The sequence below is a fragment of the Streptomyces rubiginosohelvolus genome (genome assembly GCF_014649875.1).
Classification (GTDB): domain Bacteria; phylum Actinomycetota; class Actinomycetes; order Streptomycetales; family Streptomycetaceae; genus Streptomyces; species Streptomyces rubiginosohelvolus.
The window spans coordinates 114,335-170,581 of sequence record NZ_BMTW01000016.1 but is presented as its reverse complement, the minus strand read 5'-3'; the positions used below and the strand labels follow the sequence as shown (position 1 = coordinate 170,581).

At 71.3% G+C, this 56,247-nt stretch carries 57 protein-coding genes and 1 pseudogene (2 of these 58 only partly in view); 45 read left to right on the top strand and 13 right to left on the bottom strand.

Annotated features, from left to right (window positions below; translation table 11 throughout):
• Together IE134_RS28410 and IE134_RS28405 are read left to right on the top strand one after the other, a co-directional pair.
• Nucleotides 1-77: the final stretch of an NAD(P)H-dependent glycerol-3-phosphate dehydrogenase gene (locus tag IE134_RS28410; protein ID WP_030715540.1), read on the top strand. The gene continues 934 nt to the left of window position 1, outside the view; only the last 77 of its 1,011 coding nucleotides appear in the window; its start codon lies beyond the left edge, outside the window; it ends in the stop codon at nt 75-77.
• A gap of 34 nt (nt 78-111) precedes the next feature.
• Nucleotides 112-1,287 carry a D-alanine--D-alanine ligase family protein gene (locus tag IE134_RS28405; RefSeq protein ID WP_030715543.1) on the top strand — a complete coding sequence of 392 codons (1,176 nt, stop codon included), beginning with the start codon at nt 112-114 and terminating at the stop codon, nt 1,285-1,287.
• 18 nt (nt 1,288-1,305) lie between these two features.
• Here the strand turns inward: IE134_RS28405 and IE134_RS28400 are convergent, their stop codons facing one another.
• Nucleotides 1,306-1,794, bottom strand: a complete 489-nt coding sequence (locus IE134_RS28400; protein ID WP_050513706.1) for a DUF3515 domain-containing protein — start codon at nt 1,792-1,794, stop codon at nt 1,306-1,308.
• Nucleotides 1,795-1,814: 20 nt separating this feature from the next.
• A complete protein-coding gene (locus IE134_RS28395; protein WP_006127869.1) occupies nt 1,815-2,048 on the bottom strand; it encodes an Lrp/AsnC family transcriptional regulator in 234 nt (77 codons plus the stop codon).
• A gap of 219 nt (nt 2,049-2,267) precedes the next feature.
• On the opposite strand from IE134_RS28395, the gene IE134_RS28390 reads away from it, so the two are divergent.
• Nucleotides 2,268-3,248: a thiamine-phosphate kinase gene (locus IE134_RS28390; RefSeq protein ID WP_030715548.1), complete on the top strand. Its 981-nt coding sequence runs from the start codon at nt 2,268-2,270 to the stop codon at nt 3,246-3,248.
• A gap of 17 nt (nt 3,249-3,265) precedes the next feature.
• Complete coding sequence (thiD, locus tag IE134_RS28385; protein ID WP_126930686.1) at nt 3,266-4,090, top strand: bifunctional hydroxymethylpyrimidine kinase/phosphomethylpyrimidine kinase; 825 nt, start codon at nt 3,266-3,268, stop codon at nt 4,088-4,090.
• Between the two features lie 74 nt (nt 4,091-4,164).
• Here thiD and rpmB read toward each other — a convergent pair whose 3' ends face one another.
• On the bottom strand, nt 4,165-4,350 hold the full coding sequence (gene rpmB / locus IE134_RS28380; RefSeq protein ID WP_006127872.1) for a 50S ribosomal protein L28: 186 nt from the start codon (nt 4,348-4,350) through the stop codon (nt 4,165-4,167).
• Nucleotides 4,351-4,606: 256 nt separating this feature from the next.
• Between rpmB and fakA the strand changes: the two genes are divergently transcribed.
• From fakA to mutM, 9 genes are all read left to right on the top strand, one after another.
• Nucleotides 4,607-6,337 (top strand): DAK2 domain-containing protein, encoded by a 1,731-nt coding sequence (fakA, locus tag IE134_RS28375; protein WP_098895756.1) that lies wholly within the window; start codon nt 4,607-4,609, stop codon nt 6,335-6,337.
• Nucleotides 6,338-6,386: 49 nt separating this feature from the next.
• Nucleotides 6,387-8,594 (top strand): ATP-dependent DNA helicase RecG, encoded by a 2,208-nt coding sequence (gene recG, locus IE134_RS28370; RefSeq protein WP_030715554.1) that lies wholly within the window; start codon nt 6,387-6,389, stop codon nt 8,592-8,594.
• Between the two features lie 120 nt (nt 8,595-8,714).
• Nucleotides 8,715-9,299: a 16S rRNA (guanine(966)-N(2))-methyltransferase RsmD gene (gene rsmD / locus IE134_RS28365; protein ID WP_089117973.1), complete on the top strand. Its 585-nt coding sequence runs from the start codon at nt 8,715-8,717 to the stop codon at nt 9,297-9,299.
• Nucleotides 9,300-9,325: 26 nt separating this feature from the next.
• Entirely contained in the window at nt 9,326-9,805 is a 480-nt protein-coding gene (coaD, locus tag IE134_RS28360) for a pantetheine-phosphate adenylyltransferase (RefSeq protein WP_007448181.1), read from the top strand.
• 116 nt (nt 9,806-9,921) lie between these two features.
• Nucleotides 9,922-11,031: a F0F1 ATP synthase subunit B gene (locus IE134_RS28355; RefSeq protein ID WP_030715563.1), complete on the top strand. Its 1,110-nt coding sequence runs from the start codon at nt 9,922-9,924 to the stop codon at nt 11,029-11,031.
• 219 nt (nt 11,032-11,250) lie between these two features.
• Nucleotides 11,251-11,865: a YceD family protein gene (locus IE134_RS28350; protein WP_023609047.1), complete on the top strand. Its 615-nt coding sequence runs from the start codon at nt 11,251-11,253 to the stop codon at nt 11,863-11,865.
• Between the two features lie 2 nt (nt 11,866-11,867).
• Nucleotides 11,868-12,041, top strand: coding sequence for a 50S ribosomal protein L32 (gene rpmF, locus IE134_RS28345; RefSeq protein WP_003965982.1), 174 nt, complete (start codon nt 11,868-11,870; stop codon nt 12,039-12,041).
• A 19-nt stretch (nt 12,042-12,060) separates the two neighbouring features.
• On the top strand, nt 12,061-12,879 hold the full coding sequence (gene rnc / locus IE134_RS28340) for a ribonuclease III (RefSeq protein WP_189432112.1): 819 nt from the start codon (nt 12,061-12,063) through the stop codon (nt 12,877-12,879).
• 157 nt (nt 12,880-13,036) lie between these two features.
• The gene (mutM, locus tag IE134_RS28335; RefSeq protein ID WP_030715565.1) at nt 13,037-13,897 is read left to right on the top strand and encodes a bifunctional DNA-formamidopyrimidine glycosylase/DNA-(apurinic or apyrimidinic site) lyase; all 861 of its coding nucleotides are present in this window, start codon (nt 13,037-13,039) and stop codon (nt 13,895-13,897) included.
• On the opposite strand, the gene IE134_RS28330 is transcribed toward mutM, so the two are convergent.
• Complete coding sequence (locus tag IE134_RS28330; protein WP_030715570.1) at nt 13,870-14,286, bottom strand: winged helix-turn-helix transcriptional regulator; 417 nt, start codon at nt 14,284-14,286, stop codon at nt 13,870-13,872. The genes mutM and IE134_RS28330 overlap by 28 nt on opposite strands.
• Nucleotides 14,287-14,360: 74 nt before the next feature.
• Nucleotides 14,361-15,311 (bottom strand): CAP domain-containing protein, encoded by a 951-nt coding sequence (locus IE134_RS28325; RefSeq protein WP_030715574.1) that lies wholly within the window; start codon nt 15,309-15,311, stop codon nt 14,361-14,363.
• 237 nt (nt 15,312-15,548) lie between these two features.
• Between IE134_RS28325 and IE134_RS28320 the strand changes: the two genes are divergently transcribed.
• Nucleotides 15,549-15,830, top strand: coding sequence for an acylphosphatase (locus tag IE134_RS28320; protein ID WP_189432111.1), 282 nt, complete (start codon nt 15,549-15,551; stop codon nt 15,828-15,830).
• A 439-nt stretch (nt 15,831-16,269) separates the two neighbouring features.
• A complete protein-coding gene (locus tag IE134_RS28315) occupies nt 16,270-16,482 on the top strand; it encodes a hypothetical protein (RefSeq protein WP_006127885.1) in 213 nt (70 codons plus the stop codon).
• 73 nt (nt 16,483-16,555) lie between these two features.
• On the opposite strand, the gene IE134_RS34475 is transcribed toward IE134_RS28315, so the two are convergent.
• Complete coding sequence (locus tag IE134_RS34475) at nt 16,556-16,687, bottom strand: hypothetical protein (RefSeq protein WP_257136667.1); 132 nt, start codon at nt 16,685-16,687, stop codon at nt 16,556-16,558.
• A 136-nt stretch (nt 16,688-16,823) separates the two neighbouring features.
• Here IE134_RS34475 and IE134_RS28310 point away from each other — a divergent pair, with 136 nt between their 5' ends.
• Together IE134_RS28310 and IE134_RS28305 are read left to right on the top strand one after the other, a co-directional pair.
• Nucleotides 16,824-20,708 carry an AAA family ATPase gene (locus IE134_RS28310; RefSeq protein ID WP_189432109.1) on the top strand — a complete coding sequence of 1,295 codons (3,885 nt, stop codon included), beginning with the start codon at nt 16,824-16,826 and terminating at the stop codon, nt 20,706-20,708.
• Nucleotides 20,709-20,913: 205 nt separating this feature from the next.
• Nucleotides 20,914-22,335: a sugar porter family MFS transporter gene (locus IE134_RS28305; protein WP_030715585.1), complete on the top strand. Its 1,422-nt coding sequence runs from the start codon at nt 20,914-20,916 to the stop codon at nt 22,333-22,335.
• A gap of 65 nt (nt 22,336-22,400) precedes the next feature.
• Here IE134_RS28305 and IE134_RS28300 read toward each other — a convergent pair whose 3' ends face one another.
• Complete coding sequence (locus IE134_RS28300) at nt 22,401-23,387, bottom strand: LLM class flavin-dependent oxidoreductase (RefSeq protein ID WP_030715588.1); 987 nt, start codon at nt 23,385-23,387, stop codon at nt 22,401-22,403.
• A 200-nt stretch (nt 23,388-23,587) separates the two neighbouring features.
• Between IE134_RS28300 and ftsY the strand changes: the two genes are divergently transcribed.
• The gene (gene ftsY / locus IE134_RS28295; protein ID WP_030715598.1) at nt 23,588-24,793 is read left to right on the top strand and encodes a signal recognition particle-docking protein FtsY; all 1,206 of its coding nucleotides are present in this window, start codon (nt 23,588-23,590) and stop codon (nt 24,791-24,793) included.
• A 79-nt stretch (nt 24,794-24,872) separates the two neighbouring features.
• On the opposite strand, the gene IE134_RS28290 is transcribed toward ftsY, so the two are convergent.
• Nucleotides 24,873-25,520 carry a bifunctional DNA primase/polymerase gene (locus IE134_RS28290; protein ID WP_030715601.1) on the bottom strand — a complete coding sequence of 216 codons (648 nt, stop codon included), beginning with the start codon at nt 25,518-25,520 and terminating at the stop codon, nt 24,873-24,875.
• 428 nt (nt 25,521-25,948) lie between these two features.
• Between IE134_RS28290 and nsdA the strand changes: the two genes are divergently transcribed.
• The 5 genes from nsdA (at nt 25,949) to ffh (ending at nt 33,654) form a co-directional block, all read left to right on the top strand.
• Nucleotides 25,949-27,424: a transcriptional repressor NsdA gene (nsdA, locus tag IE134_RS28285; RefSeq protein ID WP_030715605.1), complete on the top strand. Its 1,476-nt coding sequence runs from the start codon at nt 25,949-25,951 to the stop codon at nt 27,422-27,424.
• Between the two features lie 371 nt (nt 27,425-27,795).
• Nucleotides 27,796-29,148, top strand: coding sequence for an ammonium transporter (locus IE134_RS28280; protein WP_098017232.1), 1,353 nt, complete (start codon nt 27,796-27,798; stop codon nt 29,146-29,148).
• Complete coding sequence (locus tag IE134_RS28275; RefSeq protein ID WP_006127894.1) at nt 29,145-29,483, top strand: P-II family nitrogen regulator; 339 nt, start codon at nt 29,145-29,147, stop codon at nt 29,481-29,483. Before IE134_RS28280 ends, IE134_RS28275 begins: the two co-directional genes overlap by 4 nt.
• 29 nt (nt 29,484-29,512) lie before the next feature.
• Nucleotides 29,513-31,972, top strand: a complete 2,460-nt coding sequence (locus IE134_RS28270) for a [protein-PII] uridylyltransferase (RefSeq protein WP_030715611.1) — start codon at nt 29,513-29,515, stop codon at nt 31,970-31,972.
• 131 nt (nt 31,973-32,103) lie between these two features.
• Nucleotides 32,104-33,654: a signal recognition particle protein gene (ffh, locus tag IE134_RS28265; protein WP_030715613.1), complete on the top strand. Its 1,551-nt coding sequence runs from the start codon at nt 32,104-32,106 to the stop codon at nt 33,652-33,654.
• Nucleotides 33,655-33,714: 60 nt separating this feature from the next.
• Here ffh and IE134_RS28260 read toward each other — a convergent pair whose 3' ends face one another.
• A complete protein-coding gene (locus IE134_RS28260; protein WP_030715615.1) occupies nt 33,715-34,599 on the bottom strand; it encodes a methyltransferase domain-containing protein in 885 nt (294 codons plus the stop codon).
• A gap of 453 nt (nt 34,600-35,052) precedes the next feature.
• On the opposite strand from IE134_RS28260, the gene IE134_RS28255 reads away from it, so the two are divergent.
• The 17 genes from IE134_RS28255 to IE134_RS28175 all read left to right on the top strand — a co-directional run bounded on the left by IE134_RS28255 (nt 35,053) and on the right by IE134_RS28175 (nt 48,313).
• Complete coding sequence (locus IE134_RS28255) at nt 35,053-35,646, top strand: hypothetical protein (RefSeq protein WP_003965961.1); 594 nt, start codon at nt 35,053-35,055, stop codon at nt 35,644-35,646.
• A gap of 158 nt (nt 35,647-35,804) precedes the next feature.
• The gene (gene rpsP / locus IE134_RS28250) at nt 35,805-36,245 is read left to right on the top strand and encodes a 30S ribosomal protein S16 (RefSeq protein WP_006127898.1); all 441 of its coding nucleotides are present in this window, start codon (nt 35,805-35,807) and stop codon (nt 36,243-36,245) included.
• Nucleotides 36,246-36,247: 2 nt separating this feature from the next.
• Entirely contained in the window at nt 36,248-36,487 is a 240-nt protein-coding gene (locus IE134_RS28245) for an RNA-binding protein (RefSeq protein ID WP_003965959.1), read from the top strand.
• Nucleotides 36,488-36,605: 118 nt separating this feature from the next.
• Nucleotides 36,606-37,232, top strand: coding sequence for a ribosome maturation factor RimM (rimM, locus tag IE134_RS28240; protein WP_189432106.1), 627 nt, complete (start codon nt 36,606-36,608; stop codon nt 37,230-37,232).
• Nucleotides 37,232-38,053, top strand: coding sequence for a tRNA (guanosine(37)-N1)-methyltransferase TrmD (gene trmD / locus IE134_RS28235; protein ID WP_030715620.1), 822 nt, complete (start codon nt 37,232-37,234; stop codon nt 38,051-38,053). Before rimM ends, trmD begins: the two co-directional genes overlap by 1 nt.
• 131 nt (nt 38,054-38,184) lie before the next feature.
• Nucleotides 38,185-38,535 carry a 50S ribosomal protein L19 gene (gene rplS / locus IE134_RS28230; protein WP_010061961.1) on the top strand — a complete coding sequence of 117 codons (351 nt, stop codon included), beginning with the start codon at nt 38,185-38,187 and terminating at the stop codon, nt 38,533-38,535.
• 66 nt (nt 38,536-38,601) lie between these two features.
• Nucleotides 38,602-39,372: a signal peptidase I gene (gene lepB, locus IE134_RS28225; RefSeq protein ID WP_089116711.1), complete on the top strand. Its 771-nt coding sequence runs from the start codon at nt 38,602-38,604 to the stop codon at nt 39,370-39,372.
• Entirely contained in the window at nt 39,365-40,441 is a 1,077-nt protein-coding gene (lepB, locus tag IE134_RS28220; protein WP_089117975.1) for a signal peptidase I, read from the top strand. The genes lepB (IE134_RS28225) and lepB (IE134_RS28220) overlap by 8 nt, the downstream gene beginning before the upstream one ends.
• Complete coding sequence (gene lepB, locus IE134_RS28215) at nt 40,344-41,240, top strand: signal peptidase I (RefSeq protein ID WP_098017234.1); 897 nt, start codon at nt 40,344-40,346, stop codon at nt 41,238-41,240. The genes lepB (IE134_RS28220) and lepB (IE134_RS28215) overlap by 98 nt, the downstream gene beginning before the upstream one ends.
• Nucleotides 41,241-41,290: 50 nt before the next feature.
• Entirely contained in the window at nt 41,291-42,049 is a 759-nt protein-coding gene (lepB, locus tag IE134_RS28210) for a signal peptidase I (protein ID WP_030715635.1), read from the top strand.
• On the top strand, nt 42,046-42,534 hold the full coding sequence (locus IE134_RS28205) for an NUDIX hydrolase (RefSeq protein ID WP_030715638.1): 489 nt from the start codon (nt 42,046-42,048) through the stop codon (nt 42,532-42,534). The genes lepB (IE134_RS28210) and IE134_RS28205 overlap by 4 nt, the downstream gene beginning before the upstream one ends.
• A gap of 64 nt (nt 42,535-42,598) precedes the next feature.
• Entirely contained in the window at nt 42,599-42,907 is a 309-nt protein-coding gene (locus IE134_RS28200) for a DUF2469 domain-containing protein (RefSeq protein WP_003965949.1), read from the top strand.
• 170 nt (nt 42,908-43,077) lie between these two features.
• Nucleotides 43,078-43,437 carry a YraN family protein gene (locus IE134_RS28195; protein WP_032789180.1) on the top strand — a complete coding sequence of 120 codons (360 nt, stop codon included), beginning with the start codon at nt 43,078-43,080 and terminating at the stop codon, nt 43,435-43,437.
• Complete coding sequence (locus IE134_RS28190) at nt 43,437-45,059, top strand: YifB family Mg chelatase-like AAA ATPase (RefSeq protein WP_098017238.1); 1,623 nt, start codon at nt 43,437-43,439, stop codon at nt 45,057-45,059. The genes IE134_RS28195 and IE134_RS28190 overlap by 1 nt, the downstream gene beginning before the upstream one ends.
• A 353-nt stretch (nt 45,060-45,412) precedes the next feature.
• Nucleotides 45,413-46,525 (top strand): DNA-processing protein DprA, encoded by a 1,113-nt coding sequence (dprA, locus tag IE134_RS28185; protein WP_189432105.1) that lies wholly within the window; start codon nt 45,413-45,415, stop codon nt 46,523-46,525.
• A 254-nt stretch (nt 46,526-46,779) separates the two neighbouring features.
• Nucleotides 46,780-47,616, top strand: coding sequence for an RNA polymerase sigma factor WhiG (gene whiG, locus IE134_RS28180; protein ID WP_006127910.1), 837 nt, complete (start codon nt 46,780-46,782; stop codon nt 47,614-47,616).
• A gap of 139 nt (nt 47,617-47,755) precedes the next feature.
• Entirely contained in the window at nt 47,756-48,313 is a 558-nt protein-coding gene (locus tag IE134_RS28175; RefSeq protein ID WP_029182420.1) for a TetR/AcrR family transcriptional regulator, read from the top strand.
• 122 nt (nt 48,314-48,435) lie between these two features.
• On the opposite strand, the gene IE134_RS28170 is transcribed toward IE134_RS28175, so the two are convergent.
• Complete coding sequence (locus IE134_RS28170; protein WP_189432103.1) at nt 48,436-49,137, bottom strand: murein hydrolase activator EnvC family protein; 702 nt, start codon at nt 49,135-49,137, stop codon at nt 48,436-48,438.
• Nucleotides 49,138-49,459: 322 nt separating this feature from the next.
• Here IE134_RS28170 and rpsB point away from each other — a divergent pair, with 322 nt between their 5' ends.
• The 5 genes from rpsB to IE134_RS28145 all read left to right on the top strand — a co-directional run bounded on the left by rpsB (nt 49,460) and on the right by IE134_RS28145 (nt 54,025).
• On the top strand, nt 49,460-50,374 hold the full coding sequence (gene rpsB / locus IE134_RS28165; RefSeq protein WP_006127913.1) for a 30S ribosomal protein S2: 915 nt from the start codon (nt 49,460-49,462) through the stop codon (nt 50,372-50,374).
• A 99-nt stretch (nt 50,375-50,473) separates the two neighbouring features.
• A complete protein-coding gene (gene tsf, locus IE134_RS28160; protein WP_010061944.1) occupies nt 50,474-51,310 on the top strand; it encodes a translation elongation factor Ts in 837 nt (278 codons plus the stop codon).
• A 161-nt stretch (nt 51,311-51,471) separates the two neighbouring features.
• Nucleotides 51,472-52,248, top strand: a complete 777-nt coding sequence (gene pyrH, locus IE134_RS28155; RefSeq protein ID WP_032789182.1) for a UMP kinase — start codon at nt 51,472-51,474, stop codon at nt 52,246-52,248.
• A 122-nt stretch (nt 52,249-52,370) separates the two neighbouring features.
• The gene (gene frr, locus IE134_RS28150) at nt 52,371-52,928 is read left to right on the top strand and encodes a ribosome recycling factor (protein ID WP_030715651.1); all 558 of its coding nucleotides are present in this window, start codon (nt 52,371-52,373) and stop codon (nt 52,926-52,928) included.
• Nucleotides 52,928-54,025: a phosphatidate cytidylyltransferase gene (locus IE134_RS28145; RefSeq protein WP_030715654.1), complete on the top strand. Its 1,098-nt coding sequence runs from the start codon at nt 52,928-52,930 to the stop codon at nt 54,023-54,025. The genes frr and IE134_RS28145 overlap by 1 nt, the downstream gene beginning before the upstream one ends.
• A 218-nt stretch (nt 54,026-54,243) precedes the next feature.
• Here the strand turns inward: IE134_RS28145 and IE134_RS28140 are convergent, their stop codons facing one another.
• From IE134_RS28140 to repSA, 3 genes and pseudogenes are all read right to left on the bottom strand, one after another.
• Nucleotides 54,244-55,479, bottom strand: a complete 1,236-nt coding sequence (locus IE134_RS28140; RefSeq protein ID WP_189432101.1) for a tyrosine-type recombinase/integrase — start codon at nt 55,477-55,479, stop codon at nt 54,244-54,246.
• Nucleotides 55,479-55,685: a helix-turn-helix transcriptional regulator gene (locus tag IE134_RS28135; protein ID WP_189432099.1), complete on the bottom strand. Its 207-nt coding sequence runs from the start codon at nt 55,683-55,685 to the stop codon at nt 55,479-55,481. The genes IE134_RS28140 and IE134_RS28135 overlap by 1 nt, the downstream gene beginning before the upstream one ends.
• A pseudogene (repSA, locus tag IE134_RS28130) lies at nt 55,679-56,247 on the bottom strand (replication initiator protein RepSA) (it continues 759 nt past the right edge of the window). The gene IE134_RS28135 and the pseudogene repSA overlap by 7 nt, the downstream one beginning before the upstream one ends.

Here is a 56,247-nt window from a genome sequence, read left to right as displayed (position 1 = left end):
TCGTCCACGAGGGCAAGTCCCCGGTCGTCGCGGTCAAGGAGCTGATGTCGCGCAGCGCCAAGGCCGAGCGACGCTGACGCCGCTCTTACCAGCAGGTACGCTCATCGCGATATGAGCAGCGAGAACCTCCCCCAGAGCCCTGAGCGCGCCGAGAGCCCTGAGCCGCACGGCCGTAAACCCCGTGTGGCCGTCGTGTTCGGCGGTCGCAGCTCCGAACACGGCATCTCGGTCGTCACGGCCGGCGCCGTCATGAAGGCCATCGACCGGACGAAGTACGACGTCCTGCCGATCGGCATCACGACGGACGGCCGCTGGGCGCTCACCGCCGACGAGCCCGAACGCATGGCCATCACCGACCGCAAGGTCCCCGACGTGGACCGGCTCGCCGGAGCCGCCGAGGGCAGCGTCGTGCTCTCCGTGGACCCGGGCAGCCGCGAGGTCGTCTACACCGAGCCCGGCGCGGTGCCCAAGGCGCTGGGCGAGGTCGACGTCGTCTTCCCCGTGCTGCACGGCCCGTACGGCGAGGACGGCACCCTCCAGGGCCTTCTCGAACTCTCCGGTGTGCCCTACGTCGGCGCGGGTGTCCTCGCCTCCGCGGTCGGCCAGGACAAGGAGTACATGAAGCGCGTCTTCATCTCCTTCGGGCTGCCCGTCGGACCCTACGAGGTCGTCCGGCCCCGCGAGTGGGACAACGACCCCGCCGCCGCCCGCAAGCGGATCGTGGACTTCGCCGGCGAGCACGGCTGGCCGCTGTTCATCAAGCCCGCCCGCGGCGGCTCCTCGATGGGCATCACCAAGGTCGACGGCCTCGAAGGGCTCGACGAGGCGATCGAGGAGGCCCGCCGCCACGACCCGAAGTTCCTCGTCGAGTCGCTGCTGCGCGGCCGGGAGATCGAGTGCGGGGTGCTGGAGTTCGAGGACGGCCCGCGCGCCAGCGTGCCCGCCGAGATCCCGCCGGTCACCGCGCACGACTTCTACGACTTCGAGGCCAAGTACATCGACTCGGCCACGGGTCTGGTGCCGGCGCCGCTCACCGAGGAGCAGACCGCCGAGGTGCAACGGCTCGCCGTCGCCGCCTTCGACGCGGTCTCCTGCGAGGGCCTGGTGCGCGCCGACTTCTTCCTCACCGAGGACGGCACCTTCGTCATCAACGAGATCAACACTCTGCCGGGCTTCACCCCGATCTCCATGTACCCGCGCATGTGGCAGGAGAGCGGCGTCGACTACCCGGAGCTGGTCGACCGGCTGATCCAGGCCGCGTTGACCCGCTCCACCGGACTGCGCTGACGAAGCCGCGAGCGGGACTCAGAATTTTCCGGGGACCGTCTTCGAGACGGGGCCGGCGAACGAGGCCAGCGGCGTGATGTCGTGGGCGTACGTCGAATCCAGCGTGACCTCGACGTACGCCTTGCGGTACGTGGTGGTGAACCGCGGACCGGAGCCCTCGGGCTGCTCCAGCATCCACTGCACCCCGTCCGCCTCGACGCCCTCCGACTGGGGGTCGTCCATCTTCGCGGGCCGGGGGACCCCGCAGCGCAGTACGATCGCCCCGTCCCCCCAGCCGGCGGTCAGCTCCGAATCGGGGGAGGGGTCACTGCGTTCCAGTTCGAGGACGGTCTTGGGCAGTTCCTCGTGCAGGGCCTCGCAGTACGCGGCGGCCTCCGCGGACGGTGTGGGAACCGGGACCGAGGGCTGGTCGTCGCTGAGGGAACAGCCCGCCGCGGCCAGCACGAGCACGGCAGCGGACGGACCGAGGAATATCGAGCGGGGGGAACGGCGGGCGGATGACGTCACCGGCCCAGCCTAGACGGGGGTCAGAGGTGGACGACCGGGCAGGTCAGAGTCCGTGTGATGCCGTCCACCTGCTGCACCTTGGCGACCACCATGCGGCCGAGTTCGTCGACCGTGTCTGCCTGGGCCCGCACGATCACGTCGTACGGACCGGTGACGTCCTCTGCCTGGATGACTCCCGGAATCTTGGAGATGGTCTCGGCGACGATCGACGCCTTGCCCACCTCGGTCTGGATGAGGATGTACGCCTGTACCACGGAACCTCCAGGGCGGCCACGAGGATCATGTGGGGGAAAGGGACGCCACGTTATCGCGTTGCCGCGGGCCGCGGGGAGACCTACGGGCCGGATGACGCCCACAGCGTGGCGTACAGGGCGCAGAAGTTGACGTATCTCTTGACGGTACCGACAGCACAGACGGCTCGCGACCGGGGGCCCGGACGGGTGTCCGGGGCGATAAAGGAGAGGTGAGACTCGGTGAAGGGAACCGTGGGCGAGTTGGGGGAGTTCGGGCTCATCAGAGAGCTCACGTCCCGGCTCACCACCACTCCGGCGGTACGGCTGGGGCCCGGCGACGACGCCGCGGTCGTGGCCGCCCCCGACCGCAGGGTCGTGGCCAGTACGGACATCCTGCTGGAAGGGCGGCACTTCCGCCGTGACTGGTCGACGGCGTACGACGTCGGCCGCAAGGCGGCCGCCCAGAACCTCGCCGACATCGCGGCGATGGGCGCGGTGCCCACCGCGCTGCTCCTCGGCCTGGTCGTCCCCGCCGACCTCCCCGTCACCTGGGCCGCCGAGCTGATGGACGGGCTCCGCGACGAGTGCCAGGTGGCGGGCGCGGCCGTGGTCGGCGGCGATGTGGTGGGCGGCGACACGATCACCGTCGCGATCACCGCCCTCGGCGACCTGCGCAACCACGAACCGGTCACCCGGGGCGGCGCCCGCCCCGGCGACGTCGTCGCGGTCACCGGCTGGCTCGGCTGGTCGGCGGCCGGTTACGCGGTGCTCTCCCGCGGCTTCCGCTCGCCCCGCGCCTTCGTCGAGGCCCACCGCCGCCCCGAACCGCCGTACCACGCGGGCCCCGCGGCCGCCGGACTCGGCGCCACCGCGATGACCGACGTCAGCGACGGCCTCGTCGCCGACCTCGGGCACATCGCGGAGGCCAGCAAGTGCCGGATCGACCTGCGCTCCGGGCTCATCGACATCCCCTCGCAGATGTCCGACATCGGCCAGGCCGTCGGCGTCGACCCGCTCCAGTGGGTGCTGACCGGGGGAGAGGACCACGCCATCGTGGCGACCTTCCCGGCCGACGTGAAGCTCCCCGCCCGCTGGAAGGTGATCGGCGAGGTCCTCAACCCCTCCGCCCTGCCCCAGGTCACCGTCGACGGCGCCCCCTGGACCAGCAAGGGCGGCTGGGACCACTTCGGCTCGATCGAGGACACCCAGCCGCGCGGCTGACCACTAGATTGCTGCGTATGCCCATACGTACCGCTGTACCGCCCCGTGTGCTCACCGTCGCCGGATCCGACTCCGGCGGCGGTGCGGGGATCCAGGCCGACCTGAAGACGATGCTCGCCCTCGGCGTGCACGGCATGAGCGTGCTCACCGCCGTCACCGCACAGAACTCCCTCGGTGTCCAGGGCGCGTGGGAGCTTCCGGTGGGGGCCGTACGCGCCCAGTACCGCAGCGTCGTCGACGACATCGGCGTCCAGGCCGTGAAGACCGGCATGCTCGCCTCCGGCGCCCTCGTGGAGACCGTCGCCGAACTCCTCGCCGGAACCGACGCCCCCGTCGTCGTCGACCCGGTCGGCGTCTCCAAGCACGGGGACGCGCTGCTCGCCGCCGAGGCCCTCGACTCCGTACGCACCAAGCTGCTCCCCACCGCCACCGTCGCCACCCCGAACCTCGACGAAGTGGCCCAGCTGACCGGCGTCCGGGTCACCGACGAGAGCGGGATGCGCCGGGCCGCCGAGGAGATCCTCGGCTTCGGACCGCACTGGGTCGTCATCAAGGGCGGCCATCTGCCCGGGGAGGCGGTGGACCTGCTCACCGACGGGAGCGCGGAACACTGGCTGCGCGCCCCCCGGCACGACAACCGCCACACCCACGGCACCGGCTGCACGCTGGCCTCCGCCATCGCCTCCGGGCTCGCGCTCGGGATGGACGTGCCCACGGCGGTCCAGGGTGCGAAAAGTTACGTCACCGGCGCGATCGAGGCCGGCTTCCCGCTCGGCGGCGGCATCGGGCCGGTCGACCACGGCTGGCTGACCCGGCCTTCTCCCGGGCAGACCGCCACCTGAGCACAGCAAAAAGCCGGTCCACCGAGGTGGACCGGCTTTTTGGGCAACCGGAAGGCTGCGCTACGACGGGGACGTCAGCGCGCGACCTTGCCGGCCTTGATGCACGAGGTGCAGACGTTGAGCCGCTTCGGCGTCCGACCGACCACGGCACGCACGCGCTGGATGTTGGGATTCCAGCGACGAGACGTACGGCGGTGCGAGAACGAAACGCTGTTGCCGAAGCTCGGCCCCTTGCCGCAAACGTCGCAGTTGGCAGCCACGGGTCACTCCAAAGACTTCAGATGCACGTACAGTGAATTCCGGCGCGCCGGAATCAGTTGGACTGAAGTGGCGGTACCGGGGGAATGTCCCGACTCTCATCGGGCAACCGGAGCAGCATACAACGCCTGCTTCGGAGATACGAAACTACCATGGCTCGGCCGCCCGCCCTCCCGCCCCCTGTCCCTGCCGGGACCCCGGAAGGCGGGCTAACCTGCGGTGCAGCCCGTTGCCACGGCCGCTCAAGGAGGACCATCGGTGCCGCAGCTCCCCGACGACCTGGACGCCGTCGCGGTACGCAGGTGGTGCTCACTGGCCCTGGACGCACTGGGCCGGGAGCGCGCGGAGATCGACGCGATCAACGTCTATCCCATCGCCGACGGGGACACCGGCACCAACCTCTATCTGACTCTCGAGTCCGCGGCAGCGGCCGTCGAAGCGGTATTCGCCGCCCATGAGACCGGCGCCACCGCACCCGCCACCGCCGACGCCGTACGCGCCATGGCGCACGGCGCCCTGATCGGCGCCCGCGGGAACTCCGGCACGATCCTGGCCCAGCTGCTGCGCGGCATGGCCGGGGTGCTGGCCGACGGCGGCGACGCCGCCCATCTGCGCCTCGCCCTCACGAGCGCCGCCGACGCGGCCCGGCAGGCCGTGGCCCACCCCGTCGAGGGCACCGTGCTCACCGTCGCCGCCGAGGCCGCCGAGGCCGCCCGGGGCGAGGACCCCGACCTGCGCACCGTCGTCACCGCCGCCTACGACGGGGCGCGCGCCGCCCTCGCGCGCACCCCCGAGCAGCTCGCCGTCCTCGGCCGGGCCGGCGTGGTCGACGCCGGGGGCCGGGGTCTGGTGGCGGTGCTGGGCGCGCTGGTGGAGACGGTGACCGGGCAGGCTCCCGTACGAGGACCCCGTACCGCCTCCGGGAACGCCGCGAAGGCGCCCGTGACCGTGGACGGGGGGTCCGTGGTGGGGCTGCCGGTGGGCGGCACCCCGGTGGAGGGCGTCACGGAGGGGGGCCTTCCCGCAAGCGCTCCGGTGGAGGGGCCGCTCGACTGCCCGGAGGACGGCGCCGCCGGGCCCGCGTTCGAGGTGATCTACCTCCTGGAGGCCCGCGACGAGCAGGTGGCCCGGCTGCGCACCCGGCTCGACGCGCTCGGCGACTCCCTGGTCGTGGTCGGCGGTGACGGGCTCTGGCACGTCCACGTCCATGTCGACGACGCCGGGGCGGCCGTGGAGGCGGGCGTCGAGGCCGGGCGGCCGTACCGGATCCGGATCACCCACTTCGCCACCGAGAGCGGCCACGACGTCCGCGTCCAGGCCGAACCCGCCCAGCGCGCCGTGGTGGTCGTGGTCCCCGGCGACGGCCTGGCCGGGCTGTGTACCGAGGCCGGCGCCACCACCGTGATCGCCCGCCCCGGCGAACCCCCCGCCAGCGGCGAACTGGTCGACGCCATCCGCCGCGCCCACGCCCGCGAGGTGGTCCTGCTGCCCAACGACGCGGCGCTGCGCCACACCGCGGCCGCCGCCGCCGAACAGGCCAGGACCGAGGGGGTCCGGGTCGCCCTCGTGCCGACCCGCGCCGCCGTCCAGGGCATCGCCGCGCTCGCCGTCCACGAGCCGGACCGCGGCTTCGACGAGGACGTGGTCGCCATGACCGCGGCCGCCGGAGCCACCCGCTACGCCGAACTGGCCGTCGCCGAGCGCCAGTCGTGGACCATGGCGGGCATCTGCCAGGCCGGGGACATCCTCGGCCTGATCGACGGAGACGTGGCCGTGATCGGCTCCGACGTCCCGCACACGGCCCGCACCGTGCTCGACCGGATGCTGGCGGCGGGCGGCGAACTGGTCACCCTCGTCCTCGGCGAGGACGTCCCCGACGCGCTGGCCGACGCGCTGGAGGAGCACGTACGGGAGGGCCACCTCGCCGTGGACACGGTGGTCTACCGGGGCGGCCACCAGCGCGCACCGCTGCTGATCGGCGTCGAGTAACGGCCCCGCCGCCGCGCCCGGCGGACAGCTGTCAGTGCCGTGGTGTGCAATGGATCGCGTGTCCTCGTTCGATGAACCTCTGAAGAAGCTGCTCGGCGGAGCCACCGCGAAGGTGATGGCCGAACACCTCGACCTGCACACGGTCGGTGATCTGCTGCACCACTACCCGCGGCGGTACGAGGAGCGCGGCAAGCTGACCGCGCTCGCCGACCTCCCGCTGGACGAGCACGTCACGGTCGTCGCCCAGGTCGCCGACGCCCGGATCCTGATGTTCAACAACGGCCGGGGCAAGCGCCTGGAGGTCACCCTGACCGACGGCAGCGGCCGCCTCCAGCTGGTCTTCTTCGGCCACGGCGTCCACAAGCCGCACAAGGAGCTGCTGCCGGGCCGCCAGGCGATGTTCGCGGGCAAGGTCTCCGTCTTCAACCGCAAGATGCAGCTGGCCCACCCCACGTACCAACTGCTCGACGCCTCCGACGCCGACGAGGCGACCGAGGCCGTGGACGCCTTCGCGGGGCGGCTGCTGCCGATCTACCCCGCGTGCAAGCAGCTCGACTCCTGGCGGATCGCCAAGGCCGTGGACGCCGTGCTGCCCAGCGCCCAGGACGCGGTGGACCCGCTGCCCGCCGCCCTGCGCGAGGGGCGCGGTTTCACCCCGCTGCCCGAGGCCCTGCTCAAGGTCCACCGCCCGCAGACGAAGGCGGACATCGAGGACGCCAAGGCCCGGCTCAAATGGGACGAGGCGTTCGTCCTCCAGGTCGCCCTGGCCCGCCGCCGCTACGCCGACACCCAACTGCCCGCCGCCGCCCGCCGCCCCGTCGCGGACGGACTGCTGGACGCGTTCGACGCCAAGCTGCCCTTCACCCTCACCGAGGGCCAGGAGAAGGTCAGCAAGGAGATCTTCGACGACCTGGCCACCGAGCACCCGATGCACCGCCTCCTCCAGGGCGAGGTGGGCTCGGGCAAGACCATGGTGGCCCTGCGGGCCATGCTCGCCGTGGTCGACGCGGGCGGCCAGGCCGCGATGCTCGCCCCCACCGAGGTCCTCGCCCAGCAGCACCACCGCTCGATCACCGAGATGATGGGCGAGCTGGCCGAGGGCGGCATGCTGGGCGGCTCGGACCAGGGCACCAAGGTCGTCCTCCTCACCGGCTCCATGGGCACGGCCGCCCGGCGTCAGGCCCTGCTCGACCTGGTCACCGGCGAGGCCGGGATCGTCATCGGCACCCACGCCCTCATCGAGGACAAGGTCCAGTTCCACGACCTGGGCCTGGTCGTCGTGGACGAACAGCACCGCTTCGGCGTGGAACAGCGCGACGCCCTGCGCTCCAAGGGGAAGCAGCCGCCCCACCTCCTCGTCATGACCGCCACCCCGATCCCCCGTACGGTCGCGATGACGGTCTTCGGCGACCTGGAGACCTCCGTCCTGGACCAGCTCCCGGCCGGCCGCTCCCCGATCGCCAGCCATGTCGTCCCCGCCAAGGACAAGCCCCACTTCCTCGCCCGCGCCTGGGAACGCGTCCGAGAAGAGGTGGAGAACGGCCACCAGGCGTACGTGGTCTGCCCCCGCATCGGCGACGACGCGGAGGAGGAGAAGAAGGGCAAGGCCAAGAAGAAGGCGACCGCGGAGGATGCGGACAAGCGCCCGCCGCTCGCCGTCCTGGAGATCGCCGACGAGCTGCGCAAGGGCGCGCTGGCCGGGCTGAGCGTCGAAGTGCTGCACGGCCGCATGCACCCCGACGAGAAGGACGACGTCATGCGCCGGTTCGCCGCCGGGGACGTCGACGTCCTGGTCGCCACCACCGTCATCGAGGTCGGCGTCAACGTCCCCAACGCCACCGCCATGGTGATCATGGACGCCGACCGGTTCGGTGTCTCCCAGCTCCACCAGCTGCGCGGCCGTGTCGGCCGGGGTTCCGCCCCCGGGCTCTGCCTGCTGGTCAGCGAGGCCCACGAGGCGAGCCCCGCCCGTGCCCGCCTCTCCGCCGTCGCCGCCACCCTCGACGGCTTCGAGCTCTCCCGGATCGACCTGGAGCAGCGCCGCGAGGGCGACGTGCTGGGCCAGGCCCAGTCCGGGGTGCGCTCCTCGCTGCGGATGCTCACCGTCATCGACGACGAGGAGGTCATCGCCGCCGCCCGCGAGGAGGCCGTCGCGATCGTCGCCGCCGACCCGGAGCTGGAGCACCTGCCGGAGCTGCGCACGGTGCTGGCCGCCCTCCTCGACAAGGACCGCGAGGAGTATCTCGACAAGGGGTGAGGGCGCCGGGGCGTCCTGCCGGTCGGGCCGGTGCGGGCCGTACGCCATATCGTGGACGCACGGCCCGCGCCCGTACGCGCGCCCCCGATGGACGCCCCCGACCCCGAGGACCCGACACCCATGACCCGCGTGATCGCCGGCTCGGCCGGCGGACGCCGCCTGGCCGTCCCGCCCGGCACCGGCACCCGCCCCACCTCCGACCGTGCGCGCGAGGGCCTCTTCTCCACCTGGCAGGCGCTCCTCGGCACTCTGGAGGGGACCCGGGTCGCCGACCTGTACGCCGGATCCGGCGCCGTCGGCCTCGAAGCGCTCTCCCGCGGCGCGGTCCACGCCCTGCTCGTGGAGGCCGACCCGAAGGCCGTCCGCACCGTCCGCGACAACGTCCGCACCCTCGGCCTCCCGGGCGCCGACGTCCGTACCGGCAAAGCCGAACAGATCGTGACAGGACCGGCGCCCGCCGACCCCTACGACATCGTCTTCCTCGATCCGCCGTACGCCGTCACCGACGACGATCTTCGCGAGATCCTGCTCACACTCCGTGCTCAGGGGTGGCTCGCCGACGATGCGCTCGTCACCGTGGAACGCAGCACCCGGGGCGGAGAATTCGGCTGGCCCGCCGGATTCGAGCCACTGCGGTCCCGTCGCTACGGCGAGGGAACGCTTTGGTACGGTCGCGCCGCCGCTACGTGCGAAGACGCACGATGACCGGACCGGAGAGCGAGGGAATCACAGTGCGCCGCGCCGTCTGTCCGGGGTCGTTCGACCCCATCACCAACGGACATCTCGACATCATCGGACGAGCCTCGAAGCTGTACGACGTGGTGCACGTGGCGGTGATGATCAACCAGTCCAAGAAGGGGCTGTTCACCGTCGACGAGCGGATCGAGCTGATCCGCGAGGTCACCGCCGACTTCGGCAACGTCGAGGTGGAGTCCTTCCACGGCCTGCTGGTCGACTTCTGCAAGCAGCGGGAGATCCCGGCGATCGTGAAGGGCCTGCGGGCCGTCAGCGACTTCGACTACGAGCTGCAGATGGCCCAGATGAACAACGGCCTCTCCGGCGTCGAGACGCTCTTCGTGCCGACCAACCCGACGTACAGCTTCCTGTCGTCCTCGCTGGTCAAGGAGGTGGCGACCTGGGGCGGCGACGTCTCCCACCTGCTGCCGCCGACCGTCCACGAGGCGCTCGTGAAGCGGCTCGGCGAACGCTGAGGCACTGACGGGCCGTCACCAGGTGTCGGGCGGCGGCCGACTGGCCTTACAGTCGTCCCGTCCGTCTCCAACGGAGCAGCAGCTTCAACAGAGCAGCAGAGAGTGGCGAGCACACGGTGGACGTGCAGAAGAAGCTCGACGAGATCGTCGAAGCGGTCGGGAGCGCCCGATCCATGCCCATGTCGGCCTCGTGCGTGGTCAACCGCGCCGAGCTGCTCGCCATGCTCGAAGAGGTACGCCAGGCCCTGCCCGGCTCCCTCGCCCAGGCCCAGGAGCTGCTCGGCGGCCAGGAGCAGTTCGCCGAGCAGGCCCGCCAGGAGGCCGAGCGGATCGTCGAGTCGGCCCACGCCCAGCGCGCCTCGCTGATCTCCGAGACCGAGATCGCCCGGCAGTCGCAGAGCGAGGCCGACCGGATCCTGTCCGAGGCCCGCCGCGAGGCCGAGGAGGTCCGGGCCGAGGCCGACGACTACGTCGACAGCAAGCTCGCCAACTTCGAGGTCGTCCTCACCAAGACCATCGGCTCCGTGGACCGGGGCCGCGAGAAGCTCCTCGGCCGCGGCCAGGGCCTGGACGAGCAGGGCTACGAGGACCCCGACTTCACCGAGGCCCCCGAGCGCAGCGCCGACCCGGAGACGCTGAAGCAGCGGGCCGACGCGTACGTGGACGCCAAGTTCGGCGCCTTCGAGGCCGTCCTCGCCAAGACTCTGGAGGCGGTCGGCCGCGGCCGGCAGAAACTGCACGGCCGGGTCGCCACCGACGACCTCGGCGCGCACATCGCCGCCCAGGACGCCGCGGGCGGCCAGGGCCACACCAGCGACGCCGACTATCTGGCCGGTCTCGCCGAGCTGGCCACCCCCGAACCCCAGCAGGCGCCCCAGCAGCCCGCCTACCCGGCGCAGCCGCCGGCCGAGCCGAGCTACGCGCAGGCGGCGTACGGCTACCAGGAGCAGCCGCTCCAGCAGGGCGTCCAGGACGCGTACGGCTACCAGCAGCAGCCCGACCCGTACGCGGCGTACCAGCAGCAGGTCGGCTACGACCCCAACGGCTACCCGCCCCAGCCCACCGGCCAGCCCGACTACGGCTGGCAGCAGCAGCCCCAGCAACACGGGCAGGGACAGGGCCACGCGCCCGACCAGCAGGGCGGCGGCGCGCTGGACGAGACCAGCCTCTTCGACACCAGCATGATCGACCTGGAGCAGCTGCGCCGGTACGAACAGGGCCGCTGACCCACGGCGGGGTTGCCCCGATTGGGTGCTGAGCGGTCCGTCCAGTATCCTGAATCCTCGGTCGCACATAGGTCCGCGATCACTGCTGCCCGTTTTCGTCCACGAAACCGGACGGTTCGTCCCGGACCGGAGAGACGACCCCCTCCTTCGCAGTACGACACCCATGATTCGAAAGCAGGAAAAGCCCTGAACGGCCACCTCGACCACCGCAACCCTCTCGTGTTCGATACGCACGAGCTGGGCCGGCGTCCCGGTGCCATGAAGCGGCTGTCCCGCTCGGTGGAAGCACCCGGTTCACCGGTCCTGGGCATCGACGGCGTCATCGGCGTGCCGGAAGGCGCACCCGTGGAGCTGGACCTCCGCCTCGAATCGGTCATGGAAGGGGTGCTTGTCACAGGCACCGCCCGTGCGACCGCCGAGGGGGAGTGCGTAAGGTGTCTGGAGCCGCTGACCGTAGAGGTCGACGCGGACTTCCAGGAAATGTTCTCGTACCCTGACGCCGATGACCGGGGCCGCAGCAGTGCGGCGGAACCGGCCGACGACGCCGAGGACGACGAGGACAGGTTCTTTCTCGAGGACGGCTTGTTCGACCTCGAAGCCATGCTGCGTGACGCGGTAGTGCTCGCACTGCCCATGCAGCCGGTGTGCTCGGAGGACTGCGCCGGTCTGTGTTCCGAATGCGGAATCAGGCTGGACGAGAATCCGGGCCACCACCACGACGCCGTCGACATTCGTTGGGCGGCACTGCAAGGACTCGCCGAGACCGTTCAGGACGGCGAGAAGGACAACATGGGCGGCGCCGAACCGGGCGTCGACGAGAAGCAGGAGAAGTAGCCGTGGCTGTTCCGAAGCGGAAGATGTCGCGCAGCAACACGCGCCACCGCCGGTCGCAGTGGAAGGCTGCGGTCCCCACCCTGGTTTCGTGCGAGCGTTGCCAGGAGCCCAAGCTCCAGCACATTGCGTGCCCGAGCTGCGGCACCTACAACAAGCGCCAGGTCCTCGAGGTCTGAGCGGCTGGTGAGAGGCCCGATGTCTGAGTTGTCCAGCGCCAAGAAGCAGGCAGACAACGTCAACACAGCCTCGTCCCACACGCTTCTGGAAGGGCGGCTCGGGTATCACCTCGAGTCCGCCCTTCTGGTGCGTGCGCTGACCCACCGTTCCTACGCATACGAGAACGGCGGCCTGCCCACCAACGAGCGGCTCGAATTCCTCGGGGATTCGGTGCTCGGTCTGGTGGTCACGGACACGCTGTACCGCACCCACCCCGACCTGCCCGAAGGCCAGCTGGCCAAGTTGCGGGCCGCGGTGGTCAACTCGCGTGCACTGGCGGAAGTGGGCCTCGAACTCGGCTCCTTCATCCGGCTCGGCCGCGGTGAAGAGGGCACGGGGGGCCGGGACAAGGCTTCCATCCTCGCCGACACACTGGAAGCAGTGATCGGCGCGGTCTATCTCGACCAGGGCCTCAGCGCGGCCTCGGAGCTGGTCCACCGGCTCTTCGACCCGCTGATCGACAGGTCCTCGAACCTCGGCGCCGGCCTGGACTGGAAGACCAGCCTCCAGGAACTCACCGCGAGCGAGAGCCTCGGAGTCCCCGAGTACCTCGTCACGGAGACCGGCCCGGATCACGAGAAGACCTTCACTGCTGCCGCTCGCGTCGGTGGTGTCTCGTACGGCACCGGCACCGGCCGTAGCAAGAAGGAAGCGGAGCAGCAGGCGGCCGAGTCCGCCTGGCGCGAGATCAGCGCCGCCGCAGAGGCACGGCAGGCCGCGGAGAAGTCCGCGGCCGACGGAGGGGCCGCCGACACCCCTGCCGACCCGTCGCCGAACACGGACGCCGCTCCGGCCTGAAGCTGTACGAGAACCCCTCGGTGCCCTGCGCACCGGGGGGTTTTCCCTGTCCAGGGGCGGCTCCCGGATCGCTGTGGTCACCGCGATCACCTTGGTCACCGCGTTTTCGCCCGCCCCGTACCCCGTACTACCGTCGATGTGTCTGGAGTGGTGCACCGTGCCCGAGCTGCCCGAGGTCGAAGTCGTCCGCAGGGGACTTGAGCGCTGGGTCAGCGGCCGCACCGTCACCGAGGTCGAGGTCCTGCACCCGCGCTCGGTCCGCCGGCACCTCGCGGGCGGCGTCGACTTCGCCGCCCGGCTCCGCGGGGCCCGCTTCGGTCCGGCGATGCGGCGCGGCAAGTACCTCTGGGTGCCGATCGAGGAGGCGTCCGCCTCGCTGCTGGGCCACCTCGGGATGAGCGGACAGCTGCTGGTGCAGCCCGCGGACGCGCCCGACGAGAAGCACCTGCGGATCCGGATGCGGTTCGACGACACCCTCGGCACCGAACTGCGCTTCGTCGACCAGCGCACCTTCGGCGGGCTCTCGCTGCACGGCAACACCCCCGACGGACTGCCCGACACCATCGCGCACATCGCCCGGGACCCGCTCGATCCGCTCTTCGACGACGCCGCGTTCCACACCGCGCTGCGCCTGCGCCGTACCACCGTCAAGCGCGCCCTGCTCGACCAGTCGCTGATCAGCGGCGTCGGCAACATCTACGCCGACGAGGCGCTGTGGCGGGCCAAGCTGCACTACGACCGGCCGACCGCGACCCTGCCCCGCCCCAAGTCCGCCGAACTGCTCGGCCACGCCCGCGACGTCATGAACGCGGCCCTCGCCCAGGGCGGCACCAGCTTCGACAGCCTGTACGTCAACGTGAACGGCGAGTCCGGCTACTTCGACCGGTCGCTCGACGCGTACGGCCGGGAGGGCGAGCCCTGCAACCGGTGCTCCACCCCGATGCGCCGCCGCGCCTGGATGAACCGCTCCAGCTACTACTGCCCGCGCTGTCAGCGCCCGCCGCGCGCCTCGTCGTAACGCGCCCGGGAGGCCAGGACCTCGTCCATCCGCCCCTCGACGCAGTGGATCAGCCCGAGGAGCTTCTCGGCGACCTCACGGCCGAACGGGGTGAGCTCGTAGTCCACCCGGGGCGGGTTCACCGGCTGGGCCTCCCGCAGGACGAGCCCGTCCCGCTCCAGGGCGTGCAGGGTCTGGGAGAGCATCTTCTCGCTGACCCCGTCGACCCGGCGGCGCAGCTCGTTGAACCGGAGGCTCTCCTCGTACAGCGCGCCGATCGTCAGACCGCCCCAGCGCCCGGTGACGTGCTCCAGGGTCGAGCGCGAGGGGCACGCGCGCGAGAAGACGTCGAACGCGAGGCTGTCGAAGCCGTCCGTACCCGTGCTGCCCGTATCCGTATCGCTGGCCATACCAAAAGCTTACTCCCGTACAGCGCTCACCCCGAGGGAGCGCTGTACGGGAGCAAGGAGACCGGGCTGGTCGGTCAGAAGCCGAAGTTCTGGACCCACCACGGGCCGCCGGAGCCCTCGTGGACACCGATGCCGATGGTCTTGTAGTCGCAGTTGAGAATGTTCGCCCGGTGGCCTTCGCTGTTCATCCAGCCCTCCATCACGGCCTGGGCGTCCGCCTGGCCGCGGGCGATGTTCTCCGCCGCCAGCCCCTGGACGCCCGCCTGCGCGGCGCGGTCCCAGGGGGTGTCGCCGTCCGGGTCCGTGTGGTCGAAGAATCCGCGGGCCGCCATGTCCTCGCTGAAGTTCTGGGCGAGCGAGGTCAGCGGGGCGCTGGTGGAGAGCGGGGAGCAGCCGACCTTCGCGCGCTCCTGGTTCACCAGGGCCAGCACCTCGCTGCGTGCGGAGGCGTCGGTCGGGGAAGGGCTCGGCTTCTTGCTGGGTGGCGGGGCGGCGGAGGTCTTCGTCGGTGCCGGAGCCTTGCTCGCCGGGGAGGAGCTCTTCTCCGGGGCCGTGGTGGGGGCCTTCGACTTCTTCGACGGGGTGGCGGCCGGCTTCTTCGACGTGGAGGGCGCGGCCGACTTCGACGGGGCCTTCGAGGTCTTCGAAGGCGAGGGCGTCTTGGACGGCGTCTTCGACGGCGACGTGCTCGGCGCCTCCGGACGCTCGCTGCCCCGGCTCGCGGGGGAGGAGGACCGGTCGGCCGGCGCGGTGGAGCTGCCGCCCTGCGTCAGCAGGTCCGGAGCGCCGCCGGTGCGCACCTGGTCGGAGGCGGTGGGGGAGCCGGTGGTGTACGTGTCGCTGCCGGGGATCAGACCCGAGGCGACGGCCACCGCTCCGACGGCCACAGCCGCCGAGACGCCGAGGAGCCCGGTCCGGATCGGCACGGCGGACTTCTTCCGGCGCGTGCCCCGGCGCCGGGAAGCGGCCCCGGCCGCGGGTTCTTCAGCGGCGGGGCCTGCGGCGGATCGTCGGTGGCGTCCCATGCGCTGTGCCTTCCTGATACTCCGGACGCCGCCTGCGACGTCACGCGATTGCCCCGTTTGCTGAACGGCCCTGATGATCGAATGCGATCGACGCGGAGCGAATGTCGCTTGATCGACTTTCCGTCGATACCCGTCCGATACTCACCCGATCGAGTGAGGCTGTTGCGACGGGACTGTAGCCCATGGGTGAAAGGGGGCGGCGTGCTTCTTGAGCAATTGGCCGGTTAGCGTTCGGGCATGAACGAAGAAGCACGCCTCGTCGTCTGGGTACGCGGCCGAGTACAGCAAGTAGGCTTCCGTTGGTTCACCAGGGCAAACGCTTTGGAGATCGGTGGGCTCATCGGGTTCGCCCTCAATCTCGACGACGGCAGGGTGCAGGTCGTCGCCGAAGGCCGGCGTGAGAATTGCCACCGTCTGCTGGACTGGCTGCGGTCCGGCGACACACCCGGGCGCGTGGACGGAGTCACTGAGATCTGGGACACCCCGCGCGGTGGATACGACGGATTCGCCATCCGCTGATCCCGCCCGGAGCGCGTGCTTCCGATCCGCTCCGTGAACGCCGCGCGCCGAACGGTCACCGGAACGTCCGCTCGGGCCCCCGCACCCGAAATGACCTGCGACGGGACCCGGCGGGGACCGATGGTTGCCAGAAGCGGGATGTCGTGCAAGGCTGCGGCATCGACGAAGATCCGCACACCCCTCGGGGTCCCGCAGGAGAGTCGCGCCGCATGATCGTCCGGCCGCGCGCCCCCGGGACACCCGGGTACACAGGGTGTGATCGTGTTGACCGTCAAACTTTTTGGTGAGACGCTGAAAACCCCGCGCACCTTAGCTGTTCGGTAGAGCTGATTAGCAGCAGAACCGCAGTGGTGACAGAGCCCTGCCGAGCACCGCGGGTGCGATCCCCTGACGACCCACACCGCATCGGTCGGTCACTCATTGTGGAGGACCATCCATCATGGCAAAGGCGCTTCTCGGTTACGTCGGCGGTTCCGATCCGCGACTCCTCGCCGAGATGCGACGGCTCCAGCAGCGCGTCCAGGACCTGGAATCCGAGCTCACCCGGATCCAGGACGAGAACGACGCGCTCAACGCCGCCGCCCAGCACCAGGAGTCGCTGCTCGACAGCATCGACATCGACGTACCCCAGGGCGAGCCTGCACTGACCTGACCGTGACGGCCCCTTCGGGCCGGTCGGGCCGGGCACGCTCCATAGCCTCGGAATCTCTCTGATCCGTCCTGCGTCACGGATCGCCGTCCCCGAACACCGGGGTCCCCGCACCGTCGGGGATGCCGATGTCCGGTCGTTCGACGATGCACGGCGCGGGCCACAGCTGGATGAACGGCGACGCAGGCTGCACAGCGACGTCGAACAAGATTCACAGGGACGCTTCGGCGTCCCTTTTTCTTTGCCCGACGGCCACCCCCCTGACCTGCCCCCCTTCGCTTACCGTCTGATGTGCCCTGCACCTTCATCAGCGAAACCGAGAGCGAAAGGTAGAGTCCGGCGGCGTGCACCTCAAGGCCCTGACCCTGCGTGGTTTCAAATCGTTCGCGTCCGCCACCACCCTGCGGTTCGAACCGGGGATCACCTGTGTCGTCGGACCCAATGGATCCGGCAAATCCAATGTGGTGGACGCGCTCTCCTGGGTCATGGGGGAACAAGGGGCCAAATCCCTGCGCGGCGGCAAGATGGAAGACGTGATCTTCGCCGGGACGACCGGGCGGCCGCCGCTCGGCCGCGCCGAAGTATCGCTGACCATCGACAATTCCGACGGCGCATTGCCCATCGAGTACGCCGAAGTGACGATCACTCGGATCATGTTCCGCAATGGCGGCAGCGAATACCAGATCAACGGCGACACCTGCCGGCTGCTCGACATCCAGGAACTCCTCTCCGACTCCGGTATCGGGCGCGAGATGCACGTCATCGTCGGGCAGGGCCAGTTGGACTCCGTCCTGCACGCCGACCCGATGGGCCGCCGGGCCTTCATCGAGGAGGCCGCGGGCGTGCTCAAGCACCGCAAGCGGAAAGAGAAGGCGCTCCGGAAGCTGGACGCGATGGGCGCCAACCTGGCCCGGGTCCAGGACCTCACCGACGAACTGCGCCGCCAGCTCAAGCCGCTCGGCCGGCAGGCCGCCGTCGCCCGCCGGGCCGCCGTCATCCAGGCCGACCTGCGCGACGCGCGGCTCCGGCTCCTCGCCGACGACCTGGTGACCCTGCGGGACGCGCTGCGCGACGAGATCGCCGACGAGGCGGAGCTGAAGAAGCGCAAGGACGCAGCCGAGGCCGAGCTGAAGACGGCCCTCCTCCGCGAGGCCGAGCTGGAGGGCGAGGTGCGCCGGCTCGCGCCCCGGCTCCAGCGCGCCCAGCAGACCTGGTACGAGCTCTCGCAGCTCGCCGAGCGGGTCCGCGGCACGGTCTCGCTGGCCGACGCCCGGGTCCGCAGCGCCTCCGAGGCGCCCGCCGAGGAGCGCCGCGGCCGCGACCCCGAGGACCTGGAGCGCGAGGCGGCCCGGATCCGCGAGCAGGAGGCGGAGCTGACGGCGGCCCTGGAGGCGGCCGAACACGCGCTGGAGGACACCGTTGCCCACCGCGCCGACCTGGAACGCGAGCTGGCCGCCGAGGAACGCCGGCTCAAGGACGCGGCCCGCGCCATCGCCGACCGGCGCGAAGGGCTCGCCCGGCTGAACGGCCAGGTCAACGCGGCCCGCAGCCGGGCCGGTTCGGCCCAGGCCGAGATCGACCGGCTGGCAGCCTCCCGTGACGAGGCCCAGGAGCGCGCGGTAGCCGCCCAGGAGGAGTACGAGCAGCTCAAGGCCGAGGTCGAGGGCCTGAACGCGGACGACGAGGAGCTGACCGCCCGCCACGAGGAGGCCAAGCGGGCCCTGGCCGGGGCCCAGGCCGCCCACAGCGCCGCCCGCGACGAAGCCACCGCCGCCGAGCGCAGGCGGGCGGCGGTCGCGGCCCGGCACGAGGCGCTGGCCCTGGGTCTCCGCCGCAAGGACGGCACGGGCGCGCTGCTCGGCGCCCGGGACCGGCTCGCCGGCCTCCTCGGCCCCGCCGCCGAACTGCTGACCGTCGAGCCCGGGTACGAGATCCCGGTCGCGGCCGCCCTCGGCACGGCGGCGGACGCGGTGGCCGTCACGGACCCGGCCACCGCCGCCGCCGCGATCCGGCTCCTGCGCGAACGGGACGCGGGGCGCGCGGCGATGCTGCTGGGCGGGGTGACCGGCGGCGCTCCGGAGACACGGCCCCACCACGTACCGGAGCAGTCCGGCGAGTCGGCGGCCGGTCGGGAAGAGCCGGGTGGCCAGGAGTCCGTACCGGGGGGACCCGGTGAGCAGGAGGCCGTGCCGGGGCGGCCCGGTGAGCAGGTGCCCCCGCCCGAGCGGTCCGGAGGGCAGGCCCCCGTACCCGGACAACCCGGCCAGCAGACGCCCGTACGGGACGAGGCTCCGCACTCCGGGCCCGCCGTGCTGCCCGGCCAGGGTGGCGCTCCCGGTCAGCCCGGGTCCGCGTCTTCGCCTACCGGCCCGGCTGCCGTCGTCCCTCTCCCGCACGGCCGTGCGGGAGAACAGGTCACAGCCCTCGCCCCGCCCGCCGTCGCCGATCTCGTGCGCGGGCCCGCCGCGCTCGTCGGGGCCGTCCGCCGCCTCGTCACGGGCATGGTGGTCGTCGCGACGCTGGAGGACGCCGAGGAGTTGGTCGCCGCGCAGCCCGGGCTGACCGCGGTGACCGGGGAGGGGGACGTGCTCTCCGCCCACTTCGCGCACGGCGGGTCCGCCGGGGCGCCCAGTCTGCTGGAGGTGCAGGCCTCCGTGGACGAGGCCGCCGCCGAGCTGGCCGACCTGGCCGTACGGTGCGAGGAGCTGGCCGAGGCCCAGCGCCTGGCGGGGGAGCGGCGCACCGAGCAGGCCGCGCTCGTCGAGGAGCTGGGGGAGCACCGCCGGGCGGCCGAGCGGGAGAAGTCCGGGTTCGCCCAGCAGCTCGGGCGGCTCGCCGGGACGGCCCGGAGTGCGGCGGGGGAGGCCGAGCGCATGACCGCCTCCGCCGCCCGCGCCCAGGAAGCCCTGGAACGGGCCACCGAGGAGGCCGAGGAGCTGGCCGAGCGGCTGCTGGTCGCCGAGGAGACGCCGGCCGAGGAGGAGCCCGACACCTCCGTCCGGGACCGGCTCGCCGCCGACGGGGCCAACGCCCGCCAGACCGAGATGGAGGCCCGGCTCCAGGCCCGTACGCACGAGGAGCGGGTCAAGGCGCTGGCCGGGCGCGCCGATGCGCTGGACCGGGCCGCCCGGACCGAACGGGAGGCCCGCGCCCGTGCCGAACAGCGCCGGGCCCGGCTGCGGTACGAGGCCGAGGTCGCCTCCGCCGTCGCCTCGGGCGCCCGTCAGCTGCTGGCGCACGTCGAGGTGTCCCTCGTACGGGCCGACGAGGAGCGGACGTCGGCCGAGGCGGCGAAGGGGGAGCGGGAGCGGGAGCTGGCCGTCGAGCGTGACCGGGGCCGGGAGCTGAAGGGCGAGCTGGACAAGCTCACCGACTCGGTCCACCGGGGCGAGGTGCTGGGGGCCGAGAAGCGGCTGCGGATCGAGCAGTTGGAGACGAAGGCCCTGGAGGAGCTGGGCGTGGAGCCCGCGGGGCTGGTCTCCGAGTACGGCCCCGACCAGCTCGTACCGCCGTCGCCCGCCGCCGAGGGCGAGGAGCTGCCGGAGGATCCGGAGCACCCGCGCAACCAGCCGAAGCCGTACCGGCGGCCCGAGCAGGAGAAGCGGCTGCGGTCGGCCGAACGGGCGTACCAGCAACTCGGGAAGGTGAATCCGCTCGCGCTGGAGGAGTTCTCGGCGCTGGAGGAACGGCACAAGTTCCTGTCCGAGCAGCTTGAAGACCTGAAGAAGACCCGGGCCGATCTGCTCCAGGTGATCAAGGAGGTCGACGAGCGGGTCGAGCAGGTCTTCACCGAGGCCTACCACGACACCGCCCGGCAGTTCGAGGGCGTCTTCTCGCGGCTCTTCCCCGGCGGCGAGGGCCGGCTCATCCTCACCGACCCGGACAACATGCTCACCACCGGCGTGGACGTCGAGGCCCGCCCGCCGGGCAAGAAGGTGAAGCGGCTCTCCCTGCTCTCGGGCGGCGAGCGGTCCCTGACGGCGGTGGCGTTGCTGGTCTCGATCTTCAAGGCCCGGCCCAGCCCGTTCTACGTGATGGACGAGGTCGAGGCCGCGCTCGACGACACGAACCTCCAGCGCCTGATCCGGATCATGGAGGAGCTCCAGGAGAGCTCGCAGCTGATCGTGATCACCCACCAGAAGCGGACGATGGAGGTCGCCGACGCGCTGTACGGCGTGTCCATGCAGGGCGACGGGGTCTCGAAGGTCATCAGCCAGCGGCTGCGCTGACTCTTTACCGAATCATCAGAGGTTCAACGCACCTTTTGCCCACCCCGGGGTACACGGCACCGGACCCGCTGTTTGACTTCGATTCTTGAACGCATAACCTCTGCGAAGTTGATTTGGTCTTCAAGTGGTGGCGAGCCGGATGGTGTGCGCCACTGGGAAGGCTCACACCCCACGTCTGACCCCCGGCCAGGCATCAGGAGTTCACGTGACCAGCAGCACAGCGAACGGACCCGAGTCCGGGGCGAGGGCGGCCCACCCGGACCACCTCGGCCATGTCATCTTCATCACCGCGGCCGCCGCGATGGGCGGCTTCCTCTTCGGCTACGACAGCTCCGTCATCAACGGCGCCGTCGAGGCGATCCGCGACCGGTACGACATCGGTTCCGGAACGCTCGCCCAGGTCATCGCCATCGCGCTGATCGGCTGTGCGATCGGCGCCGCCACCGCGGGCCGGATCGCGGACCGGATCGGCCGCATCCGCTGTATGCAGATCGCCTCGGTGCTCTTCACCGCCAGCGCGATCGGCTCCGCACTGCCGTTCGCTCTCTGGGACCTGGCGCTGTGGCGCATCATCGGCGGCTTCGCCATCGGCATGGCCTCCGTGATCGGCCCGGCCTACATCGCCGAGGTCTCCCCGCCCGCCTACCGCGGCCGGCTCGGCTCCTTCCAGCAGGCCGCGATCGTCATCGGCATCGCCGTCTCCCAGCTGGTCAACTACGCCGTCCTGCAGATCGCCGACGGCGACCAGCGCGGCGAGATCCTGGGCCTGGAGGCCTGGCAGTGGATGCTCGGCGTGATGGTCGTCCCGGCCATCCTGTACGGGCTCCTCTCCTTCGCCATCCCCGAGTCCCCGCGCTTCCTCATCTCGGTCGGACGGAAGGCCGAGGCCCGAAAGATCCTCGAAGAGGTCGAGGGCGACAAGATCGACCTCGACGCGCGCGTGACCGAGATCGAGACCGCCATGCACAGCGAGCACAAGTCCTCCTTCAAGGACCTGCTCGGCAACCGCTTCTTCTTCCTGCCGATCGTCTGGGTCGGCATCGGCCTCTCGATGTTCCAGCAGCTCGTCGGCATCAACGTGGCGTTCTACTACTCGGCGACGCTGTGGCAGTCCGTCGGCATCGACCCGACCGACTCGTTCTTCTACTCGTTCACCACCTCGATCATCAACATCATCGGCACGGTGATCGCGATGGTGCTGGTCGACCGGGTGGGCCGCAGGCCGCTCGCCCTCGTCGGCTCCGTCGGTATGGCGGTCGCGCTCGCCGTCGAGGCCTGGGCCTTCTCCGCCGACCTGGTCGACGGCAAGCTCCCCACCGCCCAGGGCGCCACGGCGCTGGTCGCCGCCCACGTCTTCGTGCTCTTCTTCGCCCTGTCGTGGGGTGTCGTCGTCTGGGTCTTCCTGGGCGAGATGTTCCCGAACCGCCTGCGCGCCGCCGCCCTCGGTGTCGCCGTCTTCGCGCAGTGGATCGCCAACTGGGCGATCACCGCCAGCTTCCCGAGCCTGGCCGACTGGAACCTCTCCGGGACGTACATCATCTACGCCTGCTTCGCCGTCCTCTCGATCCCCTTCGTGCTCAAGTTCGTGAAGGAGACCAAGGGCAAGACGCTGGAGGAGATGGGCTGACCCCCCGCACGGGAGGAGACGGGCCCATCCCCGCTGCCCCTCTCCTCTTCACCGACGGCCCCGGCTCACCCTTGAGCCGGGGCCGTCGGCCTCTCCCGGGCCACCGCCCCGCAGAACAGCCGCAGGCTCCGCCACCCCTCCTCCACCGGCATCCCCCCGCACAGCGGATGCAGCACCAGCGAATCCGCCTCCAGGCCCGCCAGTTCGTCCGGCGTCACGATCCGGTACACCCCCTCCTCGCGCAGCTCCGCCACCGTCGTCGCCGCCGAGCGCACCGCCGAGCGGATGTCCTTGGACTGCCACGAGGCGTACGTCCGCGCCTCGTGCAGCAGGTGCTCCCCGTACAGCGCCCACGTCCGCTCCGGGTCCTCGGAGACATGCAGCAGCGGGGTGCGCTCCGCGGGCATCATGCAGAAGCCCTCCGTCCCGTGCTCGGCACACTGCTCCCGGTAGTACGCCTCCAGCTCCGGCAGATGCGCGCTCGGGAACAGCGGGAGCCCCAGCCGGGCCGCCCGCCGCGCCGCCGCCCGCGAGCTGCCGCCGACCAGCAGCATCGGGTGCGGTCGCGTGTACGGGCGCGGGGTGACGCGTACCGTACGGCCCCGGTACGGGAACGGCTCCCCGGTCCATGCCGCCAGCAGCGTCTCCAGCAGCTCGTCCTGGAGCCTGCCGCGCCGGCCCCACTCGACCCCGGCCCGCTCGTACTCCTCCGGGCGGTAGCCGATCCCCGCCACCGTCACCAGGCGGCCCGCGCTCAGCAGGTCCAGCACCGCGATGTCCTCCGCGAGCCGCAGCGGATCGTGCAGCGGCCCGATGATCGCCGAGACGGTCACCGCGATCCGGCGGGTGGCGCCGAAGACCGCTCCGGCGAAGGTGAACGGGGAGGGCAGCCAGGAGTTCGCCACCCCGTGGTGCTCCTCGGTCTGCACGGTGTCGACGCCGTGCTCGTCCGCGTACGCCGCCATCTCCAGGGCGGCGCGGTAGCGGGCCGAGAGCGATACGGGGGTGGCGTCGGGCTCGACGAGATTGAACCGGACCACTGTGAAGGCCATCGGGGGTGTCCCTTCGCCGGGGCGGACGGATGGGCGGCTGTACGGGCGGACGGGCGGCCGCACCGTACCTGACGAGGCGTCAGAAGTGTAGGGGTGCGCGTTCGCATTGCGGCCAAAAGGTGCATAGGGGGTCCGTCGGATCGCCGAGGGGCTGCCGGGGCAGCGCCCCCGGGACGGCCGTGGCCGATACTGGACGGGTTATGGAACTCGTCGAAATCGTCATCCTCGCTGTAGTCATCGCCCTGGTCGCTGTCGGCCTGGTCGGCGGGCTCGTGGTCGGCAGCCGCAAGAAGAAGCAGCTGCCGCCCCCGCCGCCGAGCACGCCGACCATCACCCCTCCCGCCGAACCGCAGGTCGGCGAGGAGGCCGAGACGCCGCGCGACGAAGCGCGGCGCACCATCGACGAAGTCGGCCTCCCGGACGCCACCGCGCCCGTGGAGGAGGAGGCTCCGGTCGCCGAGGCCCCCGCGCTGGAGGTTCCCGAGCCCACCGCCGGCCGCCTCGTCCGCCTGCGGGCCCGGCTCGCCCGCTCGCAGAACTCGCTCGGCAAGGGGCTCCTCACCCTGCTCTCCCGGGACAACCTCGACGAGGACACCTGGGAGGAGATCGAGGACACCCTCCTCACCGCCGACGTCGGCGTCGCCCCCACCCAGGAACTGGTCGAGCGGCTCCGCGAGCGCGTCCGCGTGCTCGGCACCCGCACCCCGGAAGAGCTGCGCACCCTGCTCCGCGAGGAGCTGATCACCTTGCTCGGCCCGGACTTCGACCGCGAGGTCAAGACCGAGGGCGGCGCGGAGACCCCCGGCGTCGTCATGGTGGTCGGCGTCAACGGCACCGGCAAGACGACCACCACCGGCAAGCTGGCCCGGGTGCTCGTCGCCGACGGCCGCAGCGTGGTGCTCGGCGCGGCCGACACCTTCCGCGCCGCCGCCGCCGACCAGCTCCAGACCTGGGGCGAGCGCGTCGGGGCCCGTACGGTCCGGGGCCCCGAGGGCGGCGACCCGGCGTCGATCGCCTACGACGCGGTCAAGGAAGGCATCGCCGAGGGCGCGGACGTCGTCCTGATCGACACCGCGGGCCGGCTGCACACCAAGACCGGGCTCATGGACGAGCTGGGCAAGGTCAAGCGCGTCGTGGAGAAGCACGGCCCGCTGGACGAGATCCTCCTCGTCCTGGACGCCACCACCGGGCAGAACGGTCTCGTCCAGGCCCGGGTGTTCGCGGAGGTCGTGGACATCACCGGCATCGTCCTCACCAAGCTCGACGGCACCGCCAAGGGCGGCATCGTCATTGCGGTCCAGCGCGAGCTGGGCGTACCGGTGAAGCTGATCGGCCTCGGCGAGGGTCCGGACGACCTCGCCCCGTTCGAGCCGGGCGCCTTCGTGGACGCTCTGATCGGCGACTGACCCACCCCGCGATCCGGTACGGCGGACGGGCGGCGGCTCCTTGGAGGAGCCTGCCGCCCGTCCGCCGTTTCCCGGGCTTCTACGAGCGGTGGCAGACGTACGCCAGGGTCCCCAGCAGCAGCCGCGCCTGCGGGGGAGCGGCCGCCGTGTCCAGCACCGGGGGCCGCAGCCAGCGGACCGGGCCGAGGCCGCCGAGGTCGGACGGCGGGGCGGTGATGTGCGCCCCCGGGCCCAGGGCGCGCAGATCCAGGCCCGCGTCGTCCCAGCCCATCCGGTAGAGCAGCTCGGGCAGCTCGGCGGCGGCCCCGGGGGCGACGAAGAACTGCGCCCGCCCGGCCGGCGTCACCGTGACCGGGCCCAGCGGCAGCCCCATCCGCTCCATCCGAACCAGTGCCCGTCGGCCGGCCTGCTCCGCGACGTCCAGGACGTCGAAGGAACGGCCCACCGGCAGCAGCATCGCGGCGCCCGGTGTCTGCGCCCAGGCGTCCGCCGCGCGGTCCAGGCCGGTGCCCGCCGGGACCTCCCCGGCGAAGCCCAGCGGGTGGGCGCCGGGGGAGGGGCACACCGGGTCGCCGCACGAGCAGGCGCCGGCCTCCGCCCGTGCTCCGGGCACCACCGCCCAGCCCCACAGTCCTGTGTACTCGGCCACCGCCGTGCCCTCGGTGCCGCGGTGGCGTCGCCGCGCACCGGATCGCATCTCCCGGATGCCGCCGATCGTGAAGCCCATGCCCCCTCCAACGGGTACGGCTCGCCGGTGGTTACGACCCGCGTCGCTCGGGTAACCCTCCGTCGCTGCTACTCGATCGAGTGGCGTGCGCGGTGGTGCGAAACGGAGTGCGACACGGTGTACGCGCCCCCGAGTGCTTCCGTGCGCTCGCCCTCGGTTCTGATTCCTCAAGTCAAGCGCGCGCAGCGGCAGTCGGGTTCATTCGAAGGGGTGGCGAATGGTGGCGTTTCTTCAATCCCCCTCGCGGGAGGGGTGATCGTAGGATTACCGTCGGTACACGAACTCTGGGAGTATGTGCACCCGCGGGTATGCCCCAGGCAACCCGATTTCCTGTTCGAGGGCATCCAACTCCCGTACGAACAGCACCGATGCACGGCATTCTGATAATGGTTCGCGCGATGAGGTTTCAGCGGGATGGGGGCGTTCCAGTGAGTGGCAGCGGCGCAGGCGACACGGATGCCGGCAAGCGTCCCAACGAGCAGTTGGGCTCGTGGTTCGTGCGCAGTGGCTGGTCCAAGGGCGAGCTGGCACGCCAGGTCAACCGGCGGGCCCGGCAGATGGGCGCCTCCCACATCAGCACCGACACCTCCCGGGTGCGGCGCTGGCTCGACGGCGAGCAGCCGCGGGAGCCCATCCCGCGCATCCTCTCCGAGCTGTTCTCGGAACGCTTCGGCGCCGTCGTCGCCGTCGAGCAGCTCGGGCTGCGCACCGCCCACCAGTCACCCTCGGTGGCCGGGGTCGACCTCCCCTGGGCCGGCCCGCAGACCGTCGCCCTGCTCAGTGAGTTCTCCCGCAGCGACCTGATGCTCGCCCGGCGCGGCTTCCTCGGCAGCTCGCTGGCGCTGGCCGCTGGCCCCGCGCTCATCGAGCCGATGCAGCGCTGGCTGGTCCCCGTCCCCGTCCAGGGGGCCGGCGAACCGGAGGCCCCGGCCGCCGACCACCGCCCCTCCAGACTCTCCCGGCCCGAGCTCGACCTGCTGGAGTCGACCACCGCGATGTTCCGGCAGTGGGACGCCCAGTGCGGCGGCGGACTGCGCCGCAAGGCCGTCGTCGGACAGCTGCACGAGGTCACCGACCTGCTCCAGGAGCCCCAGCCCGGCCCCACCGCCCAGCGGCTCTTCCGCTGCGCCGCCGAACTGGCCGAGCTGGCGGGCTGGATGAGCTACGACGTCGGCCTCCAGCCCACCGCCCAGAAGTACTTCGTGCTCGCCCTGCACGCCGCCAAGGAGGCCGGCGACAAACCGCTCGGCAGCTACATCCTCTCCAGCATGAGCCGCCAGATGATCCACCTGGGCCGCCCCGACGACGCCCTGGAGCTGATCCACCTCGCGCAGTACGGCAGCCGCGACTGCGCCACCTCCCGGACCCAGGCCATGCTGTATGCGATGGAGGCCCGCGCCTACGCCAACATGGGCCAGCCCAGCAAGTGCAAGCGGGCCGTCCGGATGGCCGAGGACACCTTCCTGGACGCCGGACTCGACGGCGAGCCCGAGCCCGACTGGATCCGCTTCTTCTCCGAGGCCGAGCTGAACGGCGAGAACGCCCACTCCTACCGTGACCTGGCCTATGTCGCCGGCCGCAGCCCCACCTACGCCTCGCTCTCCGAGCCCGTCATGGAGAAGGCCGTCGAACTGTTCGGCGAGGACGACGAGCACCAGCGCTCCTACGCGCTCAACCTCATCGGCATGGCCACCGTCCACCTCCTCCAGCGCGAGCCGGAGCAGTCCACCGTGCTCGCCGGGCAGGCCCTGAAGATCGCCAAGAAGGTCCGCTCCGAGCGGGTGAACACCCGTCTGCGCAAGACCGTCGACACCGCTGCCAGGGACTTCGGCGATGTCGCCGACGTCGCCCGGCTCACCGAGCTGCTCCACGAACAGCTGCCGGAGACCGCCGAAGCGGTCTGACCGGCACCCGAGGCCCCGGCCGCGGCGCCCCTTCCGTACACCCCGACTCGGCTCCCCCATCGCCTGGTCACACGGAGGGTCGCCGTGGCCGGTTTCGTGCTTTCCGGGCCGAAGGACTGCCCCGCAGGCGTTTCAACCGCACCGTATGCGGCGTGCGCTGCATGGTAGGCAGCGCACCGGACGCGCCACCCCGGATTCATTCGGCCGTAACACGCGATCCCTCTTCGTCACGCTCGCGAAACATCGTGCGGCATCCCATGAAACGGCCCTCCGTCAACCTCGTGGCTCATAACCGGCCCGCACCTGTTCCCCCAGTGGTCCCGCAGCATTCCCCCGCACGCCGCGGCCGCACCGACGACGAGGAGACGCCGATGCCCCCAGGCATCACGACGCTTGCCGCAGACGCCCCTGAGCTGTCTGCCGCCAACACCGGGTTCATGCTCATCTGCTCGGCCCTGGTGATGCTCATGACCCCCGGCCTGGCCTTCTTCTACGGAGGCATGGTCCGCGTCAAGAGCACCCTCAACATGCTGATGATGAGCTTCATCAGCCTCGGGATCGTCACGGTCCTGTGGGTGCTCTACGGATTCAGCCTGACCTTCGGCTCCGACGTCGGCTCGGTCATCGGCTGGAGCTCCGATTACGTCGGCCTCAGCGGGATCGGCGTCACCGAACTCTGGGACGGCTACACCATCCCGGTGTACGTCTTCGCCGCCTTCCAGCTGATGTTCGCCGTCCTCACCCCGGCCCTGATCAGCGGTGCGCTCGCCGACCGCGTGAAGTTCACCGCGTGGGCGCTCTTCATCGTCCTCTGGGTCACCATCGTCTACTTCCCCGTCGCCCACTGGGTCTGGGGCTCCGGCGGCTGGCTCTTCGAGATGGGCGTCATCGACTTCGCCGGTGGTACGGCCGTCCACATCAACGCCGGTGCCGCCGCCCTCGGCGTCATCCTGGTCATCGGCAAGCGCATCGGCTTCAAGAAGGACCCGATGCGGCCGCACAGCCTGCCGCTCGTCATGCTCGGCGCGGCCCTCCTGTGGTTCGGCTGGTTCGGCTTCAACGCCGGATCCTGGCTCGGCAACGACGACGGCGTCGGCGCGGTCATGTTCCTGAACACCCAGGTCGCCACGGCCGCGGCCGTCCTCGGCTGGCTCGTCTACGAGAAGCTGCGCCACGGCTCCTTCACCACCCTCGGCGCCGCCTCCGGCGCGGTCGCCGGCCTCGTCGCCATCACCCCGGCGGGCGGCTCCGTCAGCCCGCTCGGTGCCATCGCGATCGGCGCCATCGCCGGTGTCCTGTGCGCCATGGCGGTCGGCCTGAAGTACAAGTTCGGCTACGACGACTCCCTGGACGTCGTCGGCGTCCACCTCGTCGGCGGCATCATCGGCTCCATCCTGGTCGGCTTCTTCGCCACCGGAGGCGTCCAGTCCGACGCGGCCGGGCTCTTCTACGGCGGCGGTGTGGACCAGCTCGGCAAGCAGGTCGTCGGCGTCGTCGCGGTCCTCGCGTACTCTCTCGTCGTCTCCGCCGTCATCGCCCTGGCGATCCACAAGACGATCGGGATGCGGGTCTCCGAGGACGACGAGATCTCCGGCATCGACCAGGTCGAGCACGCCGAGACGGCGTACGACTTCAGCGGCACCGGCGGCGGCTCGGTCTCCCGCACCACCGCCCCCGCCCCCGACACGACGGCAGCACCGAAGGCAAAGAAGGTGGACGCATGAAGCTCATCACCGCGGTCGTGAAGCCCCACCGGCTGGACGAGATCAAGGAGGCCCTCCAGGCCTTCGGCGTCCAGGGGCTCACCGTCACCGAGGCCAGCGGTTACGGGCGGCAGCGCGGCCACACCGAGGTCTACCGGGGCGCCGAGTACACCGTCGACCTGGTCCCCAAGATCCGCATCGAGGTCCTCGTCGAGGACGAGGACGCCGAACAGCTCATCGAGGTCGTCGTCAAGGCCGCCCGGACCGGCAAGATCGGAGACGGCAAGGTCTGGAGCGTTCCGGTCGACACCGCCGTCCGGGTACGGACCGGCGAACGCGGCCCGGACGCCCTCTGACCGACGGCCCACGAACGGAAGGCAGCTGGGTGACGAGTACCGAAGTGACCACCGAAACCGAAGGCTCGGGACCCAGCGGCTACGCGGCGGCCCGGCTGCGCCTCCTCCAGCAGGAGGCGCGGTCCGGGCCGCCGCGCCGTGCGGCCCTCGCCCGCCTCACCGACGACTGGCTCACCGGCCTGTTCACCGCCGCCGCCGAACGGGCCGGGGTGCGGGGCGCCGCCCTCGTCGCCGTCGGCGGCTACGGCCGCGGCGAGCTCTCCCCGCGCAGCGACCTCGACCTGCTCCTCCTGCACGACGGCAACGCCGACCCGGCCGCCGTCGCCGCCCTCGCCGACGCCATCTGGTACCCGGTCTGGGACCTGGGCCTGGCCCTCGACCACTCCGTACGCACCCCCGGCGAAGCCCGGAAGACGGCGAGCGAGGACCTCAAGGTCCAGCTCGGCCTGCTGGACGCCCGGCCGGTCGCCGGAGACCTCGGCCTCGCCGCCGGCCTGCGCACCGCGATCCTCGCCGACTGGCGCAACCAGGCCCCCAAACGGCTCCCCGCCCTCCACGAGCTCTGCCAGGAACGCGCGGAGCGGGCCGGCGAGCTCCAGTTCCTCCTGGAACCCGACCTCAAGGAGGCCCGCGGCGGCCTCCGCGACGCCACCGCCCTGCGCGCGGTCGCCGCCTCCTGGGTCGCCGACGCACCGCGCGAAGGGCTCGACCGGGCCCGCCGCACCCTCCTCGACGCCCGCGACGCCCTCCACCTCACCACCGGGCGCGCCACCGACCGCCTCGCCCTCCAGGAACAGGACCAGGTCGCCGCCGCCCTCGGCCTCCTCGACGCCGACACCCTGCTGCGCCAGGTCTACGAGGCCGCGCGGACGGTCTCGTACGCCACCGACGTCACCTGGCGCGAGGTCAACCGGGTCCTGCGCGCCCGCTCCGCCCGCCCCAAGCTCCGCGCCCTGCTCAGCGGCGGCCTCGGCACCAAACCCACCCCCGAGCGCACCCCGCTCGCCGACGGCGTGGTGGACGCGGACGGCGAAGTGGTCCTCGCCCGCGCCGCCCGCCCCGAACGCGACCCGGTCCTCACCCTGCGCGCCGCCGCTGCCGCTGCCGAGGCCGGACTCCCGCTCTCCCGCCACCTCGTACGCCACCTGGCGGCCACCGCCCGGCCGCTGCCGGTCCCGTGGCCCCCCGAGGCCCGCGAGGAACTGGTCACCCTGCTCGGCGCCGGGGAGGCCACCGTCGGCGTCTGGGAGGCGCTCGAAGCGGAAGGGATCATCACCCGGCTGCTGCCCGACTGGGAACGCGTCCACTGCCGCCCCCAGCGCAACCCCGTCCACACCTGGACCGTCGACCGGCACCTCGTGGAGACCGCCGTCCGCGCCGCCTCCCTCACCCGCCGCGTCCACCGCCCCGACCTCCTGCTGGTCGCCGCCCTCCTGCACGACATCGGCAAGGGCTGGCCCGGCGACCACTCGGTGGCCGGTGAGGTCATCGCCCGGGACATGGCCACCCGGATCGGCTTCGACAAGCACGACGTGGGCGTCATCGCCACCCTCGTACGCCACCACCTGCTGCTCGTCGACACCGCCACCCGGCGCGACCTCGACGACCCCGCCACCGTGCAGGCCGTCGCCGGGGCCGTCTCCAGCGCCTCCACCCTGGAGCTGCTGCACGCCCTCACCGAGGCCGACGCGCTCGCCACGGGCCCCGCCGCCTGGTCCGCCTGGCGCGCCTCCCTCGTCGCCGACCTGGTCAAGCGGGTCGGAGCCGTGCTCGCCGGGGAGTTCCCCGACGATCCCGACGACGAGGCCCCCAGCGCCGAACACGAACGCCTCGCCATCGAGGCCCTGCGCACCGGCGAACCCGTCCTCGCCCTGCACACCCAGCCCGAGGAGCCCGCCGGGGACGGCGAAGTGGAACCCGTCGGCGTCGAACTCCTCATCGCCCTGCCCGACCGGCCCGGCGTCCTGCCCGCCGCAGCCGGAGTCCTCGCCCTGCACCGCCTCACCGTGCGCGCAGCCGACCTGCGCGCGGTGGAGCTGCCCAACGAGGTGGGGGAGAAGGCGGACCTGCTGCTGCTCAGCTGGCGGGTCGCCGCCGAGTACGGATCGCTCCCGCAGGCCGTCCGCCTCCGCGCCGACCTCGTACGCGCCCTGGAAGGCTCCCTGGACATCCGGGCCCGCCTCGCGGAACGGGAAGCGGCCTATCCGCGCAGGCGAGGCGTCAAGGCCCCGCCGCCCCGGGTCACCGTGGCCGCCGCGGGCTCCCGCCGCGCCACCGTCATCGAGGTCCGCTCCCAGGACGCCCCGGGCCTGCTCCACCGCATCGGAAACGCCCTGGAAGGGAGCGCCGTACGGGTGCGGAGCGCCCATGTCTCGACGCTCGGCGCCAACGCCGTGGACGCCTTCTACGTCACCGGGACCGACGGCGAACCCCTCTCCCCGGCCCGGGCCTCCGAGGTCGCCCGGGAGGTCGAGAAGGCCCTCGGCTGACACGTACGACGCATTTGTCCAGCCCTCGCCCGGCACCGGATCCGGGCGAGGGCTTGGTGTTCTCCGGGGGACGGATACCCTGGAGGGCGATTGACCTGCCCCGCCCCCGACCCTGAGGACCGACGAGCGCCGTGTTCGATACTCTCTCCGACCGCCTTAGCGCGACTTTCAAGAACCTCAGGGGCAAGGGCCGCTTGTCCGAGGCCGACATCGACGCCACGGCACGCGAGATCCGTATCGCCCTGCTGGAAGCCGACGTCGCCCTGCCCGTGGTCCGGGCCTTCATCGCCAACGTCAAGGAGCGGGCGCGCGGCGTCGAGGTCTCCCAGGCGCTGAACCCCGCCCAGCAGGTCGTCAAGATCGTCAACGAGGAGCTCGTCGCCATCCTCGGCGGCGAGACCCGGCGGCTCCGGTTCGCCAAGACCGCGCCCACCGTGATCATGCTCGCCGGTCTCCAGGGTGCCGGTAAGACGACACTGGCCGGAAAGCTCGGCCTCTGGCTCAAGGGCCAGGGCCACTCCCCGCTGCTCGTCGCCTGTGACCTCCAGCGCCCCAACGCCGTCAACCAGCTGAGCGTCGTCGCCGAGCGCGCCGGCGTCGCGGTGTACGCCCCCGAGCCGGGCAACGGCGTCGGCGACCCGGTCCAGGTCGCCAAGGACTCCATCGAGTTCGCCAAGGCCAAGGTCCACGACATCGTCATCGTCGACACCGCGGGACGCCTCGGTATCGACCAGGAGCTGATGCGGCAGGCCGCGGACATCCGCGACGCCGTCAGCCCCGACGAGATCCTCTTCGTCGTCGACGCGATGATCGGTCAGGACGCGGTCAACACCGCCGAGGCCTTTCGCGACGGCGTCGGCTTCGACGGCGTGGTCCTCTCCAAGCTCGACGGCGACGCCCGCGGTGGCGCGGCCCTGTCGATCGCCCATGTCACGGGCAAGCAGATCATGTTCGCGTCGAACGGCGAGAAGCTGGAGGACTTCGACGCGTTCCACCCGGACCGGATGGCCTCCCGCATCCTCGACATGGGTGACCTGCTCACCCTGATCGAGCAGGCGGAGAAGACGTTCAGCCAGGAAGAGGCCGCCAAAATGGCCTCGAAGCTCCAGTCGAGCAAGGGTGGGAAGGACTTCACCCTCGACGACTTCCTGGCCCAGATGGAGCAGGTCCGCAAGATGGGCTCCATCTCCAAGCTGCTCGGGATGCTGCCCGGCATGGGGCAGATCAAGGACCAGATCAACAACATCGACGAGCGCGACATCGACCGCACCGCCGCGATCATCAAGTCGATGACGCCCAAGGAGCGGTCCGAGCCGACGATCATCAACGGTTCGCGCCGGGCCCGTATCGCCAAGGGTTCGGGCGTCGAGGTCTCCGCGGTCAAGAGCCTGGTGGAGCGCTTCTTCGAGGCCCGCAAGATGATGTCGAAGATGGCCCAGGGCGGCGGCATGCCCGGGATGCCGGGGATGCCCGGCATGGGCGGCGGTCCCGGCCGCCAGAAGAAGCAGGTCAAGCAGGCCAAGGGCAAGCGCAAGAGCGGCAACCCCATGAAGCGCAAGGCCGAGGAGGCAGCCGCCGCGGAGCGCCGCGAGCAGGCCGCGGCCCAGGGCGGCGCGTTCGGTCTGCCCGCCCAGGACGACAAGAACTTCGAGCTGCCGGACGAGTTCAAGAAGTTCATGTAAGCGAGCACGACACAGGTAAGGGGCGCCCTCGAGAGAGGGCGCCCCTTACGCGTGCGGCGCTCAGGTGACGCAGACCAGATAGCGGAAGACGTTCGGCATCCACACCGTGCCGTCCTCCCGCCGGTACGGATGGAGGGCCTCCGCGACCTCCTTCTCCACCTGGGAGCGGTCCGTGGCCCGTACGGCGGCGTCGAAGAGCCCGGTGGACAGCAGCCCGCGCACCGCGCTGCCCACGTCCGCGTAACCGAACGGGCAGGACACCCGGCCCGAACCGTCCGGCTTCAGCCCGGCCCGCGCCGCCACGTCCTCCAGATCGTCCCGGAGCGTCGGCCGCCACCTGCCCGGCTCCGTACGCGGCGGACGAGCGGTGTCCGCGAGGCGGGCGGCCACCTGGAGCACCGCGGCCGTGGCGCAGCGCTCGGGCGGACCCCAGCCGGTCAGCACCACCGTCGCGCCCCGGACCGCGAGCGGCACCGCGGAGCGCAGCGCCGGCACCAGCCCCTCGGAGTCCCCGGCCGCGCAGCCGATCGGCTCGAAGACCGTGATCAGGTTGTACGGAGAGCCGTCCGCGCCGACGGGCGCGGGATCCCCGTCCTGCAGCAGCCGGGCCCGACGGCGGGCCGGGTGCGGGGAGTGCGCGGGCGCGTCGTCCCAGCCCGCGTCGGGCAGCAGCCGCGCCCGGGCCAGCGCCAGGCGCTCCCGGTCGGAGTCCACACCCGTGACGTGCGCCCCCCGGGCCGCCGCGACGAGCATCGCGAGGCCCGAACCGCAGCCGAGGGACAGCATCCGGGTGGCGGCCCCGACTTCCATCCGGTCGTACACCGCCTCGTAGAGCGGCGCGAGCATGCGTTCCTGGATCTCGGCCCAGTCGCGTGCGCGGGTACCGGCGTCCGCCGGCGCGGAGGCGTCCGCGCCCAGCTGGTTCCGGACGAGCGTTGGTGTCATGGAAAGTGCCCCAATCCGCCAAGAGGTCGGTCGTGCCCGAGTGGACGTCCCCCGCGTGCGAGTGTTCCGCACCCCCGTAGCCAGAGAACTGCGCATCCGCCGTTCCGTCCAGGGGTTGTGGAGCAGTGCTTGCGTGCCCCGGTCGTGCGCCCCGTCCCACGTCTGCTCTCCGACCAGTCTTACCCGACACCCCGCGCCGGGCACGTCGAGCGGAGGGGAGGGTAGTCTTCCCGGCGGATTCGTCAGGGCCGCGGGCCGCCCGCGGCCCTCACATCGGCGGCCGCCGGGGGTACCGCACGCTGTGCACCACCTTGGTGCGAGCTGTGCGTCTTCTCCGCAGTTCTGCGTACCCGCCCTCGTCCGGACGCATCAAGGGCAACTGACTGGTACGTGCAAATTATTTGGGATGCCCCGGAATAGGAACACCGGGGCACTCGGGCTCGTTGTCACGACGTGAGCACGACACCACCTGTACTTGCCGCAGAGCTGGCACAGGCGTGGGCCGACATTCAGCGGTACCACCCCGAGCTGCCCGATCTTGCCGCGCCCGAGTCCCTGATCGGAGAGTCCTCGTCCGCCTGTGGCGCCGAGCTCTCCTTCGAGCGACTGCTCCATGAGGCAGTCCACGGCATCGCCGCCGCGAGAGGAGTCCGAGACACCTCCCGCGCCGGCCGCTACCACAACCGACGCTTCCTCGCGATCGCCGAGGAGCTGGGCCTCGATCACGCCGAGGAACCCCACCCCAGCAGCGGATTCTCCCTGGTCACGCTGAATCCGGAAGCCAAGCGCCGGTACCGTCCGACCACCGAACGGCTGCAGCGCGCCCTCAAGGCGCACACCGTCGCCACCGCCGCCGACACCAAGCGCTCCTTCCGCGGACCTGCCGCCCGGCACGGTTCGTCCGGAGGCGGCGTGCGGGTCAAGGCCGTCTGCGACTGCGGACGCAACGTCCGCGTCGTCCCGTCGGTCCTGGCGCAGGCGCCGATCGTCTGCGGCGGCTGCGGCAAGCCGTTCCGGATCCCGGAAGCGGCGGTCGCGGTGGGGTGAGCCGATGTGGTGTGGCACAATGGCTAGCTGTACTCGACAGTCGCACAGGACCCCTCTCTCCTCCGGCTGACGCGTCCATCGGGCACTCCGAGTACCGCAACCCCACGTGGCATCTTCGTTGTGCCCAACCACGTCAGAGACCAGGAGACACCACTTCCGTGGCAGTCAAGATCAAGCTGAAGCGTCTGGGCAAGATCCGTTCGCCTCACTACCGCATCGTCGTCGCCGACTCCCGTACCCGCCGTGACGGCCGGGCCATCGAGGAGATCGGCCTGTACCACCCGGTGCAGAACCCCTCGCGCATCGAGGTCAACTCGGAGCGTGCGCAGTACTGGCTGTCCGTCGGCGCCCAGCCGACCGAGCCGGTTCTCGCGATCCTGAAGCTCACCGGTGACTGGCAGGCCCACAAGGGTCTCCCGGCCCCCGCGCCGCTGCTGCAGCCGGAGCCCAAGGCTGACAAGCGCGCGCTGTTCGAGGCGCTGTCCGCGGACGGCGACGAGGCCAAGGGTGAGGCCATCACCCCCAAGGCCAAGAAGTCCGACAAGAAGGCGGACGAGGCGGCTGACGCTGCCGAGTCCACCGAGTCGACCGAGGCCTGAGCATGCTCGAGGAGGCTCTCGAGCACCTCGTGAAGGGCATCGTCGACAACCCCGACGACGTGCAGGTTGCCGAGCGCACCCTGCGCCGCGGGCGCGTGCTGGAGGTCCGGGTCCACCCCGACGACCTCGGCAAGGTGATCGGCCGTAACGGCCGCACCGCTCGCGCCCTGCGGACGGTCGTGGGTGCCATCGGCGGCCGCGGTATCCGTGTCGACCTCGTCGATGTGGACCAGGTTCGCTGATCAGCGAGTTGAACACCGGCCAGGGCCGGGGAGGGCCTTCGGGCCGTCCCCGGCCTTTGTCGTCGGCCACCCGGACGGTTCCTCCTCCCCGTCCGCACCCCATCAATCGGAGAACAGCGTGCAGTTGGTAGTCGCGCGGATCGGCCGCGCCCACGGCATCAAGGGCGAGGTCACCGTCGAGGTACGAACGGACGAGCCGGAGCTGCGGCTCGGCCCCGGCGCCGTCCTGGCCACCGAACCGGCGGCGACGGGCCCGCTGACGATCGAGGCGGGCCGGGTCCACAGCGGCCGGCTCCTGCTGCGCTTCGAGGGCGTACGCGACCGCACCGCCGCCGAGGCCCTGCGCAACACCCTCCTGATCGCCGAGGTGGACCCGGACGAACTGCCCGAGGAGGAGGACGAGTTCTACGACCACCAGCTGATCGACCTCGACGTGGTGCTCGCCGACGGCACCGAGATCGGCCGGATCACCGAGATCTCCCACCTGCCCTCGCAGGACCTGTTCATCGTGGAGCGTCCCGACGGCAGCGAGGTGATGATCCCCTTCGTCGAGGAGATCGTCACCGAGATCGACCTGGAGGAACAGCGTGCGGTCATCACCCCGCCGCCTGGTCTGATCGACGAGAGCGAGGCCGTGATCGCCTCCTCCCGCGACGAGGAGACCGGCGATGCGGCCTCCGGCGATGCGGCCTCCGGTGACGCGGCCTCCGGTGACGCGGCCGAGGCGCCGAAGGGCGACGCCTGATGCGGCTCGACGTCGTCACGATCTTCCCCGAGTACCTGGAACCGCTGAACGTCTCCCTCGTCGGCAAGGCCCGCGCCCGCGGCGTGCTGGACGTCCACGTCCACGACCTGCGGGAGTGGACGTACGACCGGCACAACACGGTCGACGACACCCCCTACGGCGGCGGACCCGGCATGGTCATGAAGACCGAGCCCTGGGGCGACGCCCTGGACGAGTCCCTGGCCGACGGCTACGAGGCCGGGGCGCACTCCCCGGTCCTCGTCGTGCCCACGCCCAGCGGCCGGCCGTTCACCCAGGAACTGGCCGTCGAACTCTCCGCCGAGCCCTGGCTGCTCTTCACCCCGGCCCGCTACGAGGGCATCGACCGCCGCGTGATCGACGAGTACGCCACCCGGCTGCGGGTCGTCGAGGTCTCCATCGGGGATTACGTGCTGGCCGGCGGGGAAGCGGCCGTCCTGGTGATCACGGAGGCGGTGGCCCGGCTGCTGCCCGGTGTCCTCGGCAACGCCGAATCCCACCGGGACGACTCCTTCGCCCCGGGCGCGATGGCCAACCTGCTGGAGGGCCCCGTCTACACCAAGCCGCCCGAGTGGCGCGGCCGGTCGATCCCGGACGTCCTGCTCAGCGGCCACCACGGGAAGATCGCGCGCTGGCGGCGCGACCAGGCCTTCGCCCGTACCGCCCTCAACCGCCCCGATCTGATCGAGCGGTGTGAGGCGAGCGCCTTCGACAAGAAGGACCGCGAGATCCTCTCCATCCTCGGCTTCGCACCGGAGCCCGGCGGCCGATTTTGGCGCAGGCCCACCGCCGTGGAAGAATAGGCCGCTGCTGTTCGTCCGGCGTGCGCCCCTGCCACAGGGGGAAAGACGCCCGCCCGACGCGATCAGCACTCCGAACTCTTCAACAACATTCCCGTCGATGACCTGTGGCATCGGCGAAGAAAGCAGAAACCATGGCTTCCCTGCTCGATGGCGTCAATGCCGCCACCCTCCGTTCGGACGTCCCGGCGTTCCGCCCCGGTGACACCGTCAACGTCCACGTGCGCGTGATCGAGGGCAACCGCTCCCGTATCCAGCAGTTCAAGGGTGTTGTCATCCGCCGCCAGGGCGCGGGCGTCAGCGAGACCTTCACGGTCCGCAAGGTCTCGTTCTCGGTCGGCGTCGAGCGCACCTTCCCGGTGCACAGCCCGATCTTCGAGAAGATCGAGCTCGTCACCCGCGGTGACGTCCGTCGCGCCAAGCTGTACTTCCTCCGTGAGCTGCGCGGCAAGGCCGCGAAGATCAAGGAGAAGCGCGACAACTGAGCTGTCGCCCGGTCATCCCCCTGCGGGTGACCCGTCCACAGCCTGGCCGGATAAGCTTCGGCCGCGATGGACACGCAAGCACAGCACTCGGAGCGCGACCGCTCCTCGGAACCCGACGCGGGGTCCGGGGAGAGGTCGCGCTTTTCGCGTACGCGGGCCCGCCTCGCCTCCGTACTGTCCTGGCGGCGGGTGCTCGCCGGGGCGGTCCTGGCCACCGTCGCCCTGCTGCTGTTCAGCTCCTACGTGGTCCAGCCCTTCCTGATCCCCAGCCGCTCGATGGAACCCACGCTGCAGGTCGGCGACCGGGTGCTCGTGAACAAGCTGGCGTACCGTTTCGGCGCCGAGCCCGAGCGCGGCGACGTGGTGGTCTTCGACGGCACAGGATCGTTCGTACGGGAGGACCTCGACGCGAACCCCCTGGCCGGGCTGGTGCGCGGGGCGGCGGCCTCCCTGGGGCTCGCGGAGCCCGCCGACACCGACTTCGTGAAGCGGGTGGTGGGCGTGGGCGGGGACCGCGTCGTCTGCTGCGACAAGCAGGGGAGGCTCGCGGTCAACGGCACCGTGGTGGACGAGCCGTATCTGTACCCCGGTGACACCGCTTCCCGGGTGCCCTTCGACATCGTGGTGTCCGCCGGCACCCTGTGGATGATGGGCGACCACCGCAGCCGCTCCAGCGACTCCCGGGACCACCTCGGATCGCCCGGCGGCGGGATGGTCCCCGTCGAGCGGGTGACCGGCCGGGTGGACTGGCTGGGCTGGCCGCCCGCCCGGGTCGGCTCGCTGACCGGGACCGGCGCCTTCGGTGACGTACGGGCGCCTGGCGCGGCGCATGGGTAACCGCGGACGCCCGCGCGGCGCATCCGACCCCCGCGCGTCCCTGCCGACCGGGACCAGGCCGACCGCGCCCCGCTCGCTGCCCACCCGGGCGGAGCGCCGCAAGCTCGCCAAGAAGGTCCGGCGCAAGCGCCGCAGGTCCGCGGTGAAGGAGATACCCGTCCTCGTCGTCGTGGCGCTGCTGATCGCGCTCGTGCTGAAGACGTTCCTGGTCCAGGCGTTCGTCATCCCGTCCGGGTCGATGGAACAGACCATCCGGATCGGCGACCGGGTGCTCGTGGACAAGCTGACCCCGTGGTTCGGATCGAAGCCGCAGCGCGGCGACGTCGTGGTCTTCAAGGACCCCGGCGGCTGGCTCCAGCAGGAGAACCCCGGGGAGAAGAAGGACCCGCCGATCGGCGTCAAGCAGGCCACCGAGCTGCTGACCTTCATCGGGCTGCTGCCGTCCGACGACGAGCAGGACCTGATCAAGCGGGTCATCGCGGTCGGCGGCGACACCGTGAAGTGCTGCGGCGAGGACGGCCGGGTCACCGTCAACGGCGTACCGCTGGCCGAGACGTACCTGCACCCCGACGACCGGCCCTCGACCATCTCGTTCGAGGTGAAGGTCCCCGAGGGGCGGCTCTTCGTGATGGGGGACCACCGGTCCGACTCCGCCGACTCCCGCTTCCACCTCGACGAACCCGGCCGGGGCACGGTCGCCGAGGAGGAGGTCGTGGGACGGGCCGTCGTGATCGCCTGGCCGTTCGGCCACTGGAGCACCCTGGAGGAGCGCGACGCCTTCCGCGCGGTCCCGGACTCGCGAGCATCGGAGGCGGCGGTTCCGGCCCGGTCGAATAGTGTGGCACCTCCGGATCGCGATGGAATGGTCCGGCTCCCGACCCCTGCGGAACTCCCGCTCGTTATGGGAGTGGTGGGCCTGCGTCTGATGGGGCGCGGGCAGTGGCACGTATTGAGGAGTGGATGTGGGGGATTTGGCGGTCGGCGCACGATCCGGACACGACGAACCCGAGGACCGGCCGGAGCGCGACGAGTCTCCCGCGGGCGGGGCGGCGGTCCCGCCGGAGGGTGAGGGCGACGCCACGGGCGGCGGCACGCCCCCGAAGGGCAAGAAGCAGCGGTCCTTCTGGGTGGAGCTGCCGCTGCTCGTCGGTATCGCCCTGATCCTGGCGCTGCTGATCAAGACGTTCCTGGTCCAGGCGTTCTCGATCCCCTCGGACTCCATGCAGAACACCCTGCAGCGGGGCGACCGGGTGCTGGTCGACAAGCTGACCCCGTGGTTCGGCTCGGAGCCGGAGCGCGGCGAGGTCGTGGTGTTCCACGACCCGGGCGGCTGGCTCGAGGACACCGTGACCCCGGAGCCCAACGCGGTGCAGAAGTTCCTGAGCTTCATCGGCCTGATGCCGTCCTCCGAGGAGAAGGACCTGATCAAGCGGGTCATCGCGGTCGGCGGCGACACCGTGGAGTGCAAGGAGAACGGCCCGGTCACGGTCAACGGGAAGAGCCTCGACGAGAAGTCGTTCATCTTCCCGGGGAACACCCCGTGCAACGACAAGCCCTTCGGCCCGATCAAGGTGCCCGAGGGCCGGATCTTCGTCATGGGCGACCACCGGCAGAACTCCCTGGACTCGCGCTACCACCAGGAGCTCCCGGGGCAGGGCACGGTCTCCAACGAAGAGGTCGTCGGCCGCGCGATCGTCGTCGCCTGGCCGCTCAGCCGCTGGGCGACCCTTCCGGTCCCCGACACCTTCGACCAGCCCGGTCTGAACGCGGCCGCCGCGATGGCTCCGGCGGCACTGGGTGTAGCCGGAGCGGTGCCCCTCGTGTTGTGGCGCCGCCGGAGGCTGACCGCCCGGCGTACCGCCGGGTAGGGTGCCGACTCGGATCAGCGATTGTCGATCTCCGACGGGGGAGCGCTGGGATGAGCGGTACAGGAAACGCGAAAGACGGCCGCGGCCGGCTCGGCGCCATGGTGTCGGGCCTCGCCGTGGCCGTCGGCTGTGTGCTCTTCCTCGGCGGTTTCGCCTGGGCGGCGGTGGTCTACCAGCCGTACACGATCCCGACCGACTCCATGGCCCCGACGGTGAACCCCGGCGACCGGGTGCTCGCCGAGCGGATAGACGGGGCCGACGTCCGGCGCGGTGACGTGGTGGTCTTCACCGACGAGGTCTGGGCCGCCACACCGATGGTGAAGCGCGTCGTCGGGATCGGCGGCGACAAGGTGGCCTGCTGCGGCAAGGACGGCCGCCTCACCGTCAACGGGACCCCCGTCGACGAGCCGTACGTCGAGCAGGGCCCGACGGCCGCCGGCGGCAAGGGGGCCCCCGCCTCGCCCCAGGAATTCTCCGCCACCGTGCCGAAGGGCAAGATCTTCCTCCTCGGCGACGAACGGGCCACCTCCCTGGACTCCCGGGTCCACCTCCAGGACGCCGGCCAGGGCTCCGTACCGCTGAGCGCCGTCCAGGCCCGGGTGGATGCGGTGGCCTGGCCGATGGACGGCATGATCGACCGGCCCTCCTCGTTCGCCGCGCTGCCCGGCGGGGTGTCCGCCGCCGGGCCCCTGCCGCTCCAACTGGGCGCGATCCTGGTGGGGGTCGCCCTGATCCTCGGCGGGGCGGTGTACGGGCCTGTGGCGGCGCGCCTGGGCCGCCGGAGGGCGCCTGCCGGAGGGGCCCGGTGACCTCCGGAGCCCGCAAGGTCGCCCGGGTGGTCCTTCTGGACCCCGACGACCGCGTCCTGCTGCTCCACGGCCATGAACCGGATGATCCGGCCGACACCTGGTGGTTCACCCCGGGCGGCGGCCTGGAGGGCGACGAGACCCGGGAGCAGGCGGCCCGCCGGGAGCTCGCCGAGGAGACCGGGATCACGGACATCGAGCTGGGCCCGCTGCTGTGGACCCGGATCTGCTCCTTCCCGTTCGACGGGCGCCGCTGGGACCAGGACGAGTGGTACTACCTCGCCCGTACGACGCAGACCGCGACCGCCCCGCAGGGCCTCACCGACCTGGAACTGCGCAGCGTCGCCGGTCTGCGGTGGTGGACTTCCGCCGAACTTCTCGCGACGCGTGAGACGGTGTACCCGACCAGACTCGCCGAGCTGCTGCGCACGCTCCTCGACGAGGGTCCCCCGCGTGATCCGCTGGTTCTGGCCCCCGAAATCGTCTAATCGTCCAGGGGTGCCGAAGGCTGACGCACAATGGGGGCACGCACGGCTGAAGGGGAAACATGCCATGAGCGCCGAGGACCTCGAAAAGTACGAGACCGAGATGGAGCTGAAGCTCTACCGGGAGTACCGCGATGTCGTCGGTCTGTTCAAATATGTGATCGAGACCGAACGGCGCTTCTACCTCACCAACGACTACGAGATGCAGGTGCACTCCGTCCAGGGTGAGGTTTTCTTCGAGGTGTCCATGGCGGACGCCTGGGTCTGGGACATGTACCGGCCTGCCAGGTTCGTCAAGCAGGTCCGCGTGCTGACCTTCAAGGACGTCAACATCGAAGAGCTCAACAAGAGCGATCTGGAACTTCCGGGAGGCTGACCCCGCGCGGCCCCATGGAGCCGGGGCCGCCGACACGTGCGTCGCACGTCGCAAGGAGAAGCCCGGTCACCCGTGTGGGTGGCCGGGTTTTCCACATCCGCGGAGTTGTCCACCAAGATCCACATCTTTCGGCGGGCCGGGTCACAGTCGGTGCCGGAGGTGGTGCCGACATGAACGCACGGGGGGCACTCGGGCGGTACGGCGAGGATCTGGCGGCCCGGCTGCTGGCCGAAGCCGGGATGACGGTGGTCGGGCGGAACTGGCGCTGTCGCGCCGGAGAGATCGACATCGTGGCCAGGGACGGGGACGCGCTGGTCTTCTGCGAGGTGAAGACGCGCAGGTCGGACGGGTTCGAACACCCCATGGCCGCGGTCGGCCCGGTCAAGGCGGACCGGCTGAGGCGGCTCGCCGAGATCTGGCTGGAGCGGCACGGCGGGCCACCGCCCGGCGGGGTCCGCATCGATCTGGTGGGGGTGATCGTGCCCCGGCGCGGTGCCCCGGTCACGGAGCACGCCCGGGGGGTGTCCTGATGGGGTTCGCACGCGCGTGTTCCGTGGCGCTGGTCGGCGTCGAGGGGGTGGTGGTGGAGGTCCAGGCGGACCTGGAGCCGGGGGTGGCGGCCTTCACCCTGGTCGGGCTGCCGGACAAGAGCCTGGTGGAGAGCCGGGACCGGGTGCGGGCGGCCGTCGTCAATTCCGGGGCCGAGTGGCCGCAGAAGAAGCTCACGGTCGGGCTCTCCCCGGCCTCCGTCCCGAAAAGCGGTTCGGGTTTCGATCTCGCCGTGGCGTGTGCGGTGCTCGGCGCGGCGGAGCGGATCGACCCCGCGATGGTCGCCGACGTGGTGATGATCGGCGAACTGGGCCTGGACGGCCGGGTCCGTCCGGTACGGGGCGTGCTGCCCGCGGTCCTCGCGGCGGCCGAAGCGGGGTACGAGCAGGTCGTCGTCCCCGAGCAGACGGCCGGGGAGGCGGCCCTGGTGCCGGGGGTCTCGGTCCTCGGCGTCCGGAGCCTGCGCCAGCTCATCGCCGTCCTGTGCGACGAACCGGTGCCCGAGGAGCCCGCCGACGGCCAGGGTCGCCCCGACGCCATGCTGGCCGGGCTCATGATCCCCGGCACCGGCCTCGGTACGGGGCTCGCACCGGCCGCCGCGCGGGGCGACGGGCACCGGCCGGACCTGGCGGACGTCGCGGGGCAGCTGCGCCCGCGCCAGGCGCTGGAGGTGGCCGCGGCCGGCGGGCACCACTTACTCCTCTCGGGTCCGCCGGGCGCGGGCAAGACCATGCTGGCCGAGCGGCTGTCGGCGGTCCTGCCGCCGCTGACCCGGCAGGAATCCCTCGAAGTGACGGCGGTCCACTCCGTGGCGGGCATCCTCCCCCCGGGTGAACCGCTCGTCTCCCGGGCGCCCTACTGCGCTCCGCACCACTCGGCGACCATGCAGTCCCTGGTGGGCGGGGGGAACGGAATCCCGAGGCCGGGCGCGGTCTCGCTCGCCCACCGAGGCGTGCTCTTCCTCGACGAGGCCCCCGAATTCTCGGGCAAGGCCCTGGACGCGCTGCGCCAGCCGCTGGAGTCGGGCCATGTGGTCGTCGCGCGGGCGGCGGGGGTGGTGCGGCTGCCCGCCCGGTTCTTGATGGTCCTGGCGGCCAATCCGTGTCCCTGCGGGCGCCACACGCTCACGGGCGCGGGCTGCGAGTGCCCGCCCTCGGTGGTCCGCCGCTACCAGGCGAGGCTGTCCGGCCCTCTGCTCGACCGGGTGGACCTGCGGGTCGAGGTGGAGCCGGTCGACCGAGCGGACTTCCTGGGCCAGGGCGGCCGGGGCGAGTCGACTGAGGTCGTCGCCGCACGGGTACGGGACGCCAGGGCCCGGGCGGCCGAGCGGCTGGCCGGCACCCCGTGGACCATGAACAGCGAGGTCCCGGGCCACGAGCTGCGGACCCGTCTGTTGGTGGCCCCGGGGGCACTGGCGGCGGCGGAACGGGACCTGGAACGCGGAATCCTCACGGCCCGCGGCTTGGACCGGGTGCTGAGGGTGGCCTGGACGGTGGCGGACCTACGCGCCGCCGACCGTCCGGACGCCTCGGACGTGGCGGTCGCCCTGGAACTGCGGACGGGCATCCAGCGCGGGGTGCCGATGGGGGCGGGGGAGCGGTGACCGGGGTGATGGGCGAGCAGGGGCGGGGGGTGGCCGCCGGGGCAGGGCCCGGCCCGGTACCGGAGCACGGACCGGATCCCGCGCACGGACTCGGCGGGGAGCGGGAGTGGGAGTGCGGCCCGGGTCCGGAACCCGGGCATGGGCCGGGGCGGGGCGGGGAGCCCGGGCTTGACCGGGAGCGAGGCCCGGATCCCGCGCACGGGCTCGCCCCGGAGTGCGGCCCCGGGCGGGAGCACGGACTCTTCCCGGAACGCGACTCCGGCCGGGAGCGTGACGGGGGTCGGGATCTCTGTACGGAGCCGCGGGACCGGGACCGCGACGCCCAGCGGTTGGCCAGGGCTGCGTTGACGCGGGTGCTGGAGCCGGGGGACGAGCGTGCCGGGCGGTGGCTGCGGTTCATCGGTCCGGTCGAGCTGATGCGGAGGCTCACCGTCGAGGACGGCTCCGCCGAGAAGCTGCCGGGCATGACCGCCGCGCGGCTCGGCGGCTACCGGCTGCGGGCGGCCGCCACGGAGCCGAGGCGGGACCTGGCCGCGGTCGCCGCGGTGGGCGGGCGCTTCGTCTGCCCGGGCGACGGGGAGTGGCCGAGCCAGCTGGACGACCTCGGCGACGCGCGGCCCGTCGGGCTCTGGGTGCGGGGGCGGCCCGACCTGCGGCTGTGGTCCCTGCGCTCGGTCGCGGTGGTCGGGGCGAGGGCCTGCACCCCGTACGGGGCGCACATGGCGGCCACCCTCGGCTCCGGGCTCGCGGAGCGCGGCTGGGTGGTGGTGTCGGGGGCGGCGTTCGGGGTGGACGGGGCCGCCCACCGGGGCGCGCTGGCCGCGGGCGGGGCGACGACGGCGGTGCTTGCCTGCGGTGTCGATGTAACCTACCCGCGCGGGCACGCGGAGTTGCTCGGGCGCATGGCCCAACAGGGCCTGATCGTCGCCGAGTTGCCACCGTCATCCCACCCCACTCGCAGCCGGTTCATCCTGCGCAACCGCGTCATCGCCGCGCTGACCAGGGGCACGGTCGTGGTCGAGGCCGAATACCGCAGCGGCTCGCTGGTCACCGCCCGCCAGGCACAACGGCTCGGCCGCTTCTCGATGGGCGTTCCGGGGCCGGCCACCAGCGGGCTGTCGGCAGGGGTGCATGAGCTGTTGCGCGGCGAGGGCGTACTCGTCACCGACGCGGACGAAATCGTCGAGCTGGTCGGGGACATCGGCGACCTCCCGCCGGCCCGCCGCGGCCCGGTGCTGCCCAGGGACCACCTGGACGCGGTCACCGCACGGGTCCTCGACGCGCTCCCCTATCACGGGGTCACCCACCCCCGTGACCTCGCGCGCACCGCGGGGACCTCGGCCGACGAAACGCTCGGTCGACTGTACGAACTGCACTCACTGGGGTTCGTCGAACGCCAAGGCGACGCCTGGCGGTTGACGCCTCCTTCGGCACGCAACGACGACGCGCGGCGAGGCGATACTTGACCTGGAGCATTCGGGTGAAAAGGTAAGGCCGATGACCTCGCACGATCGATCGGTGACCTGTCCGGGACCCGCGCCAACGGCGACGGCCCCGGTCCCGGACGGGCGCCGACGGCGCAAGGGGCGACCGGCAATCGCGCGGCGGGGAACTCCCGTCCTGCGCGGACTGCGACGCCGCAGTCACGCTACGCTCACAAGGATTCCGCTTCAGACACAAGTCCCCCAGCACTTCACGGCAGAACGGCTCAAGGCACCACATGCCCCAGCACACCTCCGGGTCTGACCGCGCGGCGAAACCACCGGTTGCGCGTGGCACTGTGCGCCCTCCCGCTCCCTCCTCCCTCGACGAGTTGTGGCGTTCCTACAAGACCACGGGCGACGAGCGGCTGCGGGAACAGCTGATCCTGCACTACTCGCCGCTCGTGAAGTACGTCGCGGGCCGGGTGAGCGTGGGGCTGCCCTCCAACGTCGAGCAGGCCGACTTCGTCTCCTCCGGGGTCTTCGGACTGATCGACGCCATCGAGAAGTTCGACATCGAGCGGGCCATCAAGTTCGAGACGTACGCGATCACCCGGATCCGCGGCGCGATGATCGACGAACTCCGGGCCCTGGACTGGATCCCGCGGTCCGTCCGGCAGAAGGCGCGGAACGTGGAGCGCGCGTACGCCACGCTGGAGGCACAGTTCCGGCGGACGCCATCGGAGGCCGAGGTCGCCTCGGAGATGGGCATCGCGCTGGAGGAACTGCACGCCGTTTTCAGCCAGTTGTCGCTGGCGAACGTGGTCGCCCTGGAAGAGCTGCTGCACGTCGGCGGCGAGGGCGGCGACCGGCTGAGCCTGATGGACACCCTGGAGGACACCGCCGCCGACAATCCGGTGGAGGTCGCCGAGGACCGCGAGCTGCGAAGACTGCTCGCGCGGGCCATCAACACCCTCCCCGACCGCGAGAAGACCGTGGTGACCCTCTACTACTACGAGGGCCTCACCCTGGCGGAGATCGGCAACGTCCTCGGGGTGACCGAGAGCCGGGTCAGCCAGATCCACACCAAGTCCGTCCTCCAGCTCCGGGCGAAGCTGGCCGACGCGGGCCGCTGACCTCCCGCCGGTATCCCTCACCGGTATCCCCCACCGGGTCCCTCTCCGTACCCGCCGGCCGTCCGATCGGTGGCTGTGCCCTTCCTCCACGCGCCTGCCGCCGTAGAGTGGATGCGTGCCCAGGATTCGAGCGGCCTCCGTGGCCGAGCACCGGACCATGCAGCGCGGCGCCCTCCTGGACGCCGCGCGCTCCCTGCTGTCCGAGGGCGGTACGGAAGCGTTGACCTTCCCCGCACTCGCCGAGCGCACGGGCCTCGCGCGGTCCTCCGTGTACGAGTACTTCCGCTCCCGTGCCGCCGTCGTCGAGGAGCTGTGCGCCGTCGACTTCCCCGTCTGGGCGGCCGAGGTCGAGAACGCCATGCAGCGCGCCGAGACGCCCGAGGCGAAGATCGAGGCGTATGTGCGCCGCCAGCTCGACCTCGTCGGCGACCGCCGCCACCGCGCGGTCGTCGCGATCTCCGCGAGCGAGCTGGACGCCGGTGCCCGGGAGAAGATCCGGGCCGCGCACGGCGGGCTGATCGCCATGATCGTCGAAGCGCTCGGCGACCTGGGCCACACCCAGCCGAGGCTGGCCGCCATGCTCCTGCAGGGGTCGGTCGACGCCGCCGTACGCCGGATCGAACTGGGCGTCGCCGAGGAGCCGGGTGTCATCGCGGACACCGCCGTCGCGATGGTCCTGCGCGGTGTGAGCGGCTGACCCGCCCCTGCCCCCGGCGGAACGCCCCGCCGCTTCCCGAACCGGGGCTCCGCCCCGGACCTCGCTCCTCAAACGCCGGAGGGGCTGGGTGGTAAGTGCGGCCCCGCCCCGAACCCCGCTCCTCAGGCACCGGAGGAGCCGGGTGGGTGTGGCTCCGGCACCCCGAACACCGGCAGCAACCGCGAAGGCCCCCTCCGCAGCAGTCCGGGCGGCAGGAGCGAGAGCGGGTCCAGATAGGCGTCCCCGCGCCGCAACCCCCAGTGCAGGCAGTCCGCCGCACAGTGGAACGGCCCCGCCTCCAGCACCCCGACCGGCTGGCCCGCGCGTACGGTCGCGCCCTCCTCGACCAGCGACCGTACCGGCTCGTACGTGGTGCGCAGTGGCGGCGAACCGCTCCCGGCCACCTCGACGGCGAGCACCCCGCGTCCCGCCACCCGCCCCGCGAACGACACCCGGCCGTCGGCGGCCGCCAGCACCCGGGCGCCCGGCCCCGCCGCGAGATCCACACCGCGGTGGCCGGGTCCGTACGGGTCGGCGGGCGGCTCCCACCCCCGTAACAGCGCCGGTCTCCCCGCCAGCGGCCAGCTCCGGGCCCCGCTGTCCGCGTCCACGCCGGCATCCGCACCCGGGAGGGAGACCAACGCCCCGGTCGGTACGGAGGCCGGGCCGGGCGCGGACGGCCGGGACGATCCGGTCGGCCCGGACGCCCCGGTCAGCCCGCCCGGTCCGGCCGGAAGCAGCACGTACAGCAGAAGCCCCAGCAGCGGGAGCGGCAGCAGGGGACGGAGGGCGGGGGAGCGGCGTGGGCCGCGGTGGTGGCGCATGCCCGTCACCATGTCCCGGAGGCCGGGATTCCGGGGATCATGGGCCGTTCCTGTGGACTACTCACCGGTTGTGGACATCCCCGTCACCCGATGGTGGTGCCGCCGTCACCTGGCCATGGACATCGCCGTCACCCGGCACTCAGCCGGTCCCGTACACTTCTTACGGCGATCCGGGTCACCGGGTCGACTTCGCACGCCCCGCCACCTCCCTCTTCTCGGAGGTGGCCGCGCTCCTCGGTCCCTCGTGGCACGGCGCGTCGGGGCGTCAGGCGCGAACGCAAACCTGCGGTCGCGATAACCGAGTACCTCAAGGAGTACGGCCATGGCCGTCGTCACGATGCGGGAGCTGCTGGAAAGCGGCGTCCACTTCGGTCACCAGACCCGTCGCTGGAACCCGAAGATGAAGCGCTTCATCTTCACCGAGCGCAACGGCATCTACATCATCGACCTGCTCCAGTCGCTGTCGTACATCGACCGCGCCTACGAGTTCGTCAAGGAGACCGTCGCCCACGGCGGCTCCATCATGTTCGTGGGTACGAAGAAGCAGGCCCAGGAGGCCATCGCCGAGCAGGCGACGCGCGTCGGCATGCCGTACGTCAACCAGCGTTGGCTCGGTGGCATGCTCACCAACTTCTCCACCGTCTACAAGCGCCTTCAGCGTCTGAAGGAGCTCGAGCTCATCGACTTCGAGGACGTGGCCGCCTCCGGCCTCACCAAGAAGGAGCTCCTGGTCCTCTCGCGCGAGAAGGCCAAGCTGGAGAAGACCCTCGGTGGTATCCGCGAGATGCAGAAGGTGCCCAGCGCCGTCTGGATCGTCGACACCAAGAAGGAGCACATCGCCGTCGGTGAGGCGCGCAAGCTCCACATCCCGGTCGTCGCGATCCTCGACACCAACTGCGACCCCGACGAGGTCGACTACAAGATTCCGGGCAACGACGACGCGATCCGCTCCGTCACCCTGCTCACCCGCGTGATCGCCGACGCCGTCGCCGAGGGCCTCATCGCCCGCTCCGGTGCCGCCACCGGTGACTCGAAGCCGGGCGAGAAGGCCGCCGGCGAGCCCCTCGCCGAGTGGGAGCGCGACCTGCTCGAGGGCGACAAGAAGGACGAGACCGCGGCTGCCGCCGAGGTCCAGTCCTCCGCCGAGACCGAGAAGGTCGCCGACGCCGAGAAGCCGGCCGAGGCCGTCGCCGAGGCCGAGGCTCCGGCCGCGGACGCGGACGCCGAGCAGGCCTGACACCCGTCACGGCTGCTGACGGCGGGGGCCGACGCCACAAGCGTCGCCCCCGCCGTTCACCCGTAGATCTTTCAGACTTCGAGAGAGACATACAGACTCATGGCGAACTACACCGCCGCTGACGTCAAGAAGCTCCGCGAGCTCACCGGCGCCGGCATGATGGACTGCAAGAAGGCGCTCGACGAGGCCGACGGCAACGTCGACAAGGCCGTCGAGGCGCTCCGTATCAAGGGCCAGAAGGGCGTCGCCAAGCGCGAGGGCCGTTCCGCCGAGAACGGTGCCGTCGTCTCCCTCATCTCCGAGGACAAGACGTCCGGCGTTCTGCTCGAGCTGAAGTGCGAGACGGACTTCGTCGCCAAGGGTGACAAGTTCCAGACCGTCGCCAACACGCTCGCCGCGCACGTCGCCGCGACCTCCCCGGCCGACATCGCCGCGCTCCTCGCCTCCGAGATCGAGCCCGGCAAGACCGTCCAGGCGTACGTCGACGAGGCCAACGCCAACCTCGGCGAGAAGATCGTCCTGGACCGCTTCGCGCAGTTCACCGGCGAGTACGTCTCCGTGTACATGCACCGCACCATGCCCGACCTGCCCCCGCAGATCGGTGTTCTGGTCGAGCTGGACAAGGCCGACGCCGAACTGGCCAAGGGCATCGCGCAGCACATCGCCGCCTTCGCCCCGAAGTACCTGTCCCGCGAGGACGTCCCGGCCGAGGTCGTCGAGGCCGAGCGCCGCGTCGCCGAGGAGACCACCCGCGCCGAGGGCAAGCCCGAGGCCGCCCTCCCGAAGATCGTCGAGGGTCGGGTCAACGGCTTCTTCAAGGAGGCCACCCTCCTGGGCCAGCCGTACGCGCTGGACGCCAAGAAGTCCGTCCAGAAGGTCCTGGACGAGGCCGGTGTCACCCTGAAGCGCTTCTCGCGCATCAAGGTCGGCATCTGAGTCCGTCCGGGCGAACAGCGTCGGACCCGATAGGGTCTGACGCAGTCGACGGCCGCACTCACGCCGGACGACCGCAGATCTGACGAGGAGGCCATTGCCGCTGTAGGGACACCAGACCCACCGGCAATGGCCTTCTTCGTATGTGCACGAGGAGAATTTCCATGGACAAGGGCGCGGACGCCATTCAGGCCGACGACAAGCGCGACGACGACAAGGGTTCCGGGCGCTTCATGCTGAAGCTCTCCGGTGAGGCATTCGCCGGCGGCGGCGGTCTCGGCGTCGACCCCGACGTCGTGCACACCATCGCCCGCGAGATCGCCGCCGTCGTCCGCGACGGCGCCCAGATCGCGGTGGTCATCGGAGGAGGCAACTTCTTCCGTGGTGCCGAGCTCCAGCAGCGCGGCATGGACCGGGCCCGGTCCGACTACATGGGCATGCTCGGCACCGTCATGAACTGCCTGGCGCTCCAGGACTTCCTGGAGAAGGAAGGCATCGACTCGCGCGTCCAGACCGCCATCACCATGGGCCAGGTCGCCGAGCCGTACATCCCGCTCCGTGCCGTACGGCACCTGGAGAAGGGGCGCGTGGTGATCTTCGGCGCCGGTATGGGCATGCCCTACTTCTCCACCGACACCACCGCCGCGCAGCGCGCCCTGGAGATCGACGCCGAGGCGCTCCTCATGGGGAAGAACGGGGTGGACGGGGTCTACGACTCCGACCCGAAGAACAACCCCGGCGCGGTGAAGTTCGACGCACTGGAGTACGGCGAGGTGATCGCCCGCGATCTGAAGGTCGCCGACGCCACCGCCATCACGCTCTGCCGTGACAACAAGCTGCCGATCCTCGTCTTTGAGCTGACCGCCCTGGGCAATATCGCTCGCGCGGTCAAGGGTGAGAAGATCGGCACGCTCGTGAGCGACGAGAGCACCCGGGCCTGACGGCCCCCCAGGATGGACAACGGCCTGCCGGTCGGACACCGTGCAGGTGAGGACGCGACGCAGGACCCGCAGGGCGCGGCGATGACGACGCCGGGCCCACCCAAGACACGCAGGAGCACGTGGTGATCGAAGAAATCCTCCTCGAGGCCGAGGAGAAGATGGAGAAGGCCGTTGTCGTCGCGAAAGAGGACTTCGCCGCGATCCGTACCGGCCGCGCGCACCCGGCGATGTTCAACAAGATCGTCGCCGACTACTACGGCGCGCTGACCCCGATCAACCAGCTGGCCTCGTTCTCGGTTCCCGAGCCGCGGATGGCCGTCGTGACGCCGTTCGACAAGACCGCGCTGCGCAACATCGAGCAGGCGATCCGCGACTCCGACCTCGGCGTCAACCCGAGCAACGACGGCAACATCATCCGGGTGACCTTCCCCGAGCTCACCCAGGACCGCCGCAAGGAGTACATCAAGGTCGCCAAGACCAAGGCCGAGGACTCCAAGATCTCGATCCGCTCCATCCGCCGCAAGGCCAAGGAGAACCTCGACAAGCTCGTCAAGGACAAGGAGTCCGGCGAGGACGAGGTGCGCCGCGCCGAGAAGGAGCTCGACGACACCACCGCGAAGTACGTCACGCAGGTGGACGAGCTGCTCAAGCACAAGGAAGCCGAGCTGCTCGAAGTCTGATGAACGACTCTTCCTGGGGCGCCCCGCAAGGAGCCGGTTACTGGGGCACGCCCGAGATGAGGGCTGCCCCGGCGGGTCCTGCCCACGATGTGCACGGCGCCCAGCAGACTCGGCCCATGCCCATCGTGCCGGACGTTCCCGACGCAGGTAGAGACGCAGACAGCGAGCCGGAGAGCCGCGAGGACCGGGACGGGGACGCCGCACACATCAGCGGCCCCCTGTTCCGTGACGAGATGCCGCAGGAGCCCATGTCCACCCCGCTGCCGTCCCCGCCGCAGAAGAAGCGCGCGGGGCGTGATCTGCGCGCCGCCATAGGGGTCGGCGTGGGTCTCGGCGCCGTCATCGGCGTCTCGCTGTTCATCGTGAAGGCCGTCTTCATCGGCGTCATAGTGATCGCCGTCGTCGTCGGCCTGTGGGAGCTCACCTCCCGCCTCCAGGAACGCAAGGGCATCAAGGCGCCCCTGATCCCGCTGGCCGTCGGCGGAGCCGCGATGGTCGTCGCCGGTTACGCCCGGGGCCCCGAGGGCGCCTGGGTCGCCATGGCCCTGACCGCCCTCGCGGTGCTGGTCTGGCGGATGACCGAGCCACCGGAGGGGTATCTCAAGGACGTCACCGCCGGGGTCTTCGCGGCGTTCTACGTCCCCTTCCTGGCCACCTTCGTCGCCCTGCTGCTGACGGCGGACGACGGGTCGTGGCGGGTGCTGACCTTCCTCGTCCTCACGGTGGTCAGCGACACCGGGGCGTATGCGGTCGGCTGGCGCTTCGGCAAGCACAAGCTCGCCCCGCGCATCAGCCCCGGCAAGACCCGCGAGGGCCTGCTCGGCGCGGTCGCCTTCGCCATGGTCGCCGGCGCGCTCTGCATGGAGTTCCTGATCGACGACGGCGCCTGGTGGCAGGGCCTGCTGCTCGGCCTCGCGGTCGCGGCCAGCGCCACCCTGGGCGACCTGGGCGAGTCCATGATCAAGCGAGACCTCGGGATCAAGGACATGGGCACCCTGCTCCCCGGCCACGGCGGCATCATGGACCGGCTGGACTCGCTCCTGCCGACCGCCCCGGTGGTGTGGCTGCTGCTGGTGCTGTTCGTGGGCTCCGGCTGACCGCCACGGCACCCCGGGACCCCGTCCCACCTGCACGTTCCACGAGTGAGGGTCCGTCGTCCACAGGGCGTCGGGCCCTCACCCGTATGTCTGCCACACTGGATGAACCATGCCTAAGCCCGGAGAACTGATGTGCTCCGGGCACGAAGAAGCCCCCTACCAGCGGTTTTGTCGCCAGTAGGGGGCCGCCTTGTGGCCGGTGGGCCGTCGCTGGGCCGTCAGGGCTCTTGGGCCGTGCTGAAGATGCTGTCCAGGGCCCGGCGGGCACGCTCGCTGCTGCTAGGCATCAGGTGGGCGTAGACCCGCAGCGTCATCGCCGGATCGGAGTGCCCGAGGTATTCGCTCACGGCCTTGATGCTCTCGCCTGCGTCCAGGAGGACCGAGGCGTAGAAGTGGCGGAGGGCGTGCATTCCGTGCTGCCGGGCGGAGGCGTAGGGCCTGCCGGGCTCGGGCGTCGGGATGAGGCCGGCCGCGGCCAGGGCAGGCTTCCACTCCTGGATGTTGAAGTTGCTTCGCCAGACGATCCCGGCGGCCGTGTTGGTGAAGATCAGGCGCCGTTCGCTGAGCGGACCGTCCGGCCTGGCCCACGGCAGCTTGATGCTCACGGGCGCGTGACTCTTCATGTGCTGCCGCAGGGCGTAGGCGACTGAGGATGGCAGCGGTACGTCCCGCTCTTTGTTGCCCTTGGGCGGAGCGAAGACCGCGACGCCCCGGATCAGCTTCACCTGAGCGGTGACCCGAAGGGTGTCGCTGTCGAGCTGCAAAGTGTCTTCGGCCAGACCGATGATCTCGCCCTGACGGAGGCCGCAGCCGCTGCCGACGTCGACCATGGCTCGGTACCGCTCGGGCAGGCCGTCTCGGACCGCCCGCACCTGGGACGGGAGCCAGGGCACGACCCGGGAAGAGGAGACAGCGGGCGGGCGGACGGACGCAGCCGAGCACGGGTTCCGCGCGAGGTGGCCGTCATCCACGGCGGCCGACAGCACCGCACGGACGTTGGCGTAGATATTGCGGGCGTAGGTGCCGCCTATCGAGTCGTTTTCCAGGTCGCGAACGAACTCGCGGATGTGGACCGGGCGGAAAGACCCGAGCGGACGCGCCCCGATACGAGGGAAGGCGTGCAGCCGAAGGCGCGTTTCCGCTCCGATGCGGGTGTTCAGGTCGGTCGTCTGCCCGGCAATCCAGCGTTCCGCGTACTGCTGGAAGGTCGTCCGGGCAGCCTTGGGATCGACGTACTGGCCACGGGACATGTCGGCAGCGGTCTCGGCCAACCACTCTTCCGCCCGGCGCTTTTGACGGTCCGGGAAGGACTTGCTCTTCTCGGTGCCGTCAGGTCCGACGTACCGGGCCCGGTAGCGGAGCCCGTTGCCGTAGCGGTCGGTCTTGGCCTTTACCGGCTTGCCGTCCGAGCCGGGCTCGGTCCTGTACCAGCGATCTTGGATGTGGCCAGCCATCAGGCAGCCTCCCCAAGCTGTGAATCCACCCAGGCCCGTATGTCGCTCGGGTCGAAGCGAAGGTGCCGGCCGACGCGGAAGCCGCGCGGACCGGTGCGCTTGCGTCGCCACTGGTAGACCGTCTCGACGCTGGGAAGCTCGAACATCTCGACCAGGTCCTCAGGAGTTAAGAACCGGCTCGGCAGCTCTGAGGCCAAGGTCAGCACCCCCTTTCGTCGGCGAGCACTTCGAGCAGGGCCTCGCGGGCGGTTTCGCGGTTGAGCCGGAGGTCTCGCGCGATGGTGGCGGCGAGGGCAGATTCGCCGGGAGTGTGGCCGTGGCCGGCGTATTGCCAGTCGGCGAGGACGAGGACTGTGTCCGGCTCGCGCTCGTCCAGGTCGAGGTTTTGGCGTTCCTGGGCGGCGCGGTAGTCGGCGCGTGTCTGGCGGAGGGCGCCGAGGGTGGTCGAGTAGCGGCGGGACTTGGATGAGAAGTGGCCGCGGAAGCCGAGCATGTGAGCCCAGGCCCACAGGCGGCGGTCGGGATACAGCGGGTCGAGCCGCTTGCACGCTTCAATCAAGCGGCGGGTGTGCTCGGGGACCTGGTGGCGGTCGAGCTCGGAGAGTTCGCCGATGCGGCGGTCCAGGGTTCCGGTGTTCTCGGCTGCTTTGGTGGCGTACTTGGCGACGTACGAGGCAACGGCTTGTTCGGTGATGTCGGAGCCGTCGCCAAAGGCCTTGACCGGGCGTACATCGAGCTGGGTGCCCCAGCGGAAGGTACGGGCGGGCT

Excerpts from the sequence above, each read along its gene's own strand:
- lepB (WP_089116711.1), top strand. The coding sequence starts at position 38,602 with ATGGACACGCAAGCACAGCACTCGGAGCGCGACCGCTCCTCGGAACCC.
- pyrH (WP_032789182.1), top strand. The coding sequence starts at position 51,472 with ATGGACAAGGGCGCGGACGCCATTCAGGCCGACGACAAGCGCGACGAC.
- IE134_RS28300 (WP_030715588.1), bottom strand. The coding sequence starts at position 23,387 with ATGGCCTTCACAGTGGTCCGGTTCAATCTCGTCGAGCCCGACGCCACC.
- IE134_RS28200 (WP_003965949.1), top strand. The coding sequence starts at position 42,599 with ATGAGCGCCGAGGACCTCGAAAAGTACGAGACCGAGATGGAGCTGAAG.
- IE134_RS28190 (WP_098017238.1), top strand. The coding sequence starts at position 43,437 with ATGGGGTTCGCACGCGCGTGTTCCGTGGCGCTGGTCGGCGTCGAGGGG.
- IE134_RS28140 (WP_189432101.1), bottom strand. The coding sequence starts at position 55,479 with ATGGCTGGCCACATCCAAGATCGCTGGTACAGGACCGAGCCCGGCTCG.
- IE134_RS28195 (WP_032789180.1), top strand. The coding sequence starts at position 43,078 with ATGAACGCACGGGGGGCACTCGGGCGGTACGGCGAGGATCTGGCGGCC.
- ftsY (WP_030715598.1), top strand. The coding sequence starts at position 23,588 with ATGGAACTCGTCGAAATCGTCATCCTCGCTGTAGTCATCGCCCTGGTC.
- tsf (WP_010061944.1), top strand. The coding sequence starts at position 50,474 with ATGGCGAACTACACCGCCGCTGACGTCAAGAAGCTCCGCGAGCTCACC.
- IE134_RS28315 (WP_006127885.1), top strand. The coding sequence starts at position 16,270 with ATGGCAAAGGCGCTTCTCGGTTACGTCGGCGGTTCCGATCCGCGACTC.
- rplS (WP_010061961.1), top strand. The coding sequence starts at position 38,185 with ATGGCTTCCCTGCTCGATGGCGTCAATGCCGCCACCCTCCGTTCGGAC.
- IE134_RS28405 (WP_030715543.1), top strand. The coding sequence starts at position 112 with ATGAGCAGCGAGAACCTCCCCCAGAGCCCTGAGCGCGCCGAGAGCCCT.
- trmD (WP_030715620.1), top strand. The coding sequence starts at position 37,232 with ATGCGGCTCGACGTCGTCACGATCTTCCCCGAGTACCTGGAACCGCTG.
- lepB (WP_089117975.1), top strand. The coding sequence starts at position 39,365 with ATGGGTAACCGCGGACGCCCGCGCGGCGCATCCGACCCCCGCGCGTCC.
- IE134_RS28245 (WP_003965959.1), top strand. The coding sequence starts at position 36,248 with ATGCTCGAGGAGGCTCTCGAGCACCTCGTGAAGGGCATCGTCGACAAC.
- IE134_RS28170 (WP_189432103.1), bottom strand. The coding sequence starts at position 49,137 with ATGCGCCACCACCGCGGCCCACGCCGCTCCCCCGCCCTCCGTCCCCTG.
- rpsB (WP_006127913.1), top strand. The coding sequence starts at position 49,460 with ATGGCCGTCGTCACGATGCGGGAGCTGCTGGAAAGCGGCGTCCACTTC.
- lepB (WP_030715635.1), top strand. The coding sequence starts at position 41,291 with ATGAGCGGTACAGGAAACGCGAAAGACGGCCGCGGCCGGCTCGGCGCC.
- IE134_RS28320 (WP_189432111.1), top strand. The coding sequence starts at position 15,549 with ATGAACGAAGAAGCACGCCTCGTCGTCTGGGTACGCGGCCGAGTACAG.
- rsmD (WP_089117973.1), top strand. The coding sequence starts at position 8,715 with ATGACCCGCGTGATCGCCGGCTCGGCCGGCGGACGCCGCCTGGCCGTC.
- IE134_RS28280 (WP_098017232.1), top strand. The coding sequence starts at position 27,796 with ATGCCCCCAGGCATCACGACGCTTGCCGCAGACGCCCCTGAGCTGTCT.
- recG (WP_030715554.1), top strand. The coding sequence starts at position 6,387 with ATGGATCGCGTGTCCTCGTTCGATGAACCTCTGAAGAAGCTGCTCGGC.
- IE134_RS28290 (WP_030715601.1), bottom strand. The coding sequence starts at position 25,520 with ATGGGCTTCACGATCGGCGGCATCCGGGAGATGCGATCCGGTGCGCGG.
- IE134_RS28275 (WP_006127894.1), top strand. The coding sequence starts at position 29,145 with ATGAAGCTCATCACCGCGGTCGTGAAGCCCCACCGGCTGGACGAGATC.
- IE134_RS28325 (WP_030715574.1), bottom strand. The coding sequence starts at position 15,311 with ATGGGACGCCACCGACGATCCGCCGCAGGCCCCGCCGCTGAAGAACCC.
- IE134_RS28145 (WP_030715654.1), top strand. The coding sequence starts at position 52,928 with ATGAACGACTCTTCCTGGGGCGCCCCGCAAGGAGCCGGTTACTGGGGC.
- thiD (WP_126930686.1), top strand. The coding sequence starts at position 3,266 with ATGCCCATACGTACCGCTGTACCGCCCCGTGTGCTCACCGTCGCCGGA.
- IE134_RS28260 (WP_030715615.1), bottom strand. The coding sequence starts at position 34,599 with ATGACACCAACGCTCGTCCGGAACCAGCTGGGCGCGGACGCCTCCGCG.
- IE134_RS28330 (WP_030715570.1), bottom strand. The coding sequence starts at position 14,286 with ATGGCCAGCGATACGGATACGGGCAGCACGGGTACGGACGGCTTCGAC.
- whiG (WP_006127910.1), top strand. The coding sequence starts at position 46,780 with ATGCCCCAGCACACCTCCGGGTCTGACCGCGCGGCGAAACCACCGGTT.
- rnc (WP_189432112.1), top strand. The coding sequence starts at position 12,061 with ATGTCTGAGTTGTCCAGCGCCAAGAAGCAGGCAGACAACGTCAACACA.